The 57,089-nt window shown below is 57.7% G+C and carries 51 protein-coding genes (2 of these 51 running past the window's edge); 23 read left to right on the top strand and 28 right to left on the bottom strand.

Features of this window, described 5'->3' with window-relative positions:
- Positions 1-2,478 carry the 5' portion of a YdbH family protein gene (locus ACNY69_RS09025; protein WP_418797996.1) on the bottom strand. It extends 153 nt beyond the left edge of the window, so only the first 2,478 of its 2,631 coding nucleotides appear in the window; its start codon is at positions 2,476-2,478; its stop codon lies off the left edge, out of view.
- A gap of 145 nt (positions 2,479-2,623) precedes the next feature.
- On the opposite strand from ACNY69_RS09025, the gene ACNY69_RS09020 reads away from it, so the two are divergent.
- A complete protein-coding gene (locus ACNY69_RS09020; RefSeq protein ID WP_111139494.1) occupies positions 2,624-3,616 on the top strand; it encodes a 2-hydroxyacid dehydrogenase in 993 nt (330 codons plus the stop codon).
- 31 nt (positions 3,617-3,647) lie between these two features.
- On the opposite strand, the gene ACNY69_RS09015 is transcribed toward ACNY69_RS09020, so the two are convergent.
- Complete coding sequence (locus ACNY69_RS09015) at positions 3,648-3,923, bottom strand: putative hemolysin (protein ID WP_111139493.1); 276 nt, start codon at positions 3,921-3,923, stop codon at positions 3,648-3,650.
- Between the two features lie 184 nt (positions 3,924-4,107).
- Here ACNY69_RS09015 and ACNY69_RS09010 point away from each other — a divergent pair, with 184 nt between their 5' ends.
- From ACNY69_RS09010 to ttcA, 3 genes are all read left to right on the top strand, one after another.
- Positions 4,108-4,764 (top strand): MgtC/SapB family protein, encoded by a 657-nt coding sequence (locus tag ACNY69_RS09010; RefSeq protein WP_111139492.1) that lies wholly within the window; start codon positions 4,108-4,110, stop codon positions 4,762-4,764.
- 195 nt (positions 4,765-4,959) lie between these two features.
- Entirely contained in the window at positions 4,960-5,220 is a 261-nt protein-coding gene (locus ACNY69_RS09005) for a hypothetical protein (RefSeq protein WP_293770197.1), read from the top strand.
- Between the two features lie 1,045 nt (positions 5,221-6,265).
- A complete protein-coding gene (gene ttcA, locus ACNY69_RS09000; protein ID WP_111139490.1) occupies positions 6,266-7,201 on the top strand; it encodes a tRNA 2-thiocytidine(32) synthetase TtcA in 936 nt (311 codons plus the stop codon).
- 44 nt (positions 7,202-7,245) lie between these two features.
- On the opposite strand, the gene ynaL is transcribed toward ttcA, so the two are convergent.
- The 3 genes from ynaL to ACNY69_RS08985 all read right to left on the bottom strand — a co-directional run bounded on the left by ynaL (position 7,246) and on the right by ACNY69_RS08985 (position 10,423).
- A complete protein-coding gene (gene ynaL, locus ACNY69_RS08995) occupies positions 7,246-7,392 on the bottom strand; it encodes a proline-rich small protein YnaL (RefSeq protein ID WP_167498275.1) in 147 nt (48 codons plus the stop codon).
- Positions 7,393-7,696: 304 nt separating this feature from the next.
- Positions 7,697-8,680, bottom strand: coding sequence for a zinc transporter ZntB (gene zntB / locus ACNY69_RS08990; protein ID WP_111139489.1), 984 nt, complete (start codon positions 8,678-8,680; stop codon positions 7,697-7,699).
- Positions 8,681-8,803: 123 nt separating this feature from the next.
- Positions 8,804-10,423: a peptide ABC transporter substrate-binding protein gene (locus ACNY69_RS08985; protein WP_111139488.1), complete on the bottom strand. Its 1,620-nt coding sequence runs from the start codon at positions 10,421-10,423 to the stop codon at positions 8,804-8,806.
- A gap of 151 nt (positions 10,424-10,574) precedes the next feature.
- Between ACNY69_RS08985 and mpaA the strand changes: the two genes are divergently transcribed.
- Complete coding sequence (gene mpaA, locus ACNY69_RS08980) at positions 10,575-11,282, top strand: murein tripeptide amidase MpaA (RefSeq protein ID WP_418797992.1); 708 nt, start codon at positions 10,575-10,577, stop codon at positions 11,280-11,282.
- Here the strand turns inward: mpaA and ycjG are convergent.
- Complete coding sequence (gene ycjG / locus ACNY69_RS08975) at positions 11,257-12,240, bottom strand: L-Ala-D/L-Glu epimerase (protein ID WP_418797990.1); 984 nt, start codon at positions 12,238-12,240, stop codon at positions 11,257-11,259. The genes mpaA and ycjG overlap by 26 nt on opposite strands.
- A gap of 137 nt (positions 12,241-12,377) precedes the next feature.
- On the opposite strand from ycjG, the gene tpx reads away from it, so the two are divergent.
- Entirely contained in the window at positions 12,378-12,881 is a 504-nt protein-coding gene (gene tpx, locus ACNY69_RS08970) for a thiol peroxidase (RefSeq protein WP_111139485.1), read from the top strand.
- 235 nt (positions 12,882-13,116) lie between these two features.
- Here the strand turns inward: tpx and tyrR are convergent, their stop codons facing one another.
- The 7 genes from tyrR to pspA form a co-directional block, all read right to left on the bottom strand.
- Positions 13,117-14,682: a transcriptional regulator TyrR gene (gene tyrR / locus ACNY69_RS08965; RefSeq protein ID WP_293770213.1), complete on the bottom strand. Its 1,566-nt coding sequence runs from the start codon at positions 14,680-14,682 to the stop codon at positions 13,117-13,119.
- Between the two features lie 337 nt (positions 14,683-15,019).
- On the bottom strand, positions 15,020-16,081 hold the full coding sequence (locus ACNY69_RS08960) for a TIGR01620 family protein (RefSeq protein ID WP_418797987.1): 1,062 nt from the start codon (positions 16,079-16,081) through the stop codon (positions 15,020-15,022).
- Positions 16,078-17,475 (bottom strand): YcjX family GTP-binding protein, encoded by a 1,398-nt coding sequence (locus tag ACNY69_RS08955; protein WP_111139482.1) that lies wholly within the window; start codon positions 17,473-17,475, stop codon positions 16,078-16,080. The genes ACNY69_RS08960 and ACNY69_RS08955 overlap by 4 nt, the downstream gene beginning before the upstream one ends.
- Positions 17,456-17,704, bottom strand: coding sequence for a phage shock protein PspD (gene pspD / locus ACNY69_RS08950; protein ID WP_293770218.1), 249 nt, complete (start codon positions 17,702-17,704; stop codon positions 17,456-17,458). Before pspD ends, ACNY69_RS08955 begins: the two co-directional genes overlap by 20 nt.
- Positions 17,705-17,757: 53 nt before the next feature.
- Positions 17,758-18,108, bottom strand: coding sequence for an envelope stress response membrane protein PspC (gene pspC / locus ACNY69_RS08945; RefSeq protein ID WP_111139511.1), 351 nt, complete (start codon positions 18,106-18,108; stop codon positions 17,758-17,760).
- Positions 18,108-18,335, bottom strand: coding sequence for an envelope stress response membrane protein PspB (gene pspB / locus ACNY69_RS08940; protein WP_418797984.1), 228 nt, complete (start codon positions 18,333-18,335; stop codon positions 18,108-18,110). Before pspB ends, pspC begins: the two co-directional genes overlap by 1 nt.
- A gap of 34 nt (positions 18,336-18,369) precedes the next feature.
- Positions 18,370-19,035, bottom strand: a complete 666-nt coding sequence (gene pspA / locus ACNY69_RS08935; RefSeq protein ID WP_293770223.1) for a phage shock protein PspA — start codon at positions 19,033-19,035, stop codon at positions 18,370-18,372.
- 165 nt (positions 19,036-19,200) lie between these two features.
- Between pspA and pspF the strand changes: the two genes are divergently transcribed.
- The 8 genes from pspF to ACNY69_RS08895 all read left to right on the top strand — a co-directional run bounded on the left by pspF (position 19,201) and on the right by ACNY69_RS08895 (position 28,117).
- Complete coding sequence (gene pspF, locus ACNY69_RS08930) at positions 19,201-20,202, top strand: phage shock protein operon transcriptional activator (protein WP_111139479.1); 1,002 nt, start codon at positions 19,201-19,203, stop codon at positions 20,200-20,202.
- Between the two features lie 389 nt (positions 20,203-20,591).
- Positions 20,592-22,214 carry an ABC transporter substrate-binding protein SapA gene (sapA, locus tag ACNY69_RS08925; protein WP_111139477.1) on the top strand — a complete coding sequence of 541 codons (1,623 nt, stop codon included), beginning with the start codon at positions 20,592-20,594 and terminating at the stop codon, positions 22,212-22,214.
- Positions 22,215-23,180 carry a putrescine export ABC transporter permease SapB gene (gene sapB / locus ACNY69_RS08920; protein ID WP_111139476.1) on the top strand — a complete coding sequence of 322 codons (966 nt, stop codon included), beginning with the start codon at positions 22,215-22,217 and terminating at the stop codon, positions 23,178-23,180.
- Positions 23,167-24,057, top strand: coding sequence for a putrescine export ABC transporter permease SapC (gene sapC, locus ACNY69_RS08915; RefSeq protein ID WP_111139475.1), 891 nt, complete (start codon positions 23,167-23,169; stop codon positions 24,055-24,057). The genes sapB and sapC overlap by 14 nt, the downstream gene beginning before the upstream one ends.
- Positions 24,058-25,053 carry a putrescine export ABC transporter ATP-binding protein SapD gene (gene sapD, locus ACNY69_RS08910; RefSeq protein ID WP_418797980.1) on the top strand — a complete coding sequence of 332 codons (996 nt, stop codon included), beginning with the start codon at positions 24,058-24,060 and terminating at the stop codon, positions 25,051-25,053.
- A 1-nt stretch (position 25,054) separates the two neighbouring features.
- On the top strand, positions 25,055-25,858 hold the full coding sequence (gene sapF / locus ACNY69_RS08905) for a putrescine export ABC transporter ATP-binding protein SapF (RefSeq protein ID WP_111139473.1): 804 nt from the start codon (positions 25,055-25,057) through the stop codon (positions 25,856-25,858).
- 141 nt (positions 25,859-25,999) lie between these two features.
- Positions 26,000-26,788 (top strand): enoyl-ACP reductase FabI, encoded by a 789-nt coding sequence (fabI, locus tag ACNY69_RS08900; RefSeq protein ID WP_111139472.1) that lies wholly within the window; start codon positions 26,000-26,002, stop codon positions 26,786-26,788.
- 216 nt (positions 26,789-27,004) lie between these two features.
- Entirely contained in the window at positions 27,005-28,117 is a 1,113-nt protein-coding gene (locus ACNY69_RS08895) for a CMD domain-containing protein (protein WP_293770240.1), read from the top strand.
- Positions 28,118-28,124: 7 nt separating this feature from the next.
- Here the strand turns inward: ACNY69_RS08895 and ACNY69_RS08890 are convergent, their stop codons facing one another.
- On the bottom strand, positions 28,125-29,021 hold the full coding sequence (locus tag ACNY69_RS08890) for a LysR family transcriptional regulator (RefSeq protein ID WP_111139470.1): 897 nt from the start codon (positions 29,019-29,021) through the stop codon (positions 28,125-28,127).
- 386 nt (positions 29,022-29,407) lie between these two features.
- Between ACNY69_RS08890 and ACNY69_RS08885 the strand changes: the two genes are divergently transcribed.
- A complete protein-coding gene (locus ACNY69_RS08885) occupies positions 29,408-29,614 on the top strand; it encodes a TraR/DksA C4-type zinc finger protein (protein WP_111139468.1) in 207 nt (68 codons plus the stop codon).
- A 201-nt stretch (positions 29,615-29,815) separates the two neighbouring features.
- Positions 29,816-30,292 carry an anti-virulence regulator CigR family protein gene (locus ACNY69_RS08880; protein WP_418797976.1) on the top strand — a complete coding sequence of 159 codons (477 nt, stop codon included), beginning with the start codon at positions 29,816-29,818 and terminating at the stop codon, positions 30,290-30,292.
- Between the two features lie 179 nt (positions 30,293-30,471).
- Here the strand turns inward: ACNY69_RS08880 and ACNY69_RS08875 are convergent, their stop codons facing one another.
- The 3 genes from ACNY69_RS08875 to ACNY69_RS08865 all read right to left on the bottom strand — a co-directional run bounded on the left by ACNY69_RS08875 (position 30,472) and on the right by ACNY69_RS08865 (position 34,632).
- Positions 30,472-31,185, bottom strand: a complete 714-nt coding sequence (locus ACNY69_RS08875) for a YoaK family protein (protein ID WP_111139466.1) — start codon at positions 31,183-31,185, stop codon at positions 30,472-30,474.
- A 141-nt stretch (positions 31,186-31,326) separates the two neighbouring features.
- Positions 31,327-32,871: a methyl-accepting chemotaxis protein gene (locus tag ACNY69_RS08870; RefSeq protein ID WP_418797973.1), complete on the bottom strand. Its 1,545-nt coding sequence runs from the start codon at positions 32,869-32,871 to the stop codon at positions 31,327-31,329.
- 174 nt (positions 32,872-33,045) lie between these two features.
- The gene (locus tag ACNY69_RS08865) at positions 33,046-34,632 is read right to left on the bottom strand and encodes a PTS transporter subunit EIIC (protein ID WP_418797971.1); all 1,587 of its coding nucleotides are present in this window, start codon (positions 34,630-34,632) and stop codon (positions 33,046-33,048) included.
- Positions 34,633-34,891: 259 nt separating this feature from the next.
- Between ACNY69_RS08865 and ACNY69_RS08860 the strand changes: the two genes are divergently transcribed.
- The 5 genes from ACNY69_RS08860 (at position 34,892) to pdeR (ending at position 43,937) form a co-directional block, all read left to right on the top strand.
- On the top strand, positions 34,892-37,195 hold the full coding sequence (locus ACNY69_RS08860) for an FdhF/YdeP family oxidoreductase (protein ID WP_111140088.1): 2,304 nt from the start codon (positions 34,892-34,894) through the stop codon (positions 37,193-37,195).
- A 111-nt stretch (positions 37,196-37,306) separates the two neighbouring features.
- Complete coding sequence (locus ACNY69_RS08855) at positions 37,307-39,241, top strand: exoribonuclease II (RefSeq protein WP_111140091.1); 1,935 nt, start codon at positions 37,307-37,309, stop codon at positions 39,239-39,241.
- Between the two features lie 199 nt (positions 39,242-39,440).
- Positions 39,441-41,510, top strand: a complete 2,070-nt coding sequence (locus ACNY69_RS08850; protein ID WP_418797969.1) for a carbon starvation CstA family protein — start codon at positions 39,441-39,443, stop codon at positions 41,508-41,510.
- Entirely contained in the window at positions 41,503-41,793 is a 291-nt protein-coding gene (locus ACNY69_RS08845; RefSeq protein WP_111140086.1) for a YbdD/YjiX family protein, read from the top strand. The genes ACNY69_RS08850 and ACNY69_RS08845 overlap by 8 nt, the downstream gene beginning before the upstream one ends.
- Before the next feature lie 158 nt (positions 41,794-41,951).
- Complete coding sequence (pdeR, locus tag ACNY69_RS08840; RefSeq protein WP_111140085.1) at positions 41,952-43,937, top strand: cyclic di-GMP phosphodiesterase; 1,986 nt, start codon at positions 41,952-41,954, stop codon at positions 43,935-43,937.
- A gap of 12 nt (positions 43,938-43,949) precedes the next feature.
- On the opposite strand, the gene ACNY69_RS08835 is transcribed toward pdeR, so the two are convergent.
- Both ACNY69_RS08835 and araD read right to left on the bottom strand, forming a co-directional pair.
- Positions 43,950-44,816, bottom strand: a complete 867-nt coding sequence (locus ACNY69_RS08835; RefSeq protein ID WP_111140084.1) for a crotonase/enoyl-CoA hydratase family protein — start codon at positions 44,814-44,816, stop codon at positions 43,950-43,952.
- A gap of 629 nt (positions 44,817-45,445) precedes the next feature.
- Positions 45,446-46,144: an L-ribulose-5-phosphate 4-epimerase gene (gene araD / locus ACNY69_RS08830; RefSeq protein ID WP_111140083.1), complete on the bottom strand. Its 699-nt coding sequence runs from the start codon at positions 46,142-46,144 to the stop codon at positions 45,446-45,448.
- A gap of 347 nt (positions 46,145-46,491) precedes the next feature.
- Here araD and osmB point away from each other — a divergent pair, with 347 nt between their 5' ends.
- The gene (gene osmB, locus ACNY69_RS08825; protein ID WP_003853848.1) at positions 46,492-46,707 is read left to right on the top strand and encodes an osmotically-inducible lipoprotein OsmB; all 216 of its coding nucleotides are present in this window, start codon (positions 46,492-46,494) and stop codon (positions 46,705-46,707) included.
- A 77-nt stretch (positions 46,708-46,784) separates the two neighbouring features.
- Here the strand turns inward: osmB and yciH are convergent, their stop codons facing one another.
- From yciH to pgpB, 5 genes are all read right to left on the bottom strand, one after another.
- On the bottom strand, positions 46,785-47,108 hold the full coding sequence (yciH, locus tag ACNY69_RS08820; RefSeq protein WP_111140081.1) for a stress response translation initiation inhibitor YciH: 324 nt from the start codon (positions 47,106-47,108) through the stop codon (positions 46,785-46,787).
- Complete coding sequence (gene pyrF, locus ACNY69_RS08815; RefSeq protein WP_199560006.1) at positions 47,108-47,827, bottom strand: orotidine-5'-phosphate decarboxylase; 720 nt, start codon at positions 47,825-47,827, stop codon at positions 47,108-47,110. Before pyrF ends, yciH begins: the two co-directional genes overlap by 1 nt.
- Before the next feature lie 197 nt (positions 47,828-48,024).
- On the bottom strand, positions 48,025-49,194 hold the full coding sequence (gene lapB, locus ACNY69_RS08810) for a lipopolysaccharide assembly protein LapB (RefSeq protein WP_111140080.1): 1,170 nt from the start codon (positions 49,192-49,194) through the stop codon (positions 48,025-48,027).
- Positions 49,195-49,200: 6 nt separating this feature from the next.
- Positions 49,201-49,512 (bottom strand): LapA family protein, encoded by a 312-nt coding sequence (locus ACNY69_RS08805; protein ID WP_111140079.1) that lies wholly within the window; start codon positions 49,510-49,512, stop codon positions 49,201-49,203.
- Between the two features lie 133 nt (positions 49,513-49,645).
- A complete protein-coding gene (gene pgpB, locus ACNY69_RS08800) occupies positions 49,646-50,404 on the bottom strand; it encodes a phosphatidylglycerophosphatase B (protein WP_111140078.1) in 759 nt (252 codons plus the stop codon).
- Positions 50,405-50,631: 227 nt separating this feature from the next.
- Here pgpB and ribA point away from each other — a divergent pair, with 227 nt between their 5' ends.
- Entirely contained in the window at positions 50,632-51,225 is a 594-nt protein-coding gene (ribA, locus tag ACNY69_RS08795; RefSeq protein ID WP_111140077.1) for a GTP cyclohydrolase II, read from the top strand.
- A 32-nt stretch (positions 51,226-51,257) separates the two neighbouring features.
- Here the strand turns inward: ribA and acnA are convergent, their stop codons facing one another.
- The 4 genes from acnA to topA form a co-directional block, all read right to left on the bottom strand.
- A complete protein-coding gene (gene acnA, locus ACNY69_RS08790) occupies positions 51,258-53,939 on the bottom strand; it encodes an aconitate hydratase AcnA (protein ID WP_111140076.1) in 2,682 nt (893 codons plus the stop codon).
- 593 nt (positions 53,940-54,532) lie between these two features.
- Complete coding sequence (locus ACNY69_RS08785) at positions 54,533-54,691, bottom strand: YmiA family putative membrane protein (RefSeq protein WP_111140074.1); 159 nt, start codon at positions 54,689-54,691, stop codon at positions 54,533-54,535.
- 496 nt (positions 54,692-55,187) lie between these two features.
- Positions 55,188-56,162, bottom strand: a complete 975-nt coding sequence (gene cysB, locus ACNY69_RS08780) for an HTH-type transcriptional regulator CysB (protein WP_111140073.1) — start codon at positions 56,160-56,162, stop codon at positions 55,188-55,190.
- A gap of 183 nt (positions 56,163-56,345) precedes the next feature.
- Positions 56,346-57,089: the 3' end of a type I DNA topoisomerase gene (gene topA / locus ACNY69_RS08775; protein WP_293771029.1), read on the bottom strand. It continues 1,881 nt past the right edge of the window; the window shows 744 of its 2,625 coding nt (coding positions 1,882-2,625); its start codon lies beyond the right edge, outside the window — the gene reads right to left on this strand; the stop codon is at positions 56,346-56,348.

Below are 57,089 nucleotides of genomic sequence, written 5' to 3'. Positions count from 1 at the left end.
GCTGACGCCCTGCACCTGCGACTCCATTGAGAGGTCGCCGAGGTTATCCAGATTGATTGTGGCCCAGCTGCGGGAGATCTCCATATAACGCAGCCAGTCCAGCGCAGCGCCGGTCGCCACGTTATTGCGGGTAATGGCATCCGCCATATCCTTGTCCAGCCGGAAGGTCAGCGCGCCACTGTTGGCAATCCACCCTTTCTCGATCAGCCAGCGTGGGTTGTTCAGCCATAACGGCAGTTCGCCGTTGACGTTGCCCGACATGGCAAACTGTTTGGGCTTCAGCGCCGTCACCAGCCTGCTCAGGCTGATGTTACGCAGCGACACCCGGGCGGGTTCATGTTGCGGCATCCGCAGCGCGGGCAGCGTAATCTGGCCGCCCAGCAGATCGAGGCTGACATTCTGCAGCGTCAGCGGTGCCGCTTCAGACCACGGCCAGTTACCCTGCAGGTCGGCGCGAATATTCTGCATCGCGAACTGGTTTTTAATCTCCGCGATCCGCAGCGACACCGGGCCATGCTGGCCGAACTGCCAGTGATCGGCCCTGAAGCGGAACGGCAGCGAGAAGTCGATGCCGTTAACCTGACTGTCGGGCGTCCAGACGCTGCCCTGTCTGACTCGCCAGTGGCCTCCGGCCTCGAATCCCTGATCCGGCGCGGCCGAAAACGCCACCTGCGCCTGTAAGCTGCCATCCTGTATCTGCATTTTCATGTCGGGGCTGAGCAGCGGCTGAAAGACCGTCAGCGACTGGGTCGGCCACCAGGCCTGACCGCGCAGCCGCTCACCATCCCAGCGGCCATTGACGCGCAGCGGCCCCACACGACCGGCCTTTAACTCGCCCCGCCAGAGAAAATAGCCGGGGTCGCGGCCTTTAGCCTCAAAATCGAGCGTGGACGCGGCCAGGCGGCCGCCATAGCTGAAGCGGGTTTCGCCCGCCTGCAAACGGAAATGGCCTTTAAAGGAAGGCTGCGCCACATCGCGCTGCCAGTTAACCGGTTCCGTAAGCGTCAGACGCGGAGAGGCCACGTTAACACTGCCGTAGGCCAGCTGGTTAAAGCCGGTGGAGAGCGTGTCCAGATGGATCAGCGTATCGTGCCAGCCACCGGTGCCTTTGACATCCCAGCGCGCCTGCAGCGGCAGCATCTCGCCGCCGCCCCAGTAGCGCCAGTTCCATTCGCCTTTATCGGGCCAGAAGTCGGTGGCGCGGCCATCAAGATGGAGCCGGAAACGGCCAAAACTGGCGTCGTGCGCGGTGAGGATCGCCTGCAGGCGGCCATCGATCCCCTGCGACGAGAGCCGAACCCCCGCCAGCGGCCAGCGCGCCTCATCCACCTCCAGCGTGGACAAGATCCTGCCCTTCAGGCGCAGCAGCGATTTGGGCTGCAGCACCAGCTGAGGGTCAAGCAGGGAGCCGCTGAGCCGGCCCGGTACCGATCCGTAGAGTTGCAGGGCGGCCAGTTTGCTTTCCCCCGTGATCTGAAACGGCAGGTTGCTGTCCGTCAGGCTGAGGTTACCCGGCCCCACGCCGAGTACGACGTTGCCCTTGCCGCCACGTCCCCGGGTCAGCAGATTGATCCGCCCCGTGATCTGGCTGCCCTCCAGGCCCGCCTGCCAGTTATTCAGCGTCAGGTTAACGAACCCGGAGAGCGGCTGCGCCTCCAGCGGCCAGGCGTATTCGCCCTGCTCAATCTGAATCTGATCGCGGCTTATCTGCCACGGTAAACGGAGCAGCGGTTTCTCCTGTTCCGCCATCGCCACACGCAGTTCACCCTGCTGCTGCTGCCAGTTAAGCGTGAGCTGCAGAGGATGCGGCAGTGCTGCCAGGGCGAGCTGCCCTGCGACCTCGCCCTGCACCGGCAGGTCTGTGGCGAAAGCAGGCAGCTGCAGATTCCCCCTGAGAGTCATCGGCTCAGGCAGTGCGGGATGGGTAAACCGCAAACGCGTGACAGCCAGCTGCTGGCCGGTCAGGGTTGCCGCCAGCTGCAGATTCTCTCCCTGGTACGTCAGCTGCTGGCGATCTTTTTCCAGCGTCAGGTCCAGGGAGCCCGCATAGGTCTGCCACGGCGCAACGACCACTTTACCCAGATGCACATCGGCACCGGGCAGCATCGCCTGCCATTCGGCCAGGGTTCTGGGGGCGGCTGCGTCTGGCTCACTGGCTGGCAGTTTCTGCAGGCAGGCGCTGTCCAGCGTCAGTTCCGCTGCATTGAGTTTCCAGCGCGACTGATGCCAGCCCAGTGACACAGCTTTGACGGTGGCCAGTGAACAGTCCGCCGCCAGATAGCGGATCTGCGGCAGCCACAGGCCGCCGTCGCGCCAGCGTGGTGCGCCAGCAAGCTCAATACGGGTCTCAGCGGGCAGCCAGATACCGGCCAGTCGCGGCAGCCATTGAGTCACAGTCAGCATCAGGCCGAGCAGCAGCAAAATCAGCGCCAGAATCGCCGCCAGCCGTCGCCGGAAAATCCGTGGCATGAAAGCCATAATCCTTTTCCTTACAGTATCCTGACAGGAATGATGGCATGTAATCTGCCAGAGGTGAAGGTCTGCGCCAGACGCCGGTCAGCTCTTTCAGCAAAGTCAGCCAGAAAACGTTATCCTTGGTTTATCACTCTGCAGGAGCACAACCATGAAGATCGCGGTTTACAGCACTAAACATTACGATCAGAAATACCTTGAGCAGGTTAATCAGCAGTTTGGTTTTGAACTGCTCTTTTTTGATTTTTTACTCACGGAGAACACGGCGAAAACCGCAGTGGGTTGCGATGCCGTCTGTATTTTTGTCAATGATGATGGCAGTCGTCCGGTGCTGGAAGAGCTGGCCGGGCTGGGCGTAAAAGCTATCGCGCTGCGCTGCGCCGGTTTCAACAATGTGGATCTGGCTGCGGCTGAAGAGCTGGGCCTGGAGGTGGTACGGGTGCCCGCCTACTCACCGGAAGCGGTCGCGGAACACACCATCGGCCTGATGATGACCCTGAATCGCCGCATCCATCGCGCCTATCAGCGCACCCGTGATGCGAACTTCTCCCTCGACGGTCTGACCGGTTTTAACATGTATCAGAAAACCGCGGGCGTGATCGGGACCGGAAAAATCGGGGTGGCGACGATGCGCATTCTGAAAGGGTTTGGTATGCGGCTGCTGGCGTTTGACCCTTATCCCAGCCAGCAGGCGCGGGAACTGGGTGCAGAATATGTCGATCTGAAGACGCTGTTTGCCGAGTCTCACGTTATCACGCTGCACTGCCCGATGACGCCGGAAAATCATCATCTGCTCAACGCGGAGGCGTTTAATCAGATGCGCGATGGCGTGATGATTATCAACACCAGCCGGGGCGGCCTGATTGATTCCCAGGCGGCGATTGACGCACTGAAAAAGCAGAAGATTGGTGCGCTCGGCATGGATGTCTATGAGAATGAGCGCGATCTGTTCTTTGAAGATAAGTCGAACGATGTGATTCAGGACGATGTCTTCCGCCGTCTGTCGGCGTGTCATAACGTGCTATTTACCGGCCATCAGGCGTTTTTAACTGCCGAAGCACTGACCGCCATTTCTGAAACCACACTGAATAATCTCAGCCAGCTCGACCGCGGCGAAGCGTGTCCGAACCGGGTCTCTGCCTGAGTAAGCGGGCCGGTGCAATCCGGCCTGTTTATCAGCGCGCGCAGTTCCCGCCAATCAGCGCCTGTTCATCACAGCGGCGACCATTCACTAACTGACACATCCCCACGCGCGAACCATCCAGCTGATGTGAAAACGCCAGGGTTCCACCTGCATTGGCACAGTTGCTTTCTGCCAGGGAAGACATCACTACCCGTGGCTGGATATGGGCGGCGGTGGCTTGTTGCGGTGGCTCATTATCATCGCTGTGGCTGCTGCAGGCAGAAAGTAATAATGCGGCACCGGCCAGCAAAAAGGTGGCTGCTTTCATCAGTCGGACTCCGGGAATAGGGGTTAAAGGCTGGCTCAGCATATGTCAGGCAGTACAAGGGGTCGAGAGGTGAAACAGCTTTTTACAAAATTCTCCGGCGTCATTTGCAAGCAGAATTATCTTGTTTACCTGTTATGACTGAACTGTCACTCTTTTTCGGCCTTTATCATTTCGGAGTAAAGCCATGTTGATGGATATGCTTATTCGCATTGCGCTGGCCGGCATTCTCGGCGGTCTGATCGGCCTTGAACGTCAGATGCGCGCCAAGGAAGCGGGCCTGCGAACCCATATTCTGGTCGGTATTGGCAGTGCGATGTTTATGCTGGTGTCAAAATATGGCTTCGCTGACATGCTGACCAGCGACCACGTCGCGCTGGATCCCAGCCGTATCGCCGCTCAGGTAGTCAGCGGCATGGGGTTCCTGGGTGCTGGCACCATCATGATTCAGAAGCAGGTGGTGAAAGGATTAACCACCGCGGCGGGTTTATGGGTCACCGCCGCCATCGGTCTGGTGATCGGAAGCGGCATGTATGAGATCGGCATTTATGGCACAGTGCTGGCGCTGCTGGTGCTGGAGGCCTTCCGCCGCCTGAGCCATCTGCTGATCGGCAAACACCATACCCTGCTGGTGTTTCTGAAGCCCAAAAGTGTGCCGCTGGTACTGCTGGTTATGCAGCGGGAAGGCATTCGCTACAACAATGTCACGGTGATTAACCGCGATGCGGAGAGCGGCCTGTGTGAACTGAGCGTTCAGGTAACGCTTTCCCGTCGATCTAACGATGTACATCTGTATGACAAGATCATGGAGATCAAAGGCGTTCAGTCGCTGGAGATGATGTGATCCCATTTTTGCCCCACGCCTCACAGTCTGACTCCTGAACGTGACAGCGGGCGGTTACTGCAACCGCCCGCTTTTCCTGTAAATCTTTTTTTACCGCCAGATGTGTCATCAGCCTGACCTGAGACATAGAGCCTGCCGATAATCAATGCCATAATCCGCGATGGTTTTTTAACGTTACTATTTCAACGGGGAAATATGCGCCAACATTCTGACCAACCTGAGGTTGCCCTCTCCGCTGCCACGCATAAAAAAGGCCTGACGCTGATAAGCGTGCTCGTCATTGCCCTGATTGCAGGCGTGGTCGCCATCATGATGATTCTCGATCATCGCAACGCTGTGAATAATGCGCTGGAGACCGGACAGTGTCTGGCTGAGGAGGGTGCAGAGGGATTTCTGGAGATGCTCCGGCATTTTCTGCATCACGCCTATCGCTGGATATTTAAAGCCTGCGGCTAATCGTTTCACATTCAGTGCAGCAGAAAATGGAGTAAGCCGTGACGGTTGACCAGCAACAACACAGCATAATGCATCACCGCAACATAGCAGAGTAAAAAGAGAATGAGCATCGTAATAAATCGGATGCCGTACTTTTTTATTTTTTGAATGTTACAGGGATATCTCATAGACCTTAAAATTTAATTTACCTTGATAGCCGATTATTTAACGGCTTCCCTGGCAGGCTGTATTGCCGAAATGTGCGATACGCAATGCACGCCGTTTCAGCTTAACGCCTGCCTGGCATTTATTTACAATACGCTGTTTAAATTAACGAAACCCTCACCCGCTTCCGTTGCGCTGTCACAGGCGGATACGCGTGTCGCGAACTGGCAGACGTGAAGAAATTTCCCGGTTTCTGCAAAGCGATCTTTATTATAAACCTTTCGGATTAACGCATATTCAACAGCGCCCCACTTTCAGACGGATCCCCTAAAAACCCGGGGCGACTCTTTTTTTTAATATCCCGCAGGGCGAAAGTGAATTAATTTGACGGGGATCAGATTATCAGAAACAGAAACCGGACGCCGTTTATCCGGGATTGATTAAACGCGGTGCATGCTATTTTTATTTACCGGATTTTTTGTGATGAAATTTCTGTTAACCGTCGCGGCTATTTTTATGCTTGCGGGTTGCGCCGCAAAAATTGATCGCGCGCGTGATCATGCCTTTCAGAGCTCACCCCCCTCCTGTTCAACTCAGAATGATGAAATCGATTGTCAGTGGCTGAATGTGCCCGCCAGCTGAGGCGTCGTACGGCTGCTTCAGCCTGCCCTTTACGACGCTGATTCTGGAGAGCGGCGCGTATCTCATCGGGTGCTCCTCCCTGCCAGCCCTGCCCTGAGACTTCGCCCTTTTCCGCTGAATCTTTACTCCGGTACTGGCATTCGCGGCAACAATCCGTACCATACGCTGCATATTCGTGACACCGCAGTGAAGTGTCTGGCTGAAGGCGCGCCATAATCTGCCCTTCCGCTGTGCTTTCTGGATTCAGAGATAGGTAAAAATGCAAGATAATCAAACGGTTGACAAGAAAGAACAGTACAACCTTAACAAGCTGCAGAAACGTCTGCGTCGTCATGTCGGCGAAGCGATTGCTGATTTTAATATGATTGAAGAAGGCGACCGCATCATGGTCTGCCTGTCGGGCGGCAAAGACAGCTACACCATGCTGGAAATTCTGCGCAGTCTGCAAAAGAGCGCGCCGGTCAGCTTCAGCTTGATTGCGGTAAACCTCGACCAGAAGCAGCCAGGCTTCCCGGAGCATATCCTGCCGCAGTATCTTGAAGCGCAGGGGGTTGAGTACCGGATTATCGAAGAAGATACCTACTCCATCGTTAAAGAGAAGATCCCGGAAGGAAAAACGACCTGTTCACTCTGTTCGCGCCTGCGTCGTGGCATCCTCTATCGCGTGGCAACAGAGCTGGGCTGCACCAAAATCGCACTCGGCCATCATCGCGATGATATTCTGCAGACCCTGTTCCTGAACATGTTCTATGGCGGGAAGATGAAAGGCATGCCGCCAAAACTGATGAGCGACGACGGCAAGCAGATTGTGATCCGTCCGCTGGCCTACTGCCGCGAAAAAGATATCATCCGCTTCTCGGAAGCGCGTCAGTTCCCGATTATCCCCTGCAACCTTTGCGGTTCTCAGCCGAACCTGCAGCGTCAGGTCGTGGCCGATATGCTGCGTGACTGGGACAAGCGCTATCCCGGCCGTATTGAAACCATGTTCAGCGCGATGCAGAACGTGGTGCCCTCGCATCTGGCCGATTTCGGCCTGTTCGATTTTAAAGGCATTAAACATGGTGATGCGGTCGTGGATGGTGGCGACCTGGCGTTTGACCGCGAAACCCTGCCGTCTCAGCCTGCAGGCTGGCGCGAAGTTGATGAGGATGCACCGGATATCAGCGCACGTCTGGATGTGCTCCAGATAAAATAAGCACCAGACAGGTTAAGGGCGTGCTCCGGAAGCACGCCCTTTTTTTATATATTGCGGTGTGGCGGCGGATCCATGATCGGTGGAAACTCCGGGTCACCCGGCGGATCGGGTTGCGGCTGGGGATGTGGAATCGGGTCAGGAATCGGGGTGGGATCCGTCGGGATCGGCTCGCTGTTAAAAATCGCGCTCATGCCGTACTCCTTTTCTTGCGAATGGAGTTTAAGCTTAGGTAAGAAACGCCATCGGGGCCAGGCGGATAAAAAAAAAGCCGGCGCACTGGCCGGCATGTTTCGAATTAATTGTGCTATGCAATAATTCTAAAAATATAAGTATGACAATATGGAGCGCAACGCCCATCGCTTGACGTTGCATTCACCTGCGGAAGAGAGTTTGCGTCAGGTGCCGCATCGGGTTCTTGATATCGATCAGCTTTTGCCTTTTTAATCCGGTTTTCCGGCCGGATGACGCGATTTTCCGCCGTGTCCCCCTGCCCGGCTACAGCCAGCGCCGTTTACGCAGATAGCCTGCCACGCCCAGTGCCAGCGCTACCAGCAGCAGACAGAAGAGCGGAAAGCCATAGTGCCAGTTGCCGCCGGGGATCCCGCCCAGGTTGACGCCAAACAACCCCGTCAGGAAGGTTGCAGGAAGAAAAATCATCGCCATCAGTGACATCGTATAGGTGCGGCGATTCATCGACTCCGCCATTGCTGAGGCGACCTCATCGGCCAGGATCGCAGTGCGCGCGACGCCCGCATCCAGGTCATCCAGCCCGCGCCCCAGACGATCGGCGATCTCCTGCATCCGGCGGCGTTCGCTGTCATCCATCCAGCCAAGCTTTTCGCTGGCCAGCCGGGCATAGACATCCCGCTGCGGCGCCATATAGCGACGCATCACAATCAGTTGTTTGCGCAGCAGGCCGAGTTCGCCCCGTGCCGGCATCCGCTGGTCCAGCAGCGCATCTTCCAGCTCAATGATTTTGTCATGCAGCTCTTCGATAAATTCGCTGGTGTGATCGGTCAGGGCATCACAGACATCCACCAGCCAGCTGCCGCAGTCAATCGGGCCGTTGCCGTTCTGCAGATCCGTCAGCACTTCATCGACCGCAGTGACTTTACGCCGCCGGGTGGAGACGATGAGCTTGTCGTTGATAAAGACCCGCATCACCACCAGTTGATCGCGACGCGCATCGCTGTTGTGATTGACGCTGCGCAGCACGATCATAAAACCGTCGCCCAGCCGGCTGACACGGGGGCGCATGCTGTCGCCCGCTAACGCATCGCGCACCGTATCCGGGATTTGCGGCGTCGACTGCAGCCACTCTGCGCTTTTGCGGTGGGTGTAATTCAGATGCAGCCAGCAGGGCTGCTCACACTGGATCACCTCATCTTCCGCGATCGGGATCATCCCGCCCTTACCATCCAGCTGGCAGGAAATTATGGCATCCGACACCTGCAACGCTTTTCCTTCAATTACGTCCACACCTTCGCCTCACTACTAAAATCAATACGATACAGTCTAGCGTCACGCCGTTGAGTTGCAATTGCCGCGCTGTGTAGAAAGATGTCAGCAGATGGCCGGTAAAACGGCCATCTGCCTCTTGATTTAATGCTTCTCAATCCACAGTTCGCGGCTGTAGGCGACATCTTCGGGGTTGGTGATGGGGTAGCCTTTGACCCAGGGTTTAATCAGACGGCCATTGGTGTACTGATAGATGGGGGCGATGGGTGCCTGGTCAGCCAGGATCTGTTCGGCACGGTTGTAATCGCTGTTGCGTGCCTCGTCACTGGTTTCTCGGCTGGCTTTGGCCAGCACGGCATCGTAATCACGATTGCTGAAGCGCGAGATGTTGCTGCTGTTTCCTGCGGTCAGCAGATTCAGGAAGGTCGAAGGCTCGTTGTAATCGCCAATCCAGGAGGCACGGATAACATCGAAGTTACCGCTGTTGCGGCTGTCGATGTAGGTTTTCCACTCCTGATTTTCCAGCGTGACATCCACCCCAAGGTTCTTTTTCCACATCGAAGCAACGGCAATCGCAATCTTCTGATGACTTTCAGAGGTGTTATAAAGCAGTTTAAGTTTCAGCGGCTTGCCGGGGCCATAGCCAGCGGCGGCCAGCAGTGCTCTGGCCTGCGCGTTCAGGCTGTTCTGATCGTGCTGCTGCAGGAAGGATGGCAGCGGCTTAAAGCCCGCCGTCACGTCAGGGGTAAAGTGCCAGGCCGGTTTTTCACCGGTGCCCAGCACCTTTTCAGCGATAATCTTCCGGTCGATAGACCAGGAGAGCGCCTTGCGCACCCGTACATCGGCCGTCGGCCCCTTCTGCGTATTAAACGCATAGTAGTAGGTGCCCAGCTGGTCGGGCGTATAGACCTCGCCCGGCAGAGTTTTCTTCAGCAGCCCATACATCTCTTTGGGGAAGGATTCAGTGATATCGATATCATTGGCGCGGTAGCGTTTGGTGGCGCTCGACTCCTCGTTGATCGGAACGAACGTGACCTTTGTCAGCACCGAGTGCGCATCGTCCCAGTAGTGAGGATTGCGCGTGAGGACGATCTTTTCGTTCACGACGCGCTCGCTGAGCTGGTAAGCGCCGTTGCCGACCAGTTTACCAGGCGCTGTCCAGCTGTCGCCCTGCTGCGTAATAACCTTCTCAGGCACCGGAAACAGCGCGACGTTGGCCACCAGCGCCGGGAACCAGGGCACCGGCCGATCCAGCGTGACCTTCAGGCGGCTGTTATCCAGCGCCACCACGCCCAGCTTATCGGTCGTCATCTCGCCTTTGGTGATTGCTGCGGCGTTCTCAATCCCGCTTAATCCGGCAAACCAGGCAAAGGCCGAACTGTTTTTAGGATCGACCAGACGCTGCCAGCTGTAGACGAAATCCCGGGCGGTCACCGGATCGCCATTTGACCAGCGTGCGTTATTCCGCAGCGTGAAAATCCAGGTTTTATTATCGCTGCTGCTCCAGCTCTGCGCCACGCCCGGCACAATTTTGCCCTGCGCATCCTGGTTAGTCAGCCCCTCAAACAGGTCGCGGATCACCTGGATTTCGGGCAGTCCCACGGCTTTAAGCGGATCGAGCGACGCCGGTTCATCTTTGATATGGCGGACAATCTGCTGCTGTTCAGCAAGTGGCGCGCCAGCGGGGGGATTCGCCGCGATGGCGGGTGTGATGAGGCTGCTCAGGCTGATGGCTGCCAGCGTCATGCGGAAGGTCTTGACCATGATCACTCCTTTACCCAAAGAAGCGCTGCATCAGCCTGATGCCGATGCAGCTTGTGCAGGGCACTTTAACGCAAATGGCTGATCGATAAATAGCTATTTTCCGCATCCCGCTTTTCCGCTACTTTTAATAAAACCCTTTGAGGAAATCACTATGTCGCCACTCCATCCGCGTCCGCTGCGCGGCAAACTGGACGTTTCGTATCAGCAGTATGGCCGTTCAGTTCTGGGCGCTCCCCTGCTGTGGTTTCCGGCCCTGCTGGGGGATGCCGACAGTGGTCTGATTCTGGCCGGTACTCACGGTGATGAGAATGCGGCCATTGCGACCCTCTCCGCCGCGTTACGGACGCTGCCCGAGGGTATGCGACGGCACCATGTGGTGCTGGCGGTTAATCCGGATGGCTGTCAGCTCGGGCTGCGCGCCAACGCCAATGGCGTCGATCTCAACCGCAACTTTCCGGCGGCGAACTGGCAGTCAGGCGATACCGTCTATCGCTGGAACAGTGCTGCCGATGCGCGCGACGTGGCGCTCTCCACCGGCACTCATCCGGCTTCCGAGCCGGAAACCCAGGCGCTCTGCGCCCTGATTCATCAGCTGAAACCGCGCTGGATCGTCTCCTGGCACGAACCGCTGGGCTGTATTGACGATCCGCATCAGGTGGAGATTGGGGGCTGGCTGGCCAGCCACACCGGCCTTCCCCGCGTCAGCAGCGTCGGCTATGACACGCCCGGCTCGTTCGGCAGCTGGTGCAACGATCTCAGCCTGCCCTGCGTGACCGCTGAAATGCCGGTCGTGTCGGTCGATGAAGCCACCGAGGTCTATCTGGAGATGATGGTTAACCTGTTGCGCTGGCAGAAATAATCAGCTGCCCGTTGCGCACTTTAATCGCCGGTTCGGCATCCACCGCCAGCCAGGTCGGACCGTCGAGATCGGCGAAGCGCGTCTGTGGCACCAGCGGCAGTGCGGCGCGGATGGCCCGCGAGGTGCAGAGCATACAGCCGAGCATGACCGCAAAGCCCTGCTGCTGTGCGGCCTCCGCCAGCGCCAGCGCCTCCGTCAGCCCGCCCGCTTTATCCAGTTTGATATTGACCATCTCGTAGCGACCCTGCAGCGCCGCCAGGCTGCTGCGGGTGTGACAGCTCTCGTCGGCACAAATGGGCAGCGGATGGATGAAGTTCTCCAGGGCTGCTTCTTCACCGGCGGGCAGAGGCTGCTCCAGCATTGCCACATTGATGTCCGCCAGCAGCTGACAGCGCGCGGCCAGCCCTTCAGCGTGCCAGGATTCATTGGCATCCACGATCAGCGTCGCCTCCGGCACGGCGGCGCGGATGGCCATCAGGCGCTCGGTGATAAAATTATTATCCAGCTTAATCTTCAGCAACGTCGCGCCATGCTGCCAGAGCGCCAGGGCGCTGCTGGCCATCGCTTCGGGTGTATCAATGCTGACGGTCTGTGCCGTCACCACATCCGCTGGCGCATTCACACCGCTCAGCTGCCAGAGGCTGCTGTTCTGCTGATGCGCGGCGAGATCCCACAGCGCACTGTCAATGGCGTTGCGCGCCGCGCCGGCAGGCAGCGCCTGCTGCAACGCCTCACGCGTCATCCCCTGTTGCAGTGCAGGCAGGATCGCGGCAATCTGCGCCAGCACCGAGGCTTCACTTTCACCGTAGCGGGCGTAGGGTGTCGCTTCACCGACGCCTTTGACGCCATCTTCCTCAATTTCCACCACCACCACTTTTACTTCAGTCCGGGTTCCGCGAGCGATGACAAACGGCGTATGTAACGGCCAGGCTTCGGGATAACTTTTTACCGTTCTCATTTCCACTCCACAATGGGTGACAGACCGCCACGTTAAATTCCACAATTGAACTCGTAAACCCTTAACATTTATGTCATAAACAACGGCTATCTTTCACGGTTTTGTGTCAGATCTTTTTTTCATCAAAAGGAATCACTATGTCTCAGACTGTTCATTTTCAGGGTAACGCGGTACCGGTTGCGGGTCAGTTTCCTCAGGCTGGCGATAAAGCCAAAGCCTTTACGCTGGTGGCAAAGAACCTGGTTAACGTCGCGCTCTCTGAGTATGCAGGAAAACGCAAAATTCTGAACATTTTCCCGAGCGTGGATACCGGCGTCTGCGCCTCATCGGTCCGCAAATTCAACCAGGCCGCCAGCGAACTGAACAACACCGTGGTGCTGTGCATCTCTGCGGATCTGCCCTTTGCCCAGTCACGTTTCTGTGGCGCAGAGAACCTGAGCAACGTGGTAACGTTGTCGACGCTGCGCGGTTCAGAGTTCAAATATGATTATGGCGTGGAAATTGCTGACGGTGCGCTGGAAGGTCTGACCGCGCGGGCGGTGATTGTGCTGGATGAGAACGATAAGGTGCTCTACAGCCAGCTGGTTAACGAAATTACGACCGAACCAGATTATGACGCTGCGCTGGCCGCATTGAAGTAATCAGCGATTCGGATGGCTGACCGTTCCCTGATTCGGGTTTCGCCAGCCAGAGACAGAGAACGTAACGTGCCCTGTGCAGGGTCTGAAGAGAAAAACGTCCCCGGAGAACATGCCGGGGACGTTTTTAATCCTGCCAGCCCGATGACGCACCCCAGCAATCGGGCATTATCGGGATGCGGTGCGTCCTGCCCCTGAGCCAGATAAGCCTGACTCTGCTGGCAATCCCTCTCCTCTCTTATTCGTTTTCCGTGCGTTTCTGCCCCAGACCATATTCCCGCAGCTTATTCGCGATAGCGGTGTGGGACACGCCAAGCCGTTTCGCCAGTTTGCGCGTGCTGGGATAGGAGAGGTAGAGCCGCGTCAGGATCGAACGTTCAAAGCGGCTGGTAATCTGGTCCAGCGTGCCCTCCAGCGCCTCATCGCCCAGCGATACATCCAGCGCCTGTTCAGGCAGGACGATATCCTGCGGCCGCAGCTCATAGCCTTCAAGCTGGGTCAGCGCGCGATAGAGAGCGTTCTTTAACTGACGCACGTTGCCCGGCCAGGCATAGCGGGTCAGAAACGCGTTGAGCTGCGGAGAGAGACGCGGGCGCGCCATCCCCTGCTCATCGGCAAAGCGGGCGACGAACATCTCGGTCAGCGGCAGGATATCCTGAGGACGATCGCGCAGAGGCGGCAGTTGCAGCGTCAGCACGTTGAGCCTGTAAAAGAGATCTTCACGAAACTCCCCGCGCTGCACCAGCTCGATGAGGTTCTTCTGCGTGGCGCAGATGACCCGCACATTAACATGCACTTCATGCTCTTCGCCGACGCGCCGGAAGGTGCCATCGTTCAGGAAACGCAGCAGCTTGGTCTGCATTCTCGGCGACATCTCCCCGATCTCATCCAGCAGGACGGAACCGCCATTAGCCTGCTCAAAAAAGCCTTTCTTTCCTTCCAGCGCGTTCGGATAGGCGCCAGCGGCATGACCAAACAGTTCGCTTTCCGCGACGTCGTCGGGCAGCGAGGCGCAGTTCAGTGCCAGGAAAGGGTTTTTCCCGCGGGCGCTGCGCAGATGACAGGCGCGAGCCAGCATATCTTTGCCGGTGCCGGTGTCACCGACGATCAGCAGGGGCGCGTCCAGCATCGCCAGTTTGCGCGCCTGATCGACTACCTGTCGCATCTTCGGCGTAACCGCAATGATATGGTCAAACTCCGATTCGTCAGTGACCACCAGATTCTGCAGCTGACGCCCCATGCGGGCTGTTGACTTCAGCATCACCATCGCCCCTACCGGCCTGTCGCCCTGGCCCTCTTCGCCCGGCAGGTAAATCGGCCGGGCTTCCATCAGAAAATCGCGGCCTTCAATGACGACATGCTGCGCCTGCGCTTCAACCCGGTCGCTCTCCAGCCAGCGCATGAAGTTAAACCCGTTGATCAGATTACCCGCACTGACGTTGCGCATCTTCTCTTCATCGAGGTTAAACAGGTTCAGTGCGGCCGGGTTAGCCAGCTCAACCTTACTTTTCAGATCGACAGAGAAGACCGGATCCGGCATTGCTACCAGCAGCGCCGTGAGCGCACGATGTTCGCGTTCAGAGGGCATGTACGTTACGGTGCGCACATCTGTTACGCCAGGTGTACGCCTGATCTCCGCCATCAGGTTACTGAAGGCGTCGAATTCCAGTGCAGCAAAATTGAGGTAGATCCGCCCCAGCGCCGTGATTTCTATTCCACGTAAATCGATGTTGCGTGCCACCAGCAGATCGAGCAGTTCACGCGTCAGACCGATACGGTCCTGACAGAACACTTCCAGACGCATTGCGTTCGCCTTAATCAGGTTCAGATAGGAGAATAATACGCTAACTCCCACGCCCGCAGAAAGGGATCTGTCAGGAAAAGTTGACAGTACAGGCGCGGTTGGCGCGCTTTTGTACGGAGGCGGATGCATGTGCAGTCAGAAGAGTAAATCCTTAAGGGAATGGCGCACTTTATCCGGGAGAAAAACGGGATGGCCTTTACGCTGCCAGCGGATCCGGTGATCACCGATGAAGCAGCCTGTCCGGGAACCTGTCTCACTATCGATTCGCGGCAGGTGCTTCGCCAGCCACAGTAATGACTAAAGGCGGCCAGGCCGCCTTTAGTCTGTTCTCTGCACGTCAGGCGGACTTATTGCCGCCCTTCTGCAACGCCTCTTTCATCTGGCCCAGCAGCTCGCGGCGAAAATCGCCGAGTCGCGGTTTATCCTGCTCCAGCCAGGGTAAAGGACGGCAGAGTTCCATCGCTTTGATGCCCAGCCGCGCCGTCAGCAGTCCCGCGCCGATGCCCTGCGCGGCACGGGTCGACAGCCGGGCGGCAATATCCTGTGACATCCAGTCCATCCCTACCTCTCTGACCAGCTCTGATGCACCGGCAAACGCCATATTGATCAGCACCAGCCGGAACAGCCGGATGCGGCTGAAGTAGCCCAGCTCAATCCCGTATATCGCCGCGATACGATTCACCAGCCGCAGGTTGCGCCAGGCGATAAAGGCCATATCCACCAGCGCCAGCGGACTGACCGCAATCATCAGCGTGGCTTCGGCCGCATGACGACTGATTTCACGCCGCGCCTGGCGATCCAGCACCGGCTGGACCAGCTGCGCATATAACCGGGCAATTTCACTGTCGTTGTGGGTTTCATGCAGCGAGGCGTGCCAGCGCTGCAGCGCCGGATGCGCCTGATCCAGCTCCGCCTGCCGTGCCAGCTTTTCGCAGAATGCGCGGCCTTTACCGATGCCGTGGCTCTGCAGCAGCTCACGGCCCACATCCCGCTCTTCCGCACGCTGACGCAGCTGCCAGAGTCGACGCCATTCGGCGGTCAGCGCGCCGGCACCCGCCAGCACGACCAGGCCGCCCGCGACGCCGCTGCCGAGTGAAAACCAGTCGCGGGCGAGCCAGGCGTCATGTGTCCACTGCACGCCCTGCGCAACCACGCTGACACCAAACAGCAGCGCGCCTGCGGTAACCAGTTTGCGCCACAGGCTGCGGCGGGGTTTCAGCGCCGCTTCCACCGCCCGTTCACCCGCGCCCTCCTCTTCAACGGCCACGTCGTCATCCGGTACCGCCAGAAACGCCGCCTGCGCTTCCGGGTCAAAACTCTGTGCCGGACGCAGCGGCGTGTGCGTGCTCTCATCCAGCGGGCGGGCAAAGTCGATACGCGGCTTCAGCGGTTCACTCATCGTAATTTGTCTCCCAACAAAAATTCCAGCGCGGCATCCATGCGGATATGCGGCAGCGGACGATCGACATCGAGCTGCTGCGGCCGGAACTGTTCAAACTGAAAACCCTGCTGCTGCCAGAAAGCGTGCCCCGGCAGGCGCGGCGGCACTTCGCCGGGGTAGACGGTCAGCGGTTCGCCATCCGCCAGCCGGTGGCCGCGCAGGGCCGGGATTTTCTCACCCCGGTGATCGACCAGCCCGCTCTGCGTCGCCTGCACCGACGCCAGACCGATACAATCCATGCTGATGCCTTCGAATGCGGCGTTCTGCCAGGCATCCTGCACCAGCTGCTGCAGCAGCGAGACCATGTTGCCATGCTGATCGCTGGTAATGTGATCCGCCTTGGTGGCCGCAAACAGCAGTCGGTCGATCACCGGTGAAAACAGACGGCGGAACAGCGTGCGCTGCCCGTAATGAAAGCTCTGCATCAGCTGGGTCAGCGCCAGCCGCATATCGTTAAACGCCTGAGGTCCGCTGTTGAGCGGTTGGAGGCAGTCGACCAGCACGATCTGGCGATCGAAGCGGAGGAAATGATTTTTATAAAAGCCTTTCACCACATGCTGACAGTAGTAGTTAAACCGCTGCTGGAGCATGCTGAAATTGCTGCCCTTGTCAGCCTGGGTCAGCCTCGCGAGTTGTGTCTCATCCAGCACGGGCAGCGGGAAAAACTGCAGCGCAGGCGCCCCCGCCATATCGCCGGGCAGCACGAAGCGGCCAGGCTGAATAAAGTGCAGGCCTTCGGATTTACAGCGGTGCAGATAGTCGGTCCAGGCGGCAGCGATCTCTGCCAGCAGCGTCTCATCGGCGGGTGCCAGCGGATCGAACTTTTCACACAGCGCGCGCCAGGGCTTTGCCCACGCCGCGCGATCGCCCTGCAGCAGCCCGTTCATCTGCCGCGACCAGGCGAGGTAATCCTGCGCCAGCATCGGCAGATCCAGCAGCCATTCGCCGGGGTAGTCGACGATCTCCAGATAGAGCGTTGCGGTCTCTTTCAGGTGGCGCAGCAGCGAATCACCCGGACGGTAGCGCAGCGCCAGCCGCATTTCGCTAACGCCGCGGGTCGGCGTGGGCCAGGCGGGCGGCTGGCTGTAAAGCTGGGCCAGTCCTTCGTCGTAGGTAAAGCGCGCCGTGCCCATGTCGCGCTGCGGCACCCGCTTTACCCCTAACAGACGCTCATCCCGCACCACGGAAAACAGCGGCAAACGTGCGCCGCTGTGTACCGTTAAAAGCTGATTAACCAGTGAGGTGATGAATGCCGTTTTTCCGCTGCGGCTTAGCCCGGTTACGGCCAGACGCAGATGGCGATCGACGCCACGGTTCATCAACGCCATCAATTCAGTTTGCAGTCTTTTCATCTTTCTCCCTGATGAAGCGCGACGCCATGCGGTTCATGACGCGCTTCAGCAGTGGCTCCAGCGCCACCGCCAGCAGCAGACGTAACGGGCGTCGCGCTACCGATTTCACTGCCCAGCCGGTCACCCCAGCCGGACCATAAGTCACCGCATTGATAATGATAAATTTAGCCGCCGACTTCAATGCAGGTGTCGCGCGGTGACGAAAAGCAGTGGATCGCGAATAGGACATTAACACCTCCATCGGGTTGGCATACGGGCCGGAAGCGGCCCGGAAACAGCGTATCAGATCTGACGGAAACGGCTGCGCACACTGAAGGTTTCAGAGGTGACATAGCGTTCTATGTCACGCACGCTGCCTTCATCACGCTGCAGGGCGCTTTCCAGCTGGTCCAGCAGTTCGCTGGCGCTGGGCTGGCGCGCCTCCTCCGTGACAGTGGCGGGTTTCTCATCCAGCACAAACCCCAGTACAAAATAGGCAATGACGGTAAAAAGAAACAGGCCAAAGAACAGGGATAACACGACGATGACCCGCAGCAGACGCACCGGAATATCCAGATACTCCGCCAGGCCTGCGCAGACCCCCATCAGTTTTCCTTCAGCAGGTTTGCGCCACAGCTTACGGCCCTTCATGATCATGGCTGCCTCCAGTTTGGATGTTCGGCGTCCAGAATGGCCTCCAGCGCATCAATCCGTTCGCGCATCCGCTGCGCGTCCTGAGTGGCGCGCTGCAGACGCTGGATTTCGCTTTGAGACAGCTCCGAACCGCCATTGCGCTTGTTGCTGTAATGCAGCCATAACCAGATCGGTGCAACAAACAGCACAAAGATCGTTAAGGGTATGGCGAGAAAAAGTGCGCTCATTGACTCTCCTTAATCACTATCGCAACGTCGACAATTACTCACCGCGGTTCATTCTGGCTTTCAGCGCGTTGAGCTGCTGACTGATCTCATCGTCTGCTTTCAGGTCAGTGAACTGCTGGTCCAGCGTTTTCGGCTTACCAAAACCGTGGCTCTCCGCTTCCGCTTCCATATGATCGATGCGACGTTCGAAAGACTCAAATCGCGCCATCGCTTCATCAATTTTACCGCTGTCCAGCTGACGACGGACATCGCGGGAAGAGGAGGCGGCCTGGTGACGCAGGGTCAGCGCCTGCTGACGGGCACGGGTCTCGCTGAGTTTTTTCTCCAGCTCACCAATCTCGCCTTTCATACGCTCCAGCGTCTCTTCAACCTGACTCACTTCCTGCTTCAGTGACGCGATAAGATCGGTGAGTTTCTGTTTTTCAATCAGCGCAGAGCGGGCCAGATCTTCTTTATCTTTGCGCAGCGCCAGCTCCGCTTTTTCCTGCCATTCAGCCTGCTGAATCTCAGCCTGTTCGATGCGGCGTGACAGCTGTTTCTTTTCTGCCAGCGCCCGTGCAGAGGTGGAGCGCACTTCGACTAAGGTGTCTTCCATCTCCTGAATCATGAGCCGGACCAGCTTCTGCGGATCTTCCGCGCGCTCCAGCAGGGAATTGATGTTGGCGTTCACGATATCGGCGAAACGAGAAAAAATACCCATAATGCTGTTCCTCTTTTGATGTTTTACATTTCTGTTGCTCTGCCTGGTTCATACAAGATGCGTGCCAATTTTATAAGCCACTGATATTAAATGAATTTGAAATTTTACAGGCCTTTCAGCTTGCTCTAAGATAGTCAAAATGATTAATGGGTGGCGAAATTCATCATGACAGGATCAAACGATAATCTTCTGGGCGAGTCGAACAATTTTCTGGAAGTACTGGAGCAGGTTTCTAAGCTGGCTCCGCTGGAGAAGCCGGTGCTGGTGACGGGTGAACGCGGAACGGGTAAAGAGCTCATCGCCAGCCGCCTGCACTATCTCTCTGACCGCTGGCAGGGCCCGTTTATCTCGCTGAACTGTGCCGCGCTGAATGAAAATCTGCTGGACTCCGAACTCTTCGGGCATGAGGCGGGCGCCTTTACCGGCGCGCAGAAGCGCCATCTGGGGCGTTTTGAGCGTGCAGACGGCGGCACGCTGTTTCTGGATGAGCTGGCAACCGCGCCGATGCTGGTGCAGGAAAAGCTGCTCAGGGTAATTGAGTACGGGCAGCTGGAGCGTGTCGGCGGCAACCACTCCCTGCAGGTAAACGTCCGGCTGGTCTGCGCGACCAATGAAGATTTGCCCGCCCTGGCCGCGGCAGGAAAATTCCGCGCCGACCTGCTGGATCGTCTGGCATTTGATGTGGTGCAGCTGCCGCCTCTGCGCGAGCGCCGCAGCGATATTCTGGTGATGGCTGAGCATTTCGCTATCCAGATGTGCCGCGAGCTTGGCCTGCTGCTCTTTCCGGGATTTACGCCGCGCGCCCAGCAGGCGCTGCTCGACTATCACTGGCCGGGTAACGTTCGCGAACTGAAAAATGTGGTGGAGCGGTCGGTCTATCGTCATAACAGCAGCGAGCAGCCGCTGGATAAGGTGATTATTAACCCGTTCGCGGCGCGGCAGGAGCCGGTCGCGCTTCTGCCCGCCAGCCAGGCGGCTGAAAGCAGCGCCCTGCCCGCGCTGCCGCTGGATCTGCGGCAGTGGCAGAATCAGCAGGAGCGCGATCTGGTCGAAGCCAGCCTGCATCAGGCGCGTTATAACCAGCGCCGCGCCGCCGGTTTACTCGGCGTTACCTATCATCAGCTACGCGCGATGATGAAAAAGCACGATATCAAAGCCGAAATCTGATCGGCAGGCTCCGCTGCTCATTTCCTCTCTGGCAGCCTTGAGGCCAGATGACGGGTGGCGGCTCCGGAGAAGACGTTGTCCGGGCACGGGAGAGCATACCCTGCTGAAAGCAAAAAAAAGCCCGCCATTGGGCGGGCAACAATACTGGAAGCAATGTGAGCAATGTCGTGCTTTTCTCCGGCAGAGCCACCGTCGAATCGCCAATGAATAATAATCATTCTTATTATCATCTGTAAACCTTTAGTTGAGAATTTTTCTCATTACCACACCCTCTGTGCGTGCTTTTTTACGCGACGATGATGAAAATCAGGCTGGCAGTCGTCGCAGGTTTTGGGACAACGCCCGCTTTGCGATACACTCTGCGTAATGCCTCAAAATCGTTGAGTTCTATGTCAAAACTACTGTATTCGCTGTTGCTGAGCCTCAGTGCGTTGAGTGCCCCTGCGTGGTCGGCACCGGCAGGTGATATCCGCCAGACCGGCTTTGTCTATTGCGTCAGCGGCACGCTGAACACCTTTAACCCGCAGATGGCCAGCAGCGGGCTGACGGTCGATACGCTGGCGGCACAGCTCTATGATCGGCTGCTGGACGTTGATCCCTATACCTATCGTCTCAAGCCCGACCTGGCGTCGGGATGGGAAGTGCGCGACAACGGCGCGACCTATCGCTTCCATCTGCGCAGCGGCGTACAGTTTCAGCAGACCAATCAGTTCCGCCCGACCCGCACGCTCAACGCCGACGATGTGGTATTCAGCTTTGCCCGGATGTTTGATCGTCATCATCCCTGGCATAACGTCAATGGCGGCTACTACCCCTACTTTGACAGCCTGCAGTTTGCGGATTCGGTACAGAGCGTCAGAAAAATCGACAACCGGACCGTGGAGTTCAGGCTGAACAGCCCGGATGCCTCGTTCCTCTGGCATATGGCGACCCACTATGCGCCCGTGCTGTCGAAAGAGTACGCCGATCAGCTTACCGCGCAGGGACGACAGGAAGAGCTGGATCGGCAGCCGGTCGGCACCGGTCCCTATCAGCTCAGTGAATATCGCACCGGTCAGTACATCCGGCTGGCACGGAATCCTCACTACTGGAAAGGCGTGCCGCGCCTGCAACAGGCGGTGATCGATCTCGGTTCGGGCGGCACCGGACGACTCTCAAAATTGTTAACCGGTGAATGTGACGTGCTGGCCTATCCCGCGGCCAGCCAGCTGACGATTCTGCGCGACGACCCTCGTCTGCGGATGACGCTGCGCCCCGGGATGAACGTCGCCTATCTGGCCTTTAATACCCGTAAACCGCCGCTCGACCGGCCGGAAGTGCGTCATGCGCTGGCGCTGGCGATCAACAATGAACGCCTGATGGAGTCCATCTATTACGGCACCGCCGAAACGGCGGCCTCTATCCTGCCGCGCGCCTCCTGGGCTTACGACAACGATGCCCGCATCACCAGCTACGATCCGGCGAAGTCCCGGGCGGCGCTGGCCTCGCTTGGGATCAGCGATTTGCATCTGCGGCTGGTGGTACCGGTCGCCTCCCAGTCCTGGAATCCCAGCCCGCTGAAAACCGCCGAACTGTTGCAGGCGGATCTGGCGCAGGTGGGTGTCCGGCTGACGATTGTGCCGGTAGAGGGCCGTTTTCAGGAGGCGCAGCTGATGGCGATGAATCACGATCTGACGCTTTCGGGCTGGGCGACGGACAGCAACGACCCCGACAGCTTCTTCCGGCCTCTGCTGAGCTGTGCGGCAATTCGTTCGCAGACCAATTATGCCCACTGGTGCTCACCCGCCTTCGATGAAACGCTGCAGAATGCCCTGTTATCCCAGCAGCTCGCTGGCCGCATCGACAGTTATGACAAGGCACAGCAGATTCTGGCGCAGGAGCTGCCGGTGCTGCCGCTGGCCTCCTCGTTACGGTTGCAGGCGTTTCGGCATGATATTAAAGGGCTGGTGCTGAGTCCGTTCGGTAACGCATCCTTTGCCGGGGTTTATCGTGAAAGCGACAAGGAAAAGTAAGTGATTATCTATATTCTGCGGCGTCTGCTGCTGCTGATCATTACCCTGTTTCTGCTGTCGCTGGTCAGCTTCAGCCTGAGCTACTTCACTCCCAATGCGCCGCTGGAAGGCGCGGCGCTCTCCGACGCCTGGTGGTTCTGGTTTAAAGGGATGCTGCAGTTCGATTTCGGCGTCTCCAGCACCAACGGACAGGAGATTGGCCTGCAGCTGCGTGAGGTTTTCCCGGCGACCATGGAGTTATGCATCCTGGCCTTCCTGTTTGCCCTGCTGGTGGGGATCCCGCTGGGGATCTGTGCCGGGGTCATGCGCAATAAATGGCAGGATAAAACCATCAGTGCGCTGGCGCTTTTCGGCTTTTCTGCGCCGATTTTCTGGCTCGCGCTGCTGCTGACGCTCTTCTTCTCGCTGACTCTGGGCTGGCTGCCGGTGTCGGGTCGCCACGATTTGCTCTATCCGGTGAAGAATATCTCGGGCTTTGCATTGATCGACGCCTGGCTGAGTCCTTCGCCGTGGCGGCACGAGATGATTGTCAGCGCTCTCTCTCACCTGGTGCTGCCGGTGCTGGTGCTGGCGATGGCGCCGACGACGGAGGTGATCCGCTTGCTGCGCAACAGCACCAGCGACGTAATGGATAAAAACTATGTTAAAGCGGCCGCCACGCGCGGTCTGTCGCGCTTTACGGTGATCCGCCGCCATGTGCTGCACAATGCGCTGCCGCCGGTGATCCCGCGTCTGGGCCTGCAATTCTCGACCATGATTACACTGGCGATGATCACCGAGATGGTCTTTAACTGGCCTGGCCTCGGCCGCTGGCTGATCAACGCGATTCGTCAGCAGGATTATGCGGCGATCTCCGCCGGTGTGATGGTAGTCGGCGGGCTGGTGATACTGGTCAACGTCATTTCTGACGTCATTGGTGCGGCGCTGAATCCGCTGAAACATAAGGAATGGTATGCCCGTCGATAATATCTACGCCGAAAAACGCCTGCCCAGTGCCTTTCGTCAGAGCTGGCAGCACTTCTACAGCAAACCGATCTCGATGGTCGGGCTGTATGGCTTCGGCGCGCTGCTGCTGCTCTGCCTTTTTGGCGGCCTGATTGCGCCTTACGGCATCGATCAGCAGTTCCTGGGCTATCAGCTGCTGCCGCCCTCCTGGTCCCGCTACGGCGATGTCTCCTTTTTTCTGGGGACTGACGATCTCGGCCGTGATGTCCTGAGCCGCCTGCTGAGCGGCGCGGGCCCGACGGTCGGCTCCGCGATGCTGGTCACGATCTTCGCTACCCTGGGCGCGCTGGTGCTGGGCGTGCTGGCGGGTATGACGCACGGCATCCGCTCAGCGGTGATGAACCATGTGCTGGATACCCTGCTTTCGATCCCGTCGCTGTTGCTGGCGATCATCGTGGTGGCATTTCTTGGGCCACGGCTGGAACATGCGCTGCTGGCGGTCTGGCTGGCGCTGATGCCACGTCTGGTACGCGAGATTTACAGCGCCGTACACGATGAGCTGGAAAAAGAGTATGTGGTGGCAGCGCGTCTTGATGGGGCGAGCGGGCGCAATATCCTGCGCTACGCCATCATGCCGAACATTTTGCCGATGTTGATCACCGAGATTACCCGTGCACTGTCGATGGCGATTCTCGATATCGCGGCGCTGGGATTTCTCGACCTGGGCGCACAACTGCCCTCACCGGAATGGGGTGCGATGCTGGGTGATTCGCTGGAGCTGATTTACGTCGCCCCCTGGACCGTGATGCTGCCCGGCGTGGCGCTGATGATCAGCGTGTTAATTATCAACCTGCTCGGTGACGGCATCCGTCGCGCCGTCGAAGCGGGAGTGGAATAAATGCCGTTACTTGATATCCGTAATCTGACCATTGAATTTATGACCGCTGACGGGCCGGTCAAGGCGGTCGATCGTGTCAATCTGACACTGGGCGAAGGCGAGCTCCGCGGGCTGGTCGGCGAGTCCGGCTCCGGTAAAAGCCTGGTCGCCAAGGCTATCTGCGGCGTGACCAATGATAACTGGCGAGTCACCGCCGATCGCATGGTCTTCGATGATGTCGATCTGCTGCGCCTGACGCCGCGCGAGCGCCGCCGCATCATCGGCCATAACGTCTCGATGATTTTTCAGGAGCCGCAATCCTGTCTCGATCCCTCCGAGAGCATCGGTCGTCAGCTGATGCAGGTTATTCCGCGCTGGACCTACAAAGGTCCCTGGCTGAAACGCTTCTGGTTCTGGCGTAAAACCCGCGCCATCGAACTGCTGCATCGCGTCGGCATCAAAGATCACAAAGATATTATGCGCAGCTTTCCCTATGAGCTGACCGAAGGCGAGTGTCAGAAGGTGATGATCGCCATTGCCCTGGCAAACCAGCCGCGACTGCTGATTGCCGATGAACCGACCAACGCCATGGAGCCGACCACCCAGGCGCAGATTTTTCGCCTGCTGAGCCGCCTGAATCAGAATAATAACACCACGATCCTGCTGATCAGCCACGACCTGCGCACCATGAGCCAGTGGGCTGACCGCATTAATGTGATGTACTGCGGCCAGACGGTGGAAACCGCACAGAGCGAAGATTTAATGAGCACGCCGCACCATCCCTATACCCAGGCGCTGATTCGGGCAATGCCCGATTTTGGTCGCGCCCTGCCGCACAAGAGCCGCCTGAATACGCTGTCGGGCGCGATTCCGTCGCTGGAGAGCCTGCCGATTGGCTGTCGTCTGGGGCCACGCTGCCCCTATGCGCAGCGCAAATGTATCGAGACGCCCCGGCTGACCGGCAGCAAAACGCACCTCTATGCCTGTCACTTCCCGCTGAATATGGAGGGCCAGTAGCATGGAAACCCTGCTCGAAGTGCGTAATCTGAGTAAAACCTTTCGCTATCGCACAGGCCTGTTTCGTCGTCAGCACGTTGAGGCGGTGAAGTCGGTCAGCTTTACCCTGCGTGAGCGGCAGACGCTGGCGATCATCGGTGAAAATGGCTCCGGGAAATCCACGCTGGCGAAGATGCTCAGCGGCATGGTCGCGCCCACCGAGGGGGAGATTCTGATTGACGATCATCCGCTGACCTTCGGCGATTATGGCTATCGCAGCCAGCGCATCCGCATGATTTTTCAGGACCCGTCCACCTCGCTGAACCCGCGTCAGCGCATCAGCCAGATCCTGGAGTTCCCCCTGCGGCTGAATACCGATCTTGATGCTGAGGCGCGCGAAAAGCGCATTATCGCCACGCTGCGCCAGGTGGGCCTGCTGCGCGATCACGCCGGCTACTATCCGCATATGCTGGCGCCCGGTCAGAAACAGCGTCTGGGGCTGGCGCGTGCGCTGATCCTGCAACCTAAGGTGATTGTGGCTGACGAAGCACTGGCATCGCTGGACATGACAATGCGTTCCCAACTGGTGAACCTGATGCTGGAGCTGCAGGAAAAGCACGGCATCGCCTACATCTATGTCACCCAGCATCTGGGGATGATGAAGCACATCAGCGACAAAGTGCTGGTGATGCATCAGGGCGAAGTAGTGGAACGTGGCGGCACCGCCGATGTGCTGGCCTCTCCGCTGCACGATCTGACCCGTCGGCTGATCAGCAGCCACTTTGGTGAAGCGTTAAGTGCTGAAGCCTGGCGGCGCGAGCGCTGATTTTTGCCGCCTGTCCCGGAAATTGCGGGCCGGTTTACCTGATTTATGAGAGACGTGCTAGAATCCGCACGTCGATTAACGTCGGTCGCTTACTTTTTAATCATGCGGCCGCCAACTACAATGACCATAAGGATTACAGCTATGGGTTTTCTTTCCGGTAAGCGCATTCTGATTACTGGCGTTGCCAGTAAACTTTCCATCGCCTACGGTATTGCACAGGCGATGCACAAACAGGGCGCAGAGCTGGCTTTCACCTACCAGAACGACAAGTTAAAAGGTCGTGTGGAAGAGTTTGCCAAAGAGTTGGGTTCAGACATCGTGCTGCCATGTGACGTAGCCGAAGATGAGAGCATCAAATCTCTGTTCACTGAACTGGCAAAAACCTGGCCGAAATTTGACGGTTTCGTTCACTCTATCGGTTTCGCCCCTGGCGAGCAGCTGGTTGGCGACTATGTGAACGCCGTTACCCGCGAAGGCTTCAAAATCGCGCATGACATCAGTGCCTACAGCTTCGTTGCTATGGCTAAAGAGTGCCGCGAGATGCTGAACCCGCACTCTGCGCTGCTGACGCTCTCTTACCTGGGCGCTGAGCGCGCGATCCCGAACTACAACGTGATGGGTCTGGCTAAAGCGTCTCTGGAAGCAAACGTGCGTTACATGGCAAACGCCATGGGCCCGGAAGGCGTGCGTGTTAACGCCGTGTCTGCAGGTCCTATCCGCACACTGGCGGCCTCAGGCATCAAAGATTTCCGTAAGATGCTGGCACACTGCGAAGCGGTTACCCCGATTCGCCGTACCGTGACCATCGAAGATGTCGGTAACTCAGCAGCATTCCTCTGCTCTGACCTCGCTGGCGGCATCACCGGTGAAGTGGTCCACGTTGATGGCGGCTTCAGCATCGCCGCTATGAACGAACTGGAACTGAAATAAGTTCCTGAAGGGCGAGCCTGGCTCGCCCTTTTCCTCCCCTCTGCCGCACCCTTCCTGCCTGATTTTCCTGTCGTTATACCGTAACGCTATTAATTATCACCGATCAATCTTTTGTCCCGGACTGACCATCAGCGACGATAAGCCAGCCCTTCGGTTTATGCACATTTTCAGATTCTGCCGCTGCATGCCGAACCCGAATCTGCAAAAGGATTGATCATGGAACAACGCCGCTATCCGGGCCATAACCACTGGTTTTACGAGAGCCAGACCAGTCCACGTACCTCGCAGGCCGCGCCGCTGGTACCCGAGGCCGCCCATATTGACGATCGTTTCCTGCTGGGCTGTCACGGTGATAACGCGGAGATGCAGGCACTGCTGCGCGCTCATCAGCCCGCTCTGCTGGCCGCGCGCGATCTGGCGCAGCTTCTTTTTCCCGATCGCGTGGCGACGTCGCTCACCCACACCCTGACGCTTTACGATCGCCTCAGCACCGCGCTGACGGTGGCGCAGGTTACGGGGATTCAGCGGCTATGTAATCACTACTCTGCACGCCTCAATCCCCTGCCCGGGCCTGACTCCTCACGCGAGAGTAATAATCGTCTGACCCAGATTACGCAGTATGCGCGCCAGCTGGCGATGCAGCCGGAGCTGATTGGTGCCAGCGCGATCACGGCACTGGATGCGGTTGGCCTGACGGCGCCCGATATTGTGACGCTGAACCAGCTGATCGGCTTTGTCTCTTATCAGGCGCGAGTGGTCGCCGGACTTCAGGCATTGCAGGCGCAGCCGGTTCGCTGGCTGCCAGGCAGTACCGCCCCGCCGGATGCGGACGCCAGCGGATTTGACCAGCCTGGCCGCTGGCAGCCCGCGCTGAAACCGCTGGAATTACGTTATGCCAGTGCGGAACAGCTTACGGCCATTACCCGCTGTCAGCCATTGCCCGGCATGCAGGAGGCGGTCTGGCTGCTGGCACATGATCCCGCTGCACTCTATGGCTGGGCGCAACTGCGTCAGCATCTGCCGCAGGACTTAACTCTGGCGGAGGCGACCGCGGCCCGCATTCTGGGCAGCCGCTGGGGATTCCGGCTGCTGCCGGGGAATGAAAGATTAATCGAAGGGGTGGATGAGGCCGGGGCCACAGGCGAGCAGCAGCAGATCATTGCGCTGGCGGCGCAGCTCACCCGGTCGCCGGAACGCTTCAGCGCCGCACATCTGCAGCCGCTGATGGCGGCGGGCCGGGAGCCGGAGGCGCTGTTCGCGCTGATTCAGTGTGTTGCCATCGGCAACTGGAACAGCCGTCTGTTTTACGCGCTGGGTGAGTCGCGGTAGCAGATACTCAGACCGGCAGCAGGCCGCGCGCCTCGTCGAAGAAGTGCTGTGCCAGCGGGGTCGCGCGGCCCGGCTCGGCAATCACCAGGGCCGCCTGACGGGCCATCGGCGGCAGTATAATCGCGCGCTGCTGTAGCCCCTGCAACGATGCGGGCAGCAGGTGCCCGACCGGGGAGACCAGCAGGCCAAGACCGACCTGCGCGCACTGCATCAGCTGCATCACAGAGGCGCTCTCGACGATCACCCGTGGCACCAGCCCCGTCTCACGAAAAGCCATATCCAGATAGCGACGGAAATAGCGCGTCGGTTCCGCCAGACAGAGCGGCTGCTGTGCCAGGTCAGAGAGTGCCAGTGGCGTCTCCCCCACCAGCGCCGGGAAATAGTCGGGGTGGAATATCGCCTCAACGCCTCTGTCCGCCAGCATCTCGGTCTGAAAATGAAGCTCCCGCAGGGTTGCCATCTCAAAGAATCCGATCCCGACATCCACAGTGTGGCTGTTGAGGGCTTCGAGTAGTTGATCGGCGCTGAGCACGGCAATCCGGTAGTCGAGCTGAGGATAACGGGCCTGGACAGCCTTCAGCAGCAGCGGCAGCGCCATGCTGCACTGTGGCACTACGCCCACCCGCAGTGTGCCGTTCACGCCATGTTTCAGCGACTCGACTTCCAGCTTCAGTCCCTGATAGACCGAGACGATCTCCCTGGCCCACGCCAGCACCCGATCGCCTTCAGGGGTAAAACCAGCGAAATTATTGCTGCGGTTTATCAGCGGCAGACCCAGCTCGCGCTCCAGATTTTTCAGGCGCATCGAAAGGGTCGGCTGGGTAACGAAACTGGCTTCGGCGGCACGACCGAAATGGCGTTCGCGCTCCAGGTTGCACAGGTATATAAGCTGTTTAATGTCGATTTTGTTTTTCCATCAGCGACTTACGATTAATTATTTTATGCAGCGCGTTTTTTATCTGCTGCCTGATGTACAGCTAATTTCGCAGGCATCTGCGTGGCGTGGCGATGCTCATGATAAGCCGATTAGTGCCAGGCTTCAAACCAGCGGACACATCGCCTCTCAGCCGGTTACCTGACAGAGATGTTACCCGACCTGGATTGATTCTGTTGCAAAAGAGAGCCGTCAGTTTGCCCCCTAATCTGCGGGATTGTCCTGTTCAGGCAATCTGAAATGATGCCGCTATGATGAACCCTACGTCACCCCACAGCTTCAGGAGAACGAAGCGTTTCCCTTCAGCAGCTGTTTTATGTTTGAATTGTTAAAATTTGATGAGGTTATGACTGTTTATGGATGAGATAGATTTAGCTCAGGAGCGTGAAGAAGCGCATCTCGCCGCCTCTCTGGCGGCACGTAAGCCAAAAGTGCTGAGTCCTGACGGCATGTGCATCTGGTGTAAAGATGAGTCTGTCGTGGCTGACACGGCCTTCTGTTCCGTTGAGTGCGATGAGGATTTTCACAAGTATCGCCGGGAGCAGCGGCAGCGTATCAGCTGACGGACGGTTCGGGGGCCAGCCAGCCAGCATCGCGCGCTGCTGGTCACTCCTTACCCTGCGTGACTCAGCGGCAGAGGACTTTCCGCACTGACCCCCTCTTTACTCGCATCGCTTTTCCGGGATGACATTTACATCCTGGCCTGTTGCTGTCCATACTCAATAAAGATAAAAGCGGTCCTGCTAATCTGAGGAGACAGATTCATGCAAAAGCATCGCCCTCTTCTTTCACTTCTGGCAGTTGTTCTGGGTTTCGCCGTTATTGCTTCGCCGGGCTATGCCAACCCTGGCAATGGCAATGGCAATGGCAATCATGGGAATAACGGCGCTCACGGCAATCAGGGACGCCATGATGATAAGCCGAAGGAGAGACAACAGGGACGTAAAAACCACGGGCAGCCTGATCGTGTCGGCGCGGACCTTACCTTCTCACGGGCGCGAACGCTGGCGGTAAACTATGGTCTGGTCGGTTACCCGTCTCTGCCGCCGGGCATCGCAAAAAATGTGGCGCGTGGTAAACCGTTACCGCCGGGCATCGCGAAAAAAAGCCTGCCAGCGTCGATGATTAATGCGTTGCCCTATTATCCCGGCTACGAGTGGCGGGCTGTGGGCAACGATTTAGTCCTGATTGCCCTGAGCACGGCTGTTGTGACCGCAGTAATCAACGGTGTCTTTGACTGATACCCGTCCCCCACTGAAAAAAGCCCTCTGCTGATGACCGCCCGATGAACAGCGGGGGCTTCAGCAGGCGTGCCTGCATCATCACGATGACCTGGTGCAGAAGATGGTTACAGGCGGCGAAGTCGCGCATCGGACGACGCACCCCCGACACGGCCCCACAAAATCAGCACCTCATCCCTTCACTTTTCCGATCGGGTAAAGATCGTTTTCAGCGCCAGACCGATCAATCCGCCCCCCACCGGCAGCAGAAAGTTGTTGCCGAGGAGCCTGTAGAGGCCTATTCCCGCCACGCCGCCTGCGAGAAACGACAGCAGTGTCAGCGCGTGCAGGCGCAGGCGGCTGAAATAGAGTGGCGTCTCTTTAGGTGACGCCTTGCGCCGAAGCACCTCAAACAGCATCGCCAGCTCGATACCGATATCCGTCGCCGTGCCGGAGATATGGGTCGTCCGCACCCGTGCATTGGAGATCCGCGTGACCACCGCATTCTGCAGCCCCATCAGGAAGCTCAGGCTCATGATTAACATTACACCCGGTGAATGCGCGGGAAAGGCGCGCTCCACGCCCCCCAGGATCATCAGCGCGGCACCCTCGATGAGAATGACAGCGGCGTAAATGGTGCGGATATTCCGGCGCTGTCCGGCATTAATGATCAGCGTCGAACAGGCGGATCCCGCAATAAAAAGCAGCACCACAGACAGGAAAAAGAGGGCTGGCCCCGCATTCGCTTTAGCCAGCTGGTCGGAGAGCAGCGAAACATTCCCGGTCATGTTGGCGGAAAAAAAACCGACCACCTCAAAGGCAGCAGTATTCAGCGCGCCTGCGGTGGCGGCCAGCGTGCAGGCCAGGCGGGTATCGGCGCTGTCGCTGCGGGCATTCTCGGTGCTGATGAGCATGACGCCCCTCTCTGATAAAAATCCTGTTTTACGCCGGGTATATCCTGGTCACCATGCGCTGAATCAACCGCGCCTTGAAGCCGCAAGGAGCCGAAACCTGTCCGGCTCCTTGCGAAAGCCAGTATGCGCTACCTGCGCCTGTTAATGGCTTGCCAGACGGAACGTGGAGACCGACTGTGTCAGGTACTGCACCTGCTCCTCCAGCGAGGCAGAGGCCGCTGCCGACTCCTGCACCAGCGCCGAGTTCTGCTGGGTGACGCTGTCCATCTCGGTCACCGCCTGTTCGATCTGACCGATGCCGCGGCTCTGCTCATCTGATGCGGTAGAGATATGTTCCATCAGCTCATTGACGCGGCTGACCGAAGAGATAATCGCGTTCATCGCCTCACCGGTGCGGCTGACCTGGTCTGAGCCGGTGCGGATAATCGAAACTGATTCGGCAATCAGGCTCTCGATCTCTTTGGCGGCCGTGGCGCTGCGCTGGGCCAGATTGCGTACCTCGCCCGCGACCACGGCAAATCCGCGCCCCTGCTCGCCCGCGCGGGCCGCTTCGACGGCGGCGTTCAGCGCCAGGATGTTGGTCTGGAAGGCGATGCTGTCGATGACCGTGGTGATCTCCTCGATCTTTTTCGAGCTGGTGTTGATGAGTCCCATCGACACCACCACTTCCTGCGACACTTTTTCGCCACTCTCTGCGTTCTTCACCGCCTCACTGGTCAGACGGCAGGCTTCGAACACGTTTTCGGTATTCTGTTTCACCGTTGCGGCCAACTGCTCCATGCTGGCCGCAGTTTCAGTCAGGGCCGCAGCCTGCTGCTCGGTTCGCGAGGCCAGATCGATGTTGCCTGCCGCAATCTGCTGCGAGGCGGTAGAGACTGAATGGGTCGAATCGCGCACCTGAAGAATAATCGCGGTCAGCGCGCTGCGCATCTGCTCCAGCGAGCCCATCAGCAGCTGAATTTCACTGCGTGAGCCTGCCTTGACCGGCACCGTGGAGTCCAGTACGCCCGCCGCGATCAGCTTGCAGTGCGCCTGCGCATGGTTAAGCGGCGCCAGCACGTAGCGCTTCATAAAGAGATAGATGGCGATGATGATGGCAAAGAACAGCACGCCCGACAGTACCTGTAACATCACGCCGGTGGAGAAGTGGCTCTGCGCCTCGCTGTTCAGTTTTCTGGCGTAAGCCTCATGCTGCGCCAGCACCCGGTCCAGAATGATTTCATACTGGCGATCAAGGCGAACTACGGTGGCAATCTGGTTTTTAAAACGTAGCTGATCGTGTGCTTCGGCGGCTTCAATTAGCGGCTGGAGCCCCTGCTGACGATACGTCTGATAAGCCTGACGATAGGCCTCTGCTTCCGCCTCTTCACCCGGCAGACGCGGGGCATCCATATAGGCCCGGAAGGCCGCATCCGCTTTACCGGCAACGGTGCGCACGCTATCCAGCGTGGCGGGATTACTGGCATCGCTGCCTTCTGTCTCTTTCATGTACTCCATCAGGCGGACACGCAGCGTGCGGCTGTGGTTGATCGGATCGATCACGGAAAGCACCACGCGAATCTCTTTATTGACCGCATTCAGGGAGTGATTGCTCTGAAACAGCAGCGAGGTACTGATCGCCACGCTGGCCAGAAACAGCACCAGCAGGAAAGAGAAAATAATCAGGGAGGATTTTTTTAACGACATCACAACGTTCCGAAAATAGGGAAGACAGAGTCGCTATATCGGCAAAAAAGCGCATCCCATTAGGGGCGCGCTTTTTTTAGTTACAATAAGCGGAGCGGCAACCGACAGAGGTTCTCCCGGGCGGGCGCTGAGGGTGAGCAGCCCGCCGCGCGGTGAGGCCGCAGAATCGCCGGATCAGGCGACACCCAGCGCCATTTTTACTTCGCTGGCAATCTTCTCGACCTGTGGGCCATAAATCACCTGAACGTCGTGCTCACTGACGCGATTGATGCCGTTGGCACCGGTGCTCATCAGCGTCTGATCGACCACCTGATTCATCGCTTTCACCCGTACACGCAGCCGGGTAAAGCAGCAATCGACATCTTCGATATTGGCCTGACCGCCCAGACCGCTGATAATCACCCGGGTGCGCTCATCGGCGGCAACCTGCTGCGGTTTCTCCTCCTCCGACTCGCGGCCCGGCGTCTCGACGTTCATCCGGGTGATCACCAGCCGGAAGGCGTAGTAGTAAACCGGCGCATAGATCGCGCCCAGCGCCAGCGTCCACCACCAGTGAGTTTTTGCCCCGCCAAGCATGCCGAATACCACCAGGTCGATAATGCCGCCCTGTACGTTGCCGATCATCAGGTGCAGCATTGACATCAGCATAAACGACAGGCCGGTGAGAAACGCATGCAGCAGGTAGAGCACGGGCGAGACAAAGATAAAACAGAACTCCAGCGGTTCCGTGATGCCCGTGGTGAATGAGGTCAGCGCCCCGGCCATCACCAGCGCCCTGACCCGCTGCTTATGCTCCGGTCGCGCGGTGTGGTAGATCGCCAGCGCCGCGGCAGGCAAACCAAACATCATCACCGGAATCTTTCCCTGGGCCAGGAACTGCGTGGCGGAACGCAGCGTCTCATCGGGGATCGCGCCCGGATGAGTCAGCGAGGCATTAAAAATGTTCAGCGCACCGACCACCGTCTGTCCATCCACGACCGCCATGCCGCCGATGGGGGTAAACCGCACGGTTTCATTCAGGATGTGATGCAGGCCGGTGGGGATCAGGATGCGCTCGAACGTGCCCAGCAGAAACGCGCCATACTGCCCGCTTTTGCCGATCATCTGACCTATCCAGGCGATACCGCTGCCAATGGTTGGCCAGATCAGCGCCAGCAGCACCCCGACCAGCGGCAGGCAGACCACGGTGACAATCGGCACAAACCGCCGTCCGCTAAAGAAGCTGATCGCCGTAGGGAGTGACTGCGTGTAAAAGCGATTGTGCAGCACCACCGTCATCAGTCCGGCGATCACCCCACCCAGCACGCTCATGTTGTAGGTAAAGACGCCCAGCATGCTGATGTATTCCGCCGACATCATCATCGCCGCAGTCTGATCCAGCCCCGCCTGCTGCAGCGCAGCGGGTGTTGTGGTGGCTGCGGTGATCCCTCTGGCCGCCAGGCTGGCGCTGATACCGACGTTCATTACGATATAGCCAATCACGGCGGCAAAGGCGGCGGTGGGTTTCTCCGCCTTCGCCAGACCGATAGCCGTCGCCACGGCAAAGAAAAGCGGCAGATTAGCAAACAGCGCCCCGGCGACCTTACGGATAAAGCCGATGATGAGCTGCGGCACCTGCATCTGCGCAAAGGCTTCGCCGGTGACGGCCGGGTTCTGCATGGCCGCCGCCAGCCCAAGGAAAATCCCTGCGGCTGCGATGACCGAAATAGGCATCATTAACGCTTTGCCAAATGCGTGGATCTGGCTGGTCAGCTGTTTCATAGGGTTACGCCTCGCTGCTTGCAAACAGCAAGTATGCGTCTGATGCAGGGATAACTCCCGTTATCAGCCCGTTAAAAACGGGTAAAATCTGACCAGCGTCACACTTCGCACGCCTGCACGATAAACGCCAGCTATCGCACCATTATGTCAATCAATTAGACAAGGTATGTGTATAACTGCAGACTTCCTTTCACCATCAGGCTATAACCTGATAACAAACACCAAACAATAATGCCTACTATAAAAAGCCTGCACTCATATGAAATTTAAACGCCAAATCAAACCCTACCGCGCGGCTGCGGGCGGCTGGGGTTCACTGGAAGCCACCACGCGTTTCGTTCTTGACAGCAAAGCGGCCCTGAAAAATATGCGCAATCTGATGCGCATGAACAAAGCCCGCGGTTTTGACTGCCCGGGCTGCGCCTGGGGCGATGACAATAAAAGTACCTTCAGCTTCTGCGAAAACGGGGCCAAAGCGGTTACCTGGGAAGCCACACGCCGCGTTGTCGACACCGACTTTTTTGCTAAACACAGCGTTACCACGCTCTATACCCAGAGTGACTACTTCCTGGAGTATCAGGGTCGTCTGACCCATCCGCTGCGCTACAACGCCGACACCGATCACTATGAGCCAATCAGCTGGGATGCGGCCTTTGCGCTGATTGCGCAGCACATCCGGGCGATGGATCACCCCAACCAGATGGAGCTTTACACCTCCGGCCGTGCCAGCAACGAAGCCTCCTGGCTCTATCAGCTGTTTGGCCGCCTGATGGGTACCAATAATTTCCCTGACTGCTCTAACATGTGCCATGAAGCCAGCGGCACCGGCCTGAAGCGCAGTATCGGCGTGGGTAAAGGCACCATCCGTCTGGATGATTTCGATCACGCTGATGCCATTTTCGTCTTCGGTCAGAACCCCGGCACCAACCATCCGCGTATGCTGCACAGCCTGCGTCATGCGGCCGATCATGGTGCGAAGATCGTGACGTTTAATACCCTGCGCGAGCGCGGTCTGGAACGCTTTGCCGATCCGCAGAAGCCGCTGGAAGTCGTCACCTCGAAAGCGGGCAATATCAGCTCCTCCTATTACCAGCCGAACCTGGGCGGTGATATGGCGGCGGTGCGCGGCATGGTGAAATGCCTGCTGGAAACTCACCGCGCGCGTCTGGCGGCTGGCGAACCGGGTCTGTTTGACCAGACCTTCATCAACGCCAAAACGCACGGTATTGAGGCTTACCTCGACGCCGTGGATAACACCAGCTGGATGCAGATTGTGGCGCAGTCGGGCCTGACACAGGCGCAGATCCGCGAAGCCGCAGCTATATATCAGAGCGCAGACCGGGTGATCTGTACCTGGGCGATGGGGATCACCCAGCACAAGCACTCGGTCGATACGGTACGGGAGATCACTAACCTGCAGCTGCTGTTTGGTCAGCTGGGCAAAAAAGGCGCGGGCCTCTGCCCGGTGCGCGGTCACAGTAACGTGCAGGGCAACCGCACGATGGGCATTGATGAGAAACCGGCCAAAGCCTTCCTGGATGCGCTGGGTAATCACTTCAATTTTGAACCGCCGCGCGCGCCAGGTCATAACACCGTTGAAGCGCTGAACGCCATGCTGCGTGATGAAGTCAAGGTACTGATTGCGCTGGGCGGCAACCTGGCGGCGGCTGCACCTGATTCACCGCGTACCGAAGAGGCGCTGTCACGCTGTGGCCTGACCGTGCATATCAGCACCAAACTGAACCGCAGCCACCTGGTGCCGGGTCACGAAGGGCTGATTCTGCCGACGCTGGGCCGCACTGAGCGCGATCTGCAGGCGACGGGCAATCAGTTCATTACCGTCGAAGACTCCTTCAGCATGGTTCACGCCTCGGAAGGGATCGGCATCCCGCTGGCGGACACTCAGCGTTCAGAGACGGCGATCGTGGCCGGTATCGCTGAAGCGGTGCTTGGCAGTGACAAGGTGAAATGGCGCGAACTGGCGGGTAATTACAATCTGATCCGCGAACATATCGCCGCGACCATTCCGGGCTTTGCCGACTTCAATGCGAAATGTGATATTCCGGGTGGCTTCTACCTGGGTAACGCGGCGGCGGAGTTACGCTTCAATACGCCAAGCCAGAAAGCGGAGTTCTGCGCCTCATCCCTTCCGGATTCGCTGTTCCCGAATCTTGAGCAGGCGGTGCCTTTCACGCTGCAGACGCTGCGTTCACACGACCAGTACAACACCACCATTTACGGCCTCGATGACCGTTATCGTGGGGTATTCGGTCAGCGCGAGGTGGTGTTTATCAACCCGGATGATATGGCCGATCTGGGCTTCACGGAAGGTCAGAACGTGGATATCGAAACGCTGTGGAACGATGGCATTACCCGTCGCGTCAGCGGCTTTAAACTGGTTCCCTATAATATTCCGCGCGGCAATCTGGCGGCCTATTACCCGGAAACCAACCCGCTGGTGCCGCTGAACAGCTTCGGCGATGGCAGTGGCACACCGACCTCGAAATCCGTACCGGTGAAGCTGGAACTGTCGTCGGCGATCGCCGATCAGCGCATCGCCTGACAGCCCCCTCACCCCATCCTGAAAAGCCGGCTCGTCCGGCTTTTTGCCTTGCCGCGCGGCGTTGAATCGCGTAAAACTGTCAGCCGCAATCAGGCCACGAAACGAAAAATTATGTTCCAGGATAACCCGCTGCTCGCGCAGCTGAAAGAGAAGCTCCATTCGCAAACGCCTCGTGCTGAAGGCGTCGTTAAAGGCACCGAAAAAGGTTTCGGCTTCCTGGAAGTCGATGCACAGAAGAGTTACTTCATTCCGCCACCGCAGATGAAGAAAGTGATGCATGGCGATCGCATTGTCGCCGTGATCCACAGCGATAAAGATCGCGAAAGTGCTGAGCCGGAAACCCTGGTTGAGCCCTTCCTGAGCCGCTTTGTCGGCCGGGTGCAGAAGAAAGATGACCGCCTGTCGATCGTCCCGGACCACCCTCTGCTGAAAGATGCCATCCAGTGCCGTCCGGCGCGCGATGTCAGCCATCCCTTCGAAAATGGCGACTGGGCCGTGGCGGAGATGCGCCGTCATCCGCTGAAAGGCGACCGCGGCTTTTACGCCGAGCTCACCGATTTTATCGTGAAAGCCGACGATCACCTCGCACCGTGGTGGGTGACGCTGTCCCGTCACAACCTGGAGCGCCAGGCGCCTGACGTCAGCTTCGGCGAGATGCTGGATGAAAATCTGACGCGCGAAGATCTTACCGCGCTCAACTTTGTCACCATCGACAGCGCCAGCACTCAGGATATGGACGATGCGCTGTATGTGGAGGCACTGGAGGAGGGTTCTCTGCGTCTGACCATCGCCATCGCCGACCCTACCGCGTATGTGGCGGAAGGCAGCCAGCTTGATAAGGTCGCCGCTCAGCGCGCCTTCACCAACTATCTGCCGGGCTTTAATATCCCGATGCTGCCGCGCGAACTCTCTGACGATGTCTGTTCGCTGCGCCCTGACGTGCGCCGTCCGGCGCTGGCCTGCCGTGTCACCGTGGCAGCCGATGGTTCCCTGGGCGATGACGTGACCTTCTTTGCCGCCTGGATCGAATCCAAAGCGAAGCTGGCCTATGACGACGTCTCTGACTGGCTGGAAAACAGCGGCAGCTGGCAGCCGCAGAGCGACGCAATTGCGGAACAGATTCGTCTGCTGCATCGCCTCTGCCTGGCGCGCAGCGAATGGCGTCAGACCCACGCGCTGGTGTTTAAAGATCGTCCAGACTACCGCTTCCTGCTGGGTGAAAAAGGCGAAGTGCTGGAGATTGTGGCTGAACCCCGCCGCATCGCTAACCGCATCGTTGAAGAGTCGATGATTCTGGCGAACATCTGCGCCGCACAGGTCCTGCGCGATCGCCTCGGCTTCGGGATCTACAACGTCCATGCCGGTTTCGACACCACCAATGCGGAACAGGCGGCGGCCGTGCTGGCCAGCCACGGCGTAACGGCCGATGCGCAGGCGATCACCACGCTGGAAGGGTTCCGCGTGCTGCGTCGTGAACTCGATGCCCTGCCAACGCAGTTCCTGGACAGCCGCATCCGCCGGTTCCAGACCTTCGCGGAGATCAGCACCGAGCCAGGCCCGCACTTCGGGCTGGGGCTGGAGGCTTACGCCACCTGGACCTCTCCGATTCGTAAGTTCGGCGACATGATCAATCATCGTCTGCTGAAAGCGATTATCCGTGGTGAACAGGCCACCCGTCCCGATGAGGCCGTCACGGTCACAATGGGCGAGCGTCGCCGCCTGAACCGGATGGCAGAGCGCGATGTGGGCGACTGGCTCTATGCCCGCTACCTGGCGCCTTTCGCGGCCACCGATCGTCGCTTCAGCGCCGAGATTATCGATGTGTCGCGCGGCGGTATGCGTGTCCGTCTGCTGGAGAATGGCGCGGTGGCCTTTATCCCGGCCCCGTTCATTCACGCAGTGCGTGACGAGCTGGTCTGCAGTCAGGAAAACGGCAGCGTACAGATCAAAGGCGAAGTGGTTTACCGCGTAACCGACGTGATCGATGTCACCATCGCCGAAGTGCGCATGGAAACCCGCAGCGTCGTGGCGCGTCCCGCTGTCTGAGTAGCGGATCGCACCTGTTTCTGGCGGGATAACCCCGGTTATCCCGCCGCTCTCCCCCGCCTTACAACGTTGCAAAAAAGTTAAATTTGTACCCCGCTTCACACTTCTCTACTGATTAACTTTCACTTACATTCCATTACATTAAGTTTAGCTCGTTGTTTTCGATCGCTTTCCTCTCGGTCTTCACAAGGAGTTAGTCATGAAAAACGTCAAAACCAGTGTGATCTGGTTAGTGGTGGCGTTAATCGGCGCGGGCGCTTTCGCCATGCTGGCCCTCAGCCGCGGCGAACACGTCAACGCAGTCTGGCTGGTGATAGCCGCTGTCGCCTGCTACAGCATCGCTTATCGCTTTTACAGCCTGTTTATCGCCCGCAATATCTTTGAACTTGACGATCGCCGGATGACACCCGCCGAGCGGCTGAGCGATGGGCTCGATTATGTGCCGACCAATAAGTGGGTCCTGTTTGGCCACCACTTTGCAGCGATAGCCGGTGCCGGGCCACTGGTTGGTCCGATCCTGGCGGCGCAGATGGGCTTCCTGCCGGGTACCATCTGGATACTGGTCGGGGTAATGCTGGCGGGGGCGGTACAGGATTTCCTGATCCTGTTTATCTCCACCCGTCGCGATGGCCGCTCACTGGGCGAAATGGCCAGACAGGAGCTGGGCCCGTTCGCCGGGGTGGTGACGATGCTCGGTGCGCTGGGCGTGATGATTATTATCCTGTCGGCGCTGGCGCTGGTTGTGGTAAAAGCGCTGGCGAACAGCCCGTGGGGGCTGTTTACCATTGCAGCCACCATTCCTATCGCGCTGTTTATGGGCGTCTACATGCGCTTTATCCGTCCGGGTAAGATCGCAGAAGTCTCGCTGATCGGCTTTGTGCTGATGATGGCGGCGATTATCTATGGCGGCGACGTCGCGCAGCATCCTTACTGGGGCCCCTTCTTTACCCTGAAAGGCACCTCGCTGACCTGGGTGCTGGTGATCTACGGCTTTATCGCCTCCGTGCTGCCGGTCTGGCTGCTGCTGGCCCCGCGCGACTACCTGTCAACCTTCCTGAAAATCGGTGTCATCGCCGGACTGGCGGTGGGGATTGTCTTCGCCCTGCCCGAGCTGAAAATGCCGGCCGTTACCCGCTTTATCGACGGCACGGGCCCGGTCTTCGCTGGCGCGATGTTCCCGTTCCTGTTTATCACCATCGCCTGCGGCGCGATTTCCGGCTTCCATGCGCTGGTCTCCAGCGGCACCACGCCAAAACTGGTCGAGCGCGAGAGCCACATCCGCTTTATTGGCTACGGCGCCATGCTGATGGAGTCCTTTGTCGCGATCATGGCGCTGATTTGCGCCTCGGTGCTGGATCCGGGCATTTACTTCGCCATGAACTCCCCGGCCGCGCTGATTGGTACGACCGTGGAGAGCGCCTCTCAGGTGATCAACGGCTGGGGCTTTGTTGTCACACCTGAAATGCTGAGCGGCATTGCCCGCGACGTCGGTGAAGGCTCGATTCTGTCGCGTGCGGGTGGTGCCCCGACCTTTGCAGTGGGCATGGCGCATATCATTACCGACATCTTCAACAGCCGGGCGATGATGGCCTTCTGGTATCACTTCGCCATCCTGTTTGAAGCGCTGTTTATCCTGACAGCGGTGGATGCCGGCACCCGCGCCTGTCGTTTTATGGTGCAGGATCTGGTGGGAACGGTCGTGCCTTCGCTGGCCAATAACCGCTCCTGGCTGGGCAATATGGCAGGCACCACCGTCGCCGTCGCAGGCTGGGGGTTCTTTGTCTATCAGGGCGTCGTCGATCCGCTGGGCGGCATCAATACCCTGTGGCCGCTGTTTGGTATCGGCAATCAGATGCTGGCCTCAATGGCCCTGATTCTGGGCACCGTGGTGCTGTTCAAAATGAAGAAGCAGCGTTACGCCTGGGTCACTATCCTGCCCACGATCTGGCTGTTTATCACCTCCATGACCGCTGGCTGGCAGAAAATCTTCCATGAGAAACCCGCTATCGGTTTCCTGGCGCAGGCCGCTAAGTTCCGCAAAGGGCTGGAGGACGGCGTGGTCATCGCGCCCGCAAAAAGCGTGGCAGATATGCAGACCATCGTGTTCAGCAATCAGATCAACGCTGCACTGTGCGCCTTCTTTATGCTGGTTGCGGTTACGATGCTGATTTCGGCATTCTTCGTTATTCGTCGCGCGCTGCGCAGCGACAAGCCGACTGTACAGGAATCTTCTGTGACGCTGCGCAACAAGGAGGTGCGTCATGTCTGATGCGATTCATCAGGTCCGTCGGCCAGGCGCGAACTGGCAGATTATCCGCTGCCATCCTGCCGCCACGCCGTCACCTCAGGCTTTCCGCTGGCGGAGTCTGTGGCGCGGCCTGCAACAGTGCTTTCGCTTAATGGTCGGCGTGCAGGATTATCAAAAATATCTGCAGCATATGCGCCTGCAGCATCCCGAGCAGTCGCCGATGAGCGAGCGTGAGTTTCACCGTTATTGTCTGGACGCACGCTTTCCCAGCCAGGCTGGCAAAGTGGGAAAATGCCCCTGCTGAACACGCTTAACAGCCCCGCATCGGCGGGGCTTTTTTGTGCCATTCTTATCTGGACAGGAAAATATATTTCGTTTGCATCTTGTGCTGGCGTCAGATGATGAATACTGTTGCTAAATAATGAGATAACGTATGCAGAGCACTTCCCGGAGGAAGTTTCCATGACCGATGAACAAGGGCAGACGTTGTTGTACACCCTGTTTGGTACAACCAGCCCTCATTGGCGTCTGACCGCGGACAGCGATGCGTTGCATTTTGCCGAAGATGAGTCATCACAAACCAATATCGCCCTGCCGCTGACACCCGGCCAGGCGGCAATGATCCGTGCCATGCCGGTCATTACCTCAAGTATTAATCTGACCATGACGCTGCAGGGCATTGATGTGCCTATGCATTTTGTCGGCCGTAAAGTTAATCAGTCATCCTGGGCGGGCACCGCCTCCGCATGGGGCGACACCTCTGCGGTTGCCCGCGACTTAACCCTCGGGCTTTCGTTTGCTGAACAGGTGGTTTCCGAAGCCAACTCGGTGATTGTGATCCTGGATCAGCGCGGTAATATTCAGCGTTTTAACCGCCTGAGTGAAGAATATACCGGCCTGAATGAGCACGAAGTTATTGGCCGAAACGTCTTTCAGCTCTTTATGACGAAACAGGAAGCCTCACAGTCGCGGCGCAATATCGCAGGCTTCTTTCGCGACGGTAACTCCTATGAAGTTGAACGCTGGGTCAAAACCAAAAAAGGGCAGCGACTGTTTCTGTTTCGTAATAAGTTCGTTCACAGCGGCAGCGGCAAAAATGAAATTTTCCTCATCTGTTCAGGTACTGACATCACCGAGGAGCGCCGCGCCCAGGAGCGGTTGCGGGTGCTGGCCAATACCGATACGGTGACCGGCCTGCCCAACCGAAACGCGATTCATCAGCAGATTAGTCTGGCGCTGGAGCGGTCAGAAGGCGATGAGACCGGCGTGGTCTATCTCGATCTCGACAATTTTAAAAAAGTGAATGACGCCTACGGTCATATGTTCGGCGATCAGTTACTGCAGGCCGTTTCTCTGGCTATTCTGAGCTGTCTGGGCAAAGACCAGACGCTGGGACGGCTGGGTGGCGATGAGTTTGTCGTGCTGGCAGAGCACACCAGCCAGGCGGCGCTGGAGGCGATGTCCTCCCGCATTCTTGAACGGTTGCGCCAGCCCTTCCGCATCGGACTGATCGAAGTGTACAGCGGCTGCTCCATCGGCATCGCCTACGCCCCTCTGCATGGCGAAGATCGCGAAAGCCTGATCCGTAATGCGGATACCGCAATGTATCACGCCAAAGAGAATGGGCGCGGCAAGTTCTGCGTCTTTGCGGCGGAGATGAATCAGCGGGTTTTTGAATATCTGTGGCTGGACACCAACCTGCGCAAGGCGCTGGAACTGGATCATCTGCTGGTCCATTATCAGCCTAAAGTGGACAGCGATGGTCAGGTCCGCAGCGCCGAAGCACTGGTTCGCTGGAACTCACCTGAGCGCGGCATGGTGTCGCCGGCTGATTTTATTCCCTATGCCGAAGAGTCCGGGCTGATTGTGCCGCTGGGACGCTGGGTCATGCTCAACGTGCTGAAGCAGATTATCCTGTGGCAGCAGCAGGGAATTTTTCTGCGTGTCGCCGTCAACGTCTCGGCCCGCCAGCTCATCGATCAGAGCATCTATACGGATCTGAAGCAGGCGCTGCAGGAGGCCAGTATCACCGACTGCCCTATCGATATCGAGCTGACAGAGAGCTGCCTGATTGAGAATGAGACCGAGGCGCTGAAACTGATGAAGCAGTTTCAGGAGCTGGGCGCTCAGGTGCATCTGGATGACTTCGGCACCGGCTACTCCTCGCTGTCTCAGCTGGCGCGTGTGCCCATCAACGCCATCAAACTCGATCAGAGCTTTATTCGCGATATCAATAAGCAGCCGGTTTCGCAATCGCTGGTGCGTGCCATCGTCGCCGTCGCCAAGGCGCTCGATTTGCAGGTCATTGCGGAAGGCATTGAGACGCCGGATGAAGAAGCGTTTGTCCTTAAAAGTGGGGTGGATGGGCGTCAGGGCTACTACTACGCAAAACCAATGCCCGCGGAACAACTTGGGCATTGGCTGGCTAAGCATCCTGCCCGCGTTTAACGCTGTTCCGTATTAACCCGCTTTACGCAGTGATGCGCTGTGGCGGTTCTGCAACTGGACCAGACGCTCCATATAGGCAATGTCTTTGGGTTCGAGGGTAAATGCATAATCGACCCAGTCTTCCGTGATATCCATCAGCTCGGCGCGTGAGAGTTGCAGCACGCGCTGACGCGCTTTCAGCATCGCCCTGACGCCATTGAGCTTCGGCCGTAAGGTATCGATAAAGGTGCGCGTGGCGCGGTAGCTGTCACCCGGCTGGAAGACTTTGTCTACCAGACCGCGCGTCTCGTACCACTCGGCGCTGTGCGACTCCCCTTCACAGATCAACTCCTCTGCCAGCTTCATGCCGGAACGGCGCGCCACCAGCGAGTAACCGCCCATGCCCGGGAAGAGGTTGAACGCGATTTCCGGGAAGCCCATGCGCGCGTTGTTTTGCGCCAGAATGAAGTGGTGCGCCAGTGCCGCCTCGAAGCCGCCGCCTAACGCACTGCCTTCAATCATGGCCAGCGTCACGGCGCCGGTATCAAAGCCACGGGCTGCCGAATGAATGCAGTCCACACAGGCGCGAGCATAAGCCCGCAGTGCCTCACGCCGGTTGTTGCGAATGCACTCAACGAAGAAGCGCAGATCGCCGCCCGCATTGAACATCTGTGGCACCAGCGATCCGGTGACCCAGAAGTCGATCGGCAGCCCGGAACGCTGCGCGGCGTAGCTCAGGTTCATGATCTCCTCAATCAGTTCATGGTTGAAGCTCGGGCGAGGCTGCGCACGCAGCATCATCCACAGGGTACGCCGCCCCTCTTCGTAATAGGCAACTAACTGCGTGGTGTTGCCAGCTTCGGTAAATAATCTGCAGGTTGCTTGGTTAATCACTGTCATTGTCTCATCCTCTGTTTATATTTGATGCGTTAAATACGCGACATCAGCGTAATGCAGAGTGAGGCCAGACCAAATGAGAGATTGATTTACAACACAAAATCCAGAGTGATCCCTGATTCGCGTTTTCTGGATTGATTAGACCGGTTACTGAATGGGTCTGAACCGCCAGCGGCCAATATGCAGACGCTTAACACCTTTTAAAAATGGCTGATGAAGATCAGAGTGGCGTAAACGCGCATCTGTCGCGGTTTCTTTTGCGCAGACCAGGAGAGAGGAGATACCGGCCTTCACAGCGGCTCCAGATTCCTTAATACAACCCCGGACTCACCGGGCAACTTTACCCGGAGAAACAGGAGCAGCACGAATGCGCCACGCCATCACCCGCCGGGGATAACCGTGGTTGTAAATGGCACGAAAATCAGCAACATCCGTTCAATAATTAACCACCAGCTGGCTTCTCAGCGGTACTGCGTGGGCGCGCCTGCTGCCGCAGTCATCTTCCTGACGCCGCAACCGGATGAAACAGACGGAGAAAGGGTTCAACAGCGGGAGCGCTGCCTCAGGCAGACGGCGGGGTTATCAGAGAAAGGGGCCGGATAAAAAAACGGGACGCCGTGGCGTCCCGCTGACTACTTCTGCCCATACCAGGCATTTTCACCATGTTTTCGCAGGTAGTGCAGGTCGAGCAGCGTTTGCTGAATCGGCGGCAGGTTCGCGGTCAGCTGCTGGCTGAACAGCCCCATATAGGCCACCTCCTCCAGGACCACGGCACTGTGCACCGCAGCATGAGCATCTTTACCCCAGGCAAAGGGGCCGTGGGAATTGACCAGCACGGCCGGGATCGCCGACGGAGAGAGTCCGCGCTGCGCGAAGGTTTCGATAATAACTTCACCGGTGTTCCACTCATACTCCTGCTGAATCTCCTCGCTGCGCATTGCCCGGGTGCAGGGGATCTCACCATAAAAGTCATCGGCGTGCGTGGTGCCCCAGGCCGGAATCGGTCGTCCTGCCTGCGCCCAGATGGTCGCGTGCCGCGAATGGGTATGCACAATGCCGCCCACCTCCGGCCAGGCCAGATAGAGGGCGCGGTGGGTCGCGGTGTCCGAAGAGGGGCGTTTCTCCCCTTCCACAACGTCACCCGTCGCCAGATCGACCACCACCATGTCATCACGCTTCATTACGTCATAGCGCACGCCGGAAGGTTTGATCACCAGCAGCCCCTGTTCGCGATCAATGGCGCTGACGTTGCCCCAGGTGAAAGTCACCAGGTTATATTTGGGTAGGTCCAGATTCGCTTCCAGAACCTGTTGTTTGAGGTGCTCCAGCATGCCTTTTCTCCTGCTGACTGTCGTTACTGAATTTTGCGGAGTCAGCGCTGAAAAGGTTATGGAGCAAATAGCTATAAAAGCAGAAGGATTGGCTGTGAATGCAAAAATGCGCTGTGCTTTCAGACTTTTCTATCTTCGGAATTCCCGCAGAATGCTTAGAATCCTCTCAGACAATATGTGGACCTGACAGGCCACGATTGTGACTCACCCGCTACAAACGGTTTGTCCATGGTAACGCCATTTCGATGCCATCACGGATGCGGCAATGATGGCTTACAAGCGGGCTGAGGAAATATCGGAGCTATACTATGAGTGTTGCCTCTGTGAGCACATCAAAGGAGAAGTGTATGACAACAACAATGAAACGAATCACTGCCGTTGTACTGGCGACCACGTTAGCGGTTGCGCTGAGCGGCTGTTCTAACTGGTCCAAACGTGACCGTAATACCGCGATTGGCGCGGGCGCGGGCGCGATTGGGGGTTCAGTCCTGACCAATGGTAGCGCACTGGGCACCGTCGGTGGCGCCGCTGTGGGTGGTATTATCGGTCATCAGGTCCACTAAGGACCTTATTAAAACAATAATCGGCTACGCTAGCATCTGCATCACAATCGGGCTACTTCGGTAGCCCGATTTCTTATTCAGCCGCCCGCCAGCTTCACCTTCATCCCTTTGGCTTCCAGCAGGCTCTTTAGCAGGTCGCGTTTATCGCCCTGAATTTCGATTACGCCCTCTTTCACCGAGCCGCCACAGCCGCACTTTTTCTTGAGTTCGGCTGCCAGCAACGCCAGTGCAGCATCATCAAGATCGATGCCGGTAATCAGGCAGACCCCTTTGCCCTTGCGGCCGCTGGTTTGACGCTGAATACGGACAATACCGTCCCCTTTTGGCCGCGCCGCTTGAGGCTCGGGCTGGGTGATGCGACCGCTGCCGGTGGAGTAAACCAGTGGATTATCATTCGCCATCAGGGTGTCTCCAGGCTGTTAAGGATGGCCTGCAGGGCAGCGGCCGGATCGGCGGACTGGGTAATCGGACGCCCGATCACCATATAATCCACGCCCGCCTGCTTCGCCTGCTGTGGTGTCATGATGCGGCGCTGATCGCCGGCATCGCTGCCCGCAGGACGAATTCCCGGCGTCACCAGGGCAAATTCCTGACCCAGTTCCTGTTTAAAGCGCACCGCCTCATGGGCCGAACAGACCACGCCATCCAGTCCGCATGATTGCGTCAGCTTCGCCAGTCGCTCCGCCTGTTCGGCCGGCGACAGCGTGATGCCAAGTCCTTTGAGATCCTCTGCATCCATACTGGTCAGAACGGTGACGGCAATCAGCAGCGGTGCATCCTTGCCAAAAGGTTGCAGCGCCTCACGCGCCGCACTCATCATGCGCGCGCCGCCGCTGGCGTGGACGTTGACCATCCAGACGCCAAGATCGGCCGCTGCCGCGACAGCCTTTGCCGTGGTGTTGGGAATATCGTGAAATTTCAGGTCGAGGAAGAGTTCAAAGCCGCGCTGCTGCAGAGTCCTGACCAGCGACGGGCCGAACAGCGTAAACATCTCTTTGCCCACTTTAAGGCGGCAACTGCGGGGATCGATCTGGTCGACGAAACGCAATGCGCTGTCGAGATCGTGATAATCCAGCGCTACCAGAATCGGCGAAGCGGTCACGTTGTGGGGTGAAGGCATGGCATTTCCTCTGTAACAGGCACCCGCAGGCGCAATAGACAAACGGCAAGCATTCTACCTGCGGTGTCTGACCATCACAATCGCGATCGCCCCGCTGCCTGACGATTTATGCACGTTTGCCGAAGCTCGCATAAGCATTCATTCACTAGTATGTTGTAACTACAATGCGAATAGTAAACTGACCTGCAACGGCCGGATTACTGGCCGTCGAGACCCCGGATAGGTTTGACCGAAGACCAGGTTCGGCAGGATGGACAGTGCCAGTAAAGCGCATGCGCGGTAAAGCCACACTTCTGGCAGCGATAGCGGGGTTTGGTGCGAATCTGTTCACCCACCATATCGCGCAGCACCATCAGGCTCTCTTTTGCCCGGCCATCTTCTGCATCATGCAGGTTTAAATCCATCAGGCGATGGAAGACTCGCATGGTGGGATGGCGCTCCAGCTGGCGGCTGATGTAGTTCTGTGCCGCTTCTGAGCCCTGCTGCTGCTCCACGATGTCAGAGAGATAAAGCTCGGCTGCGGCACCGGTGTTCTCCTCCACGCAGCGCTGCAGAAAGTCGGCCCAGGCTTCAGGCTGATTCAGCCGCTGGAAGCAGGTTTCCAGCATCGCCAGCGTCTCACTGACCAGCTCTTTATCCTGATCCAGCACCCGCTGCAGATGCCCGACCGCTCTGGCGTAATCCTCTTTTTCCATCAGGATTCGGCCCATCATGATCGAGATGCGGGCGCTGTTGCGATCGGCAGACTCCCCTTTTTTCAGCAGGCTCATCGCCCGATCCAGATCGTCGCTGCTCATCGCCTGCAACGCCAGTTCGCAGTAGAAATGGGCGATTTCACCCTTCTGCTTCTCTTTGCCCAGTTTAACCAGCCGCTCGGCGACGTCGATCGCCTGCTGCCAGTCGCTGGTCGCCTGATGGATTAACAGCAGCTGCTGCAGCGCGCCCACCCGGAAGTCGGTTTCATCGGTGAGCTGCTTGAACATATCTTCCGCGCGGTCGTAGAGCCCGGCGGCCATATAGTCGCGCCCCAGCTGCTGCACGGCCAGCAGACGCTGTTCGTAGCTCAGCGACGCGCTCTCCATTAATGCCTGATGGATGCGAATAGCGCGGTCCACTTCCCCGCGCGAACGGAAGAGATTACCCAGCGTCAGGTGCGCCTCCACCGTGCCGCTGTCCTCTTTCAGCATATCGAGGAAGAGATCGACCGCTTTATCCTGCTGGTTCGAGAGCAGGAAGTTTACGCCCGCAACATATTCCCGTGACAGCTTATTGGCTTCCTGCTGCTTATCCTGATGCGCGCTGCGACGGCCCATATACCAGCCATAGGCAGCCGCAACCGGCAGTAACAGGAACAGCAATTCATGCATCGGGGGTTATTCCCGGCCAGCCGGTACCGCTGGCGGTGTCGCCAGTGCGGTGTTGCTCTGCTCGATTTGCGCCTGCATACGTCTGATTTTCCGGTTGGCATTGGCCAGCGAGACACGGGTGCGTAACCAGAAGAGGCCGCAGATAATCCAGCCCAGCACAAACCCTGCGCCAAACAGTGATGCCAGTAAGGTCGAAACGCTGAACTCACCCTGCGCCAGCAGATAGTTAAAAGTAATGACCTGATCGTTATGCGCGCCTAAGGTGACGGAAATAATGAAAATGACCAGTACCACTAAAAAAATCAGCAAATATTTCACAGTGCATCCTGTTGTGAGGTTGTCGAATAAATTATGCCAAAACTCCGGCAAAAATGCTGCTCCCAGCAGCATCGGGTGAGTCGCTTTTGCGCAAACCCGATCAATAATATGGGGTCTTCAGGGGGAAATACAATCAGGGCTCCCGCTGAGCCACCTCTTTTTGCTCTTCCGGCGGCAGCGTCAGCGGGCCACAGAACCGCTGTGCCAGCCAGGTCGCCAGCGTCACCAGGAGCCAGGAAAGCAGCGTCGCCACCGCCAGATCCCGCGGCCAGTGCATACCGAGCAGCAGACGGCTGGCCATCACGCCGGTGGCCCAGATGAAGATCACGACCACGGTCTTGTAGTGACGGCGCGGCCAGAGCAGTCCCAGCGCCAGCAGCGCCCAGCTGGCGGCAAACATGGTATGGCCGGAGGGAAAGGCAAAGCCGGTCTCGAACGCCCAGTGCCGCTTCAGCCAGCCGGGGATCTGCGTCTCGTCGGCGATCAGCGACGTCACCATCTCACCACGCTGTTTGCGCTTCAGTTCATAGAAGGTCTTCTCATCCAGACCGTGATGCTGCTCCAGCCAGATCACGTAAGGACGCGGCTCCTGGATCTGCTCTTTGATAAAGGACTTGGTGTACTGCCCCGCCAGAATGGTGGCGTTCATGATGATCAGCAGCAGAATCGCGGGCTTCAGACGAAAGCGCAGGCACCAGAGCATCCAGGCACTCAGCAGCACGCTGGTGAGGATCCCCCACGGGCTGGTGACGGTCTCGGTCATCCAGAACAGGCCTTTCAGCACGAGGTTGCTTTCGCCCGGCTGCCAGCGCCAGCCGGTCAGCCAGACGGAAACCGGCATGATCAGCAACAGCAGCATACCGAAGGTCGTACGACGCGAAATCTTAAACATCCTTTTCCCTTATACCGGTGTCAGAGAACAATAACTGCATAACTTTAGCTTAAAAAAGAATAACATACCTGTTGCCGATTGGATAATCGTGCTTTATCACTGCAATTGGTGTCAGAGAGTACCAGCCCGCTTACGGGTTGTGGCACAATATTGCACGTTTGTCGGGCCACACTGGCCTGTGCACTATCATGATGATAGTGCATCCTCTGAAGGTTCTGGAGAGTCACATGCAGCTTAAACGGGTGGCAGAAGCCAAACTGCCCACGCCATGGGGAGATTTCCTGATGGTAGGTTTTGAAGAATTGGCAACCGGACATGACCACGTTGCGCTGGTCTTTGGCGATATTAATGATAATGAGCCGGTCCTGGCGCGCGTTCACTCCGAATGCCTGACCGGCGATGCACTCTTCAGCCTGCGCTGCGACTGTGGTTTTCAGCTTGAAGCTGCCCTCAATGCCATCGCTGAAGAGGGTCGCGGCGTGCTGCTCTACCATCGTCAGGAAGGGCGCAACATCGGCCTGCTGAATAAGATCCGCGCCTATGCGCTGCAGGATAAAGGATATGACACCGTCGAAGCCAACCACCAGCTCGGCTTTGCCGCCGATGAACGCGACTTCACCCTGTGTGCGGATATGTTCAAACTGCTGGGCGTCAATGAAGTGCGCCTGCTGACCAATAACCCGCGGAAGGTGGAGATCCTGAGCGAAGCCGGGATTAATATCGTTGAGCGGGTGCCGCTGGTGGTGGGACGTAATCCCAAAAACGCGCACTATCTGGATACCAAGGCGAGCAAGATGGGGCATCTGCTGCCGAAGTCCTAAAAAAGAAAAGCCGGGTCGCCCCGGCTTTTTTATCAGTTCAGCATATTGCGGATCACATAGTGCAGGATGCCGTCATTGCGGTAGTAGGTCAGCTCATTACCGGTGTCGATGCGACAGCGGGTGTCCAGCTCCTCTTTGCTGCCGTCCGCGCGCGTCAGGGTAACCTTCACCCTGCAGCCCGGCGTCAGCGCCTGAAGGTTCTCTACGTCAATGCGCTCTTCCCCCGTCAGCCCCAGCGTTTTCCGGGTCACGCCCTGCGGGAACTCCAGCGGAAGGATCCCCATCCCGATCAGGTTAGATCGGTGGATACGTTCAAAAGATTCGGCAATTACCACCCTGACGCCCTGCAGACGGGGACCTTTGGCCGCCCAGTCACGACTTGAGCCTGAACCATACTCCAGCCCGGCAATGACCGCCAGCGGCACCCCTTCCGCCTGATACTTCATCGCCGCATCATAGATGGCCAGCTGCTCGCCGCTCGGATAGTGCCGGGTGTATCCGCCCTCAACGCCGGGCACCATCTCATTACGGATACGGATGTTGGCAAAGGTGCCGCGCATCATCACTTCATGGTTGCCGCGACGCGAACCATAGGAGTTAAAATCGGTGCGCTCCACCCCGTGGGCCAGCAGATAGCGTCCCGCCGGACTTTCCGCCTTAATGCTGCCCGCTGGCGAAATGTGGTCGGTGGTCACCGAGTCACCCAGCATGGCCAGCACCCGGGCGCCGCGAATATCCTGCACCGGCTCCGGCTCTTTCTGCATCGTGTCAAAGAACGGAGAGAGACGAATATAAGTCGAACCCTCATCCCAGTCGTAGGTCGCCGCTTCACTGACCTTGATCTCCTGCCAGTCTGGCGTGCCGTCAAAGACCTCCGCGTACTCTTTGTGGAACATATCGCTGGTTACCTGCTGGACGGCGGTGGCGATCTCTTCCGGTGACGGCCAGATATCTTTGAGATAGACCGGCTGACCCTGGGGATCGTGGCCCAGCGGTTCGGTCTGCAGGTTGATCTTCATGTTACCCGCCAGGGCATAGGCGACCACCAGCGGCGGCGAAGCCAGCCAGTTGGTTTTGATCAACGGATGAATACGGCCTTCAAAGTTGCGGTTACCCGACAGCACGGCCCCTACCGTAAGATCGCCCGCTTTGATGGCAGATTCAATCTCATCCTTCAGCGGCCCGGAGTTGCCGATACAGGTAGTACAGCCGTAGCCGACCAGGTTGAAGCCCAGCTTATCCAGATAAGCGGTAAGCTGCGCGACGGCTAAATAGTCTGAGACCACTTTGGAGCCGGGCGCCAGTGACGCCTTCACCCACGGCTTGCGTTTCAGCCCGCGCCCGACCGCCTTTTTCGCCAGCAGCCCGGCGGCCATCAATACGCTGGGGTTAGACGTATTCGTACAGGAGGTGATCGCACTGATGACCACCGCGCCGTCAGTCAGCGTGTGAGTCAGTCCTGTGTCGCTGTCCGTATATTCGACGTTTTTGTGCGGCTTCTGTGCGTGATTAACTTCCAGCGCATTGCTGGCGTCGAAGGCGGCAGGCACATCGCCCAGCGAAACCCGATCCTGCGGACGCTTAGGCCCGGCCAGACTCGATTCGACATCGTTCATATCCAGCGCCAGCGTACTGGTGAAGCGCGGCTCATCGCCGGCATGACGCCACAATCCCTGCGCTTTGGCGTAGGCTTCGACCAGCGCCACCTGCTCAGCATCGCGGCCGGTCAGCGTCATATAGCTCAGCGTCACGTCATCCACCGGGAAGAAGCCACAGGTTGCGCCATATTCCGGTGCCATGTTGGCAATGGTCGCGCGATCTGCCAGCGGCAGATCCGCCAGGCCATCGCCATAAAACTCCACAAACTTGCCTACCACGCCATGCTTGCGCAGCATCTGGGTCACGGTGAGCACGAGATCGGTAGCGGTAATGCCCGGCCGCAGTTTGCCGGTGAGTTTAAAACCGACCACATCCGGGATCAGCATTGAGACAGGCTGCCCCAGCATGGCGGCTTCGGCTTCGATACCCCCGACGCCCCACCCCAGCACGCCCAGCGCGTTGATCATGGTGGTATGTGAATCCGTGCCGACTAGCGTATCCGGCCAGGCGTACTCTTCCCCGTCGCGGGTCTCGTGCCAGATCGCCTTACCGAGGTACTCCAGGTTGACCTGATGACAGATACCGGTACCCGGCGGCACCACGCGGAATTTATCAAAGGCTTTCTGGCCCCAGCGAAGAAAAACGTAGCGTTCATGGTTGCGTTCCATCTCCAGCCGGACATTCTCTTCGAACGCGTCATCATCGCCAAAATGATCCACCGTAACCGAATGGTCGATAACCAGGTCGACCGGGGAAAGCGGATTCACTTTTGCCACATCGCCCCCCAGACGATTCACCGCTTCGCGCATCGCCGCCAGGTCAACGACGGCGGGGACGCCGGTGAAGTCCTGCATCAGAACACGGGCTGGCCGGTAGGCAATTTCGCGATCGGCGTGGGCATCGGTTTGCCAGTCCACCAGCGCCTGGATGTCCTCTGCGGTGACAGAGTCGCCATCCTGCCAGCGCAGCAGGTTTTCCAGCAGAACTTTGAGAGATTTGGGCAGTTTATCGATATTGCCGAGATGCTGAGCCGCACGGGGAAGACTGAAGATGTGATATTTTTTGGTGTCGACCTGCAGTATTTCCTGACTCTGCTCGCGTAGGGTAGACGACATAGCTCCTCCTTTTCGTTCATGGTCTTAACCTCAAAGAGACAAAGGTTTATGTTAAAGATAGACCACAAATTCGTTAACGTTTTGATTACAACACAAATTGCTACAATCGCCGTAAACGAAAATGCCCCGTGAAATCACGAGGCATCATAAAAGAGGGGGTATTCAGATTAGAGGGTTATCCACACCGCCGCAGACCAGAACGCAAAAGAGAATGCATACGCGCTAAGCCAGGACATTTTAATAATATTCATTGTATCTACTCCTTCGCCGGAATCGGGCGTAAAAGTTTAGCGGTCGTCCTCAATGAGGCGACACCCTTTTGTCGTACAGGTGTGGAGATCGGCAGCCAGAAAGCGTGCCCGGAACATCGGTAATAAAAGAACAGTGACAAATAAACGGTCTTAAAACCTTATTTGTTTTTAGGGTCCAGAAAAGACTCAATAAAAAGTCTCTGGTTATCACTCAAATCCCACGATTCGGGGATAGACACTTTTTCGTCCTTTGCAAGCGGTTCTTTGCCTTTACAGGCAACCGGCTTGTGCTGGCGCGACGTCAGTGAAGGTTTATGGCTGAGTGTATGTGCCCACATGGCTTTAGCCCCAGATACGCCAGATCATTAACGCGACGACTACCCAGAACAGCGCAGAAGCAGCGAATACGGTTAACCAGGCATTGCGACGGGTGTTGCCGGTACGCTCAACCTTGGTGCTTTTTACCGGGAAACCCGGTTCTACTGTCAGTCGTGTATTCATAGTTTTTGATAATCACTCTCAACAAAATGATTGATAACAACGATTAAGATTTAGGAGGAATCCTAAACGCGTTAAGGCCAAAAATCCAGTTATTTTTATTGAGTAAAACGATTAACGGTATTAATCAATAGACGCCAGTAACGTAAGAAACCATTAACTCCGGAACGAACTTTTAATTAAATCAGGCACTCAAAAATTTGAGTTAAATTAAAAACAGATCCATTTATAACTACAGCTGAAACTCAGGAACCGCGTGTTTGCTGGCTAAACGAATCGGCTGTTAACTGGAGTATGGGAATAATCCTGGCGTGTCGCAAAGTGACATAGTTAAAAGTGTGTTGTAATTCGCATTTAAGAAAGCTGAACCGGGAAACCTGTGATCAATGTTTCATTTACAAAAAAATCATAAAAACTTTTGATTCTCATCTGGCGCTAAAGCCTGGAAACAAAAAAGGCTGCACCAGGCAGCCTTATGTTTCAACGCAGGGAATAAACCCTATTTAAACGGCAGCCGGATATCCTTAAACATCGCCTCAATGTCCTCGTTTGAGCGCAGCGCGACCGCCGTGTCTACCACGTCGCGGGTCAGATGCGGCGCAAAACGCTGGATAAAATCATACATATAGCTGCGCAGGAAGGTACTGCGGCGGAAGCCAATTTTGGTGGTGCTGTTGGTAAAGATATCGGCGGCCTCGATGCGAATCAGGTCAGGGTCGGCGACCGGATCAACCGCCATACTGGCGATCACCCCTACCCCCAGACCCAGACGGACGTAGGTTTTGATGACGTCCGCATCGGTGGCGGTGAAGACGATGCGCGGCGTTAAGCCGGCACGATTGAAGGCCGTATCCAGCTCCGAGCGCCCGGTAAAGCCGAAGGTATAGGTTACCAGCGGATACTCAGCCAGCTCCTCGATGGAGACCTGCCCTTTTCCGGCCAGCGGGTGGTCGGCGGTCACCACAATCGCCCGGTTCCAGTGGTAGCACGGCAGCATGATTAAATCGTCATAGAGATGCAGAGCTTCGGTGGCAATCGCAAAGTCCGCGTTGCCCTTGGAGACGGCTTCCGCGATCTGGGTTGGCGACCCCTGATGCATATGCAGCGAGACGCGCGGATAGCGTTCAATAAAGCCTTTAATGACGCCCGGCAGCGCATAACGAGCCTGGGTGTGTGTGGTAGCCACATAGAGCGAGCCCTTATCCGGCCAGGTGTGCTCACCGGCCACCGACTTAATGGCGTCCACCTTGGAGAGCACTTCACGCGCAATGCGGATGATCTCTTCCCCTGCCGGTGTGACCTGCGTGAGATGTTTACCGCTGCGGGCAAAAATTTGCACGCCCAGCTCATCTTCCAGCATACGCACCTGTTTACTGATGCCGGGTTGAGAGGTGTAAAGACCTTCCGCCGTCGAAGAGACGTTGAGGTTATGGTTTACCACTTCGACGATATAGCGCAACTGCTGTAATTTCATGTCTGTTTTATCCCGGTAAGTTACAGAGTCGCATCCCCGGTTGACGGATAGTCGCGAGGCTGAAGAGAGGCTATGCATCAGGAAAGGCGGAAATGCTATAACAACTATATCAGTTTAAGTGAGAGAGTAGAACGGATTGATATAAGGCTCAGAAAAAGGCCAGCGAACGCTGGCCTGAATGGATTACTTTTTCGCTTCCTGCCATTTGCCATCGATATAGAAGGCTGACCAGCCGGTTGCCTTGCCCTCTTTCTCAGAGGAGACATACTGCTGCTTCGTCTTGCGGCTGAACCGCACCAGCGTCTTGTTGCCTTCCGGGTCGGTGGCGGGCGCCTCGGCCAGATATTTCAGCTTCTCCGGCAGACGGTCGCTGAATCGCTGAAGCTCTTCGACCAGCGGAGCGCGCGTTTCACGCGATTTCGGGAAGGTGTTCGCCGCCAGGAAGACACCGGCCGCGCCGTCACGCAGCACGAAGTAAGCATCTGATTTTTCACATGCCAGCTCAGGCAGCGGAACTGGATCCTCTTTCGGTGGCGCAACTTCACCACTCCGCAGGATCTTACGGGTGTTTTTGCACTCCTCATTGGTACACGCCATATACTTACCAAAGCGGCCCATCTTCAGGTGCATCTCCGATCCGCACTTCTCGCACTCCACCACCGGGCCGTCATAGCCTTTGATGCGGAATTCGCCCTTCTCGATTTCGTAACCATCGCACTCCGGGTTGTTCCCACAGACGTGCAGCTTACGTTCGCTGTCAATCAGGTAGCTGTCCATCGCCGTACCGCACTTCTGGCAGCGACGACGGGCGCGCAGCGCGTTGGTTTCCGCATCATCCCCTTCCAGAATATTCAGGACTTCATTTTCCGGGATCAGGTTGATGGTCTGTTTGCAGCGCTCTTTCGGCGGCAGCGCATAGCCCGAGCA

Origin of the sequence: Pantoea graminicola, assembly GCF_048452665.1 — a bacterium.
In the GTDB taxonomy this organism is placed as follows: Bacteria; Pseudomonadota; Gammaproteobacteria; order Enterobacterales; family Enterobacteriaceae; genus Pantoea.
Note: the sequence above shows the minus strand (reverse complement) of the source record. Positions and strands in the feature narration are given on the sequence as shown.

What these genes read in the sequence shown, in the direction of transcription:
- ACNY69_RS08865 (WP_418797971.1), bottom strand. Translation starts at nt 34,632, where the DNA reads ATGAAACAGCTGACCAGCCAGATCCACGCATTTGGCAAAGCGTTAATG.
- ACNY69_RS08985 (WP_111139488.1), bottom strand. Translation starts at nt 10,423, where the DNA reads ATGGTCAAGACCTTCCGCATGACGCTGGCAGCCATCAGCCTGAGCAGC.
- sapF (WP_111139473.1), top strand. Translation starts at nt 25,055, where the DNA reads ATGGAAACCCTGCTCGAAGTGCGTAATCTGAGTAAAACCTTTCGCTAT.
- tyrR (WP_293770213.1), bottom strand. Translation starts at nt 14,682, where the DNA reads ATGCGTCTGGAAGTGTTCTGTCAGGACCGTATCGGTCTGACGCGTGAA.
- pyrF (WP_199560006.1), bottom strand. Translation starts at nt 47,827, where the DNA reads ATGCCTTCACCCCACAACGTGACCGCTTCGCCGATTCTGGTAGCGCTG.
- pgpB (WP_111140078.1), bottom strand. Translation starts at nt 50,404, where the DNA reads ATGTTTAAGATTTCGCGTCGTACGACCTTCGGTATGCTGCTGTTGCTG.
- pspD (WP_293770218.1), bottom strand. Translation starts at nt 17,704, where the DNA reads ATGTCCTATTCGCGATCCACTGCTTTTCGTCACCGCGCGACACCTGCA.
- ynaL (WP_167498275.1), bottom strand. Translation starts at nt 7,392, where the DNA reads ATGAGCGCGATTTTTAACAGCGAGCCGATCCCGACGGATCCCACCCCG.
- tpx (WP_111139485.1), top strand. Translation starts at nt 12,378, where the DNA reads ATGTCTCAGACTGTTCATTTTCAGGGTAACGCGGTACCGGTTGCGGGT.
- ACNY69_RS08895 (WP_293770240.1), top strand. Translation starts at nt 27,005, where the DNA reads ATGGAACAACGCCGCTATCCGGGCCATAACCACTGGTTTTACGAGAGC.
- ACNY69_RS08875 (WP_111139466.1), bottom strand. Translation starts at nt 31,185, where the DNA reads ATGCTCATCAGCACCGAGAATGCCCGCAGCGACAGCGCCGATACCCGC.
- ACNY69_RS08860 (WP_111140088.1), top strand. Translation starts at nt 34,892, where the DNA reads ATGAAATTTAAACGCCAAATCAAACCCTACCGCGCGGCTGCGGGCGGC.
- sapC (WP_111139475.1), top strand. Translation starts at nt 23,167, where the DNA reads ATGCCCGTCGATAATATCTACGCCGAAAAACGCCTGCCCAGTGCCTTT.
- osmB (WP_003853848.1), top strand. Translation starts at nt 46,492, where the DNA reads ATGACAACAACAATGAAACGAATCACTGCCGTTGTACTGGCGACCACG.
- ACNY69_RS08960 (WP_418797987.1), bottom strand. Translation starts at nt 16,081, where the DNA reads ATGAGTGAACCGCTGAAGCCGCGTATCGACTTTGCCCGCCCGCTGGAT.
- ACNY69_RS09010 (WP_111139492.1), top strand. Translation starts at nt 4,108, where the DNA reads ATGTTGATGGATATGCTTATTCGCATTGCGCTGGCCGGCATTCTCGGC.
- ACNY69_RS09015 (WP_111139493.1), bottom strand. Translation starts at nt 3,923, where the DNA reads ATGAAAGCAGCCACCTTTTTGCTGGCCGGTGCCGCATTATTACTTTCT.
- lapB (WP_111140080.1), bottom strand. Translation starts at nt 49,194, where the DNA reads ATGCATGAATTGCTGTTCCTGTTACTGCCGGTTGCGGCTGCCTATGGC.
- pspF (WP_111139479.1), top strand. Translation starts at nt 19,201, where the DNA reads ATGACAGGATCAAACGATAATCTTCTGGGCGAGTCGAACAATTTTCTG.
- ACNY69_RS09005 (WP_293770197.1), top strand. Translation starts at nt 4,960, where the DNA reads ATGCGCCAACATTCTGACCAACCTGAGGTTGCCCTCTCCGCTGCCACG.
- fabI (WP_111139472.1), top strand. Translation starts at nt 26,000, where the DNA reads ATGGGTTTTCTTTCCGGTAAGCGCATTCTGATTACTGGCGTTGCCAGT.
- ACNY69_RS09020 (WP_111139494.1), top strand. Translation starts at nt 2,624, where the DNA reads ATGAAGATCGCGGTTTACAGCACTAAACATTACGATCAGAAATACCTT.
- ACNY69_RS08835 (WP_111140084.1), bottom strand. Translation starts at nt 44,816, where the DNA reads ATGACAGTGATTAACCAAGCAACCTGCAGATTATTTACCGAAGCTGGC.
- pdeR (WP_111140085.1), top strand. Translation starts at nt 41,952, where the DNA reads ATGACCGATGAACAAGGGCAGACGTTGTTGTACACCCTGTTTGGTACA.
- ACNY69_RS08855 (WP_111140091.1), top strand. Translation starts at nt 37,307, where the DNA reads ATGTTCCAGGATAACCCGCTGCTCGCGCAGCTGAAAGAGAAGCTCCAT.
- acnA (WP_111140076.1), bottom strand. Translation starts at nt 53,939, where the DNA reads ATGTCGTCTACCCTACGCGAGCAGAGTCAGGAAATACTGCAGGTCGAC.
- ycjG (WP_418797990.1), bottom strand. Translation starts at nt 12,240, where the DNA reads ATGAGAACGGTAAAAAGTTATCCCGAAGCCTGGCCGTTACATACGCCG.
- ACNY69_RS08870 (WP_418797973.1), bottom strand. Translation starts at nt 32,871, where the DNA reads ATGTCGTTAAAAAAATCCTCCCTGATTATTTTCTCTTTCCTGCTGGTG.
- mpaA (WP_418797992.1), top strand. Translation starts at nt 10,575, where the DNA reads ATGTCGCCACTCCATCCGCGTCCGCTGCGCGGCAAACTGGACGTTTCG.
- ACNY69_RS08880 (WP_418797976.1), top strand. Translation starts at nt 29,816, where the DNA reads ATGCAAAAGCATCGCCCTCTTCTTTCACTTCTGGCAGTTGTTCTGGGT.
- ribA (WP_111140077.1), top strand. Translation starts at nt 50,632, where the DNA reads ATGCAGCTTAAACGGGTGGCAGAAGCCAAACTGCCCACGCCATGGGGA.
- ACNY69_RS08845 (WP_111140086.1), top strand. Translation starts at nt 41,503, where the DNA reads ATGTCTGATGCGATTCATCAGGTCCGTCGGCCAGGCGCGAACTGGCAG.
- pspA (WP_293770223.1), bottom strand. Translation starts at nt 19,035, where the DNA reads ATGGGTATTTTTTCTCGTTTCGCCGATATCGTGAACGCCAACATCAAT.
- pspB (WP_418797984.1), bottom strand. Translation starts at nt 18,335, where the DNA reads ATGAGCGCACTTTTTCTCGCCATACCCTTAACGATCTTTGTGCTGTTT.
- araD (WP_111140083.1), bottom strand. Translation starts at nt 46,144, where the DNA reads ATGCTGGAGCACCTCAAACAACAGGTTCTGGAAGCGAATCTGGACCTA.
- ttcA (WP_111139490.1), top strand. Translation starts at nt 6,266, where the DNA reads ATGCAAGATAATCAAACGGTTGACAAGAAAGAACAGTACAACCTTAAC.
- ACNY69_RS08850 (WP_418797969.1), top strand. Translation starts at nt 39,441, where the DNA reads ATGAAAAACGTCAAAACCAGTGTGATCTGGTTAGTGGTGGCGTTAATC.
- sapD (WP_418797980.1), top strand. Translation starts at nt 24,058, where the DNA reads ATGCCGTTACTTGATATCCGTAATCTGACCATTGAATTTATGACCGCT.
- ACNY69_RS08885 (WP_111139468.1), top strand. Translation starts at nt 29,408, where the DNA reads ATGGATGAGATAGATTTAGCTCAGGAGCGTGAAGAAGCGCATCTCGCC.
- ACNY69_RS08955 (WP_111139482.1), bottom strand. Translation starts at nt 17,475, where the DNA reads ATGAAAAGACTGCAAACTGAATTGATGGCGTTGATGAACCGTGGCGTC.
- yciH (WP_111140081.1), bottom strand. Translation starts at nt 47,108, where the DNA reads ATGGCGAATGATAATCCACTGGTTTACTCCACCGGCAGCGGTCGCATC.
- sapA (WP_111139477.1), top strand. Translation starts at nt 20,592, where the DNA reads ATGTCAAAACTACTGTATTCGCTGTTGCTGAGCCTCAGTGCGTTGAGT.
- cysB (WP_111140073.1), bottom strand. Translation starts at nt 56,162, where the DNA reads ATGAAATTACAGCAGTTGCGCTATATCGTCGAAGTGGTAAACCATAAC.
- ACNY69_RS08785 (WP_111140074.1), bottom strand. Translation starts at nt 54,691, where the DNA reads ATGAATACACGACTGACAGTAGAACCGGGTTTCCCGGTAAAAAGCACC.